Consider the following 57671-nt stretch of genomic DNA (forward strand, 5'->3'; position numbering starts at 1 on the left):
CTCTGCATCTTTGCGGTTGTATTTGTTATTCCCTTATTTCAAAATCAAGTATAATAAGCCATCGCACAAATAAATTAAGTTCCTATATTGTAACAATTCCGTTGGCCAGATCGCTTTATTGATAATGCCAATCATTTGAAGCAATAAGCTACCGATGGTTGAATTTTACAATAATGATCCATTAAGTTAATATTTATAATAGAAGGTATTGTTAATTTGTATTTTTACCAACTCAACAATTCCGTTTTCATTCTCCTGTTGCTATGGGGTAATAAACCTATTGAAGCATTGAAGTGAGCACGCAAAACAAGACAACGAAAAAAAATATGTCGCAAGCCCATCAACCCAACAAATCACCCAAAGCCTATATAGGGCTGCTACTGATGACCAGCATTGTGGGCTTTTCGTTTATTTTTTTAAAGATTGGATTAAGGCACACTGGCGCCATGCACCTTATGGCGTATCGTTTTACGGCAGCCACCATTTCGCTGTTTATTTTATGGGTTTTTGGCATTATCAAAATCCCTCCCTTAAGTTCTAAGAAGGCCAAACCCTTGTTGATCCTTTCCTTGTTCTATCCTTTGTTGTTTTTTACCCTCCAGACTTTTGGCATGGAACACAGTACAGCTTCCGAAGCAGGGATAATTTTTGCCACCGTGCCGGTTCTCACCCTACTTGCCGCCCGTATTTTTTTGAAAGAGAAAACCACCATTCTGCAAAAAACCGGAATCACATTATCCATAGCAGGTATTCTATTTATCATTTACCATACCGGAAACTTATCCGGTGATACTACGCTAACAGGTATTTTGTTGTTATTGATGTCGGTATTAACTGTGATTACCTACTACATACTGGGAAAAAAAATCAGCGTTAATTTTTCGGCCATTGAAATCACAGTCTGGATGACTATTTTGGCATTTCTGGTATTTAACGGTTGGAGTATGGCAAGTCATATACAAAACCATACATTACAGCAGTACTATACTCCTTTGCTTGAAAATGAATTTCTTTGGGCTGTACTATATTTGGGGGTATTATCCTCGATGCTCACCTCTTTTCTCACTAATTACGCACTAAGGCATATTCCGGCTTCACAAATTGCTGTATTCAATAATCTTAGCCCGGTTATTGCCATCGTGGGCGGAGTTTTACTTCTTAACGAAAACCTTTTTACCTATCATATCATTGGAGGATTATTGGTTTTGACAGGTGTGGCCATGACCGTATTTTTCAAAAATAAAGACAAATAGCCGGACATACCGGCCATGGTGGGTTGCTGACCGATATATGCCTTTACTCACACTCCACTACCAAACCATCGTAGGCCAATTGAATGTTGGGTGGCAGAAGAGGATTTTCAATGGCATACCGGCCCAACTGATGCGAAATATGCGTAATATATCCCCTGGGTGGATTTACCTTTTGAAGCACCTCCACCGCTTCGCTTAAAGAAAAATGAGATACGTGAGGCTCTTTTCGCACGCCATTTATTACCATCACCTGCGACCCACGAACCTTATTAAGGGATGCATTGGGTATATAGTTAAAATCAGTGAGGTAACTGAAGCTGCCTATCCTAAATCCCAACACAGGAAGCTTCATGTGCATTCCTCTAATCGGAATTATCTCGATACCGTTTATTTTAAAAGCTTGCTCATCAATAAGCTTTAGATTTATTTTGGGGACACCGGGATAGGGTCGTTCAACAAAAGCATAGGCGAACTCATTTTTTACCGCCTGCAACACACGTTGTTCGGCAAACACATCAACCGGTTTTTTGGTCATCCAATTAAACGCTCTCACATCATCAAGCCCCGCAATATGATCTTTATGCTCGTGGGTGAGGAGTATGGCATCGAGGCTGCGTACATCATGAAGGAGCATCTGCTGTCTGAAATCCGGCCCCGGATCTATAACAATCTTCAGTCCTCCCACCTCTATTAATACAGAAGAACGAAGCCTTCTATCGTGCGAATCGGTAGATTTACAAACATCACATTGACAAGCTATAACGGGCACTCCTTGCGAAGTCCCGGTGCCTAAAAAGGTTACTTTCAAGGTTCACTTATTTTTATGTACTTCCTTAAATAATCGATCATTTGCTGGGCACTGTGTACCATTTTAACATCATTACCCCCCTCAGCTGGTTCCCCAAAGCCCCAACTCACCCCCAGCGGTATCATTCCTGCGGATTTTGCTGTTTGCACATCTACCAAAGAGTCGCCTACGAACAAAATATTATGAGGAGGGCAAGCTACTTGCTGTGCCAAATATAAGGCGCCTGAAGGGTCAGGCTTGCGCGGGAAACGATCGCTCTGCCCCAATACCTCTTTAAAACTCCATTTGCTTAAATAGTGTTCTACTATAATGTGCGTTAGATGCTGTGGTTTGTTCGTATGAATGGCCAATGGGATACGATTTTCATCCAGCATATCCAGTACCACACTCATATCAGGATAAAGTGTGCTTTTTACATTTATATTCTTACTATAATAATACTCAAACTGAGTTATATAATGCGATGTGTCGCCCTCACGTTTTTCCAATGGCAGGGAGGCCTCAACCAAAGTACGCGCTCCGTTTCCTATCCAACCCACATATTTATTCAACGGATGAATAGGGTAGCCAAATTGTTGCAACATCTTATTATTGGCATCGGCAATATCCTCGATAGAATTTAACAAGGTACCGTCCAAATCAAATATTACCGCTTTTATTTCCATTTGTTAAATATATTAATCACAGTTTTAGTATCGAGCATTTAGTAGCAAGTTACGTTATTACTATTTAAAAAAGGACGTACCATAATAACCTGGAACGCCCTTTAATTATACAATTTACGGCTAAAATAGTTGTGTACTAAATATAGTGTTTATAATTGACCTAAGTAATTGTTTACATTTTTCCGGATGCGTGCCGCTACGTCAGTACCTTCTGCCCTCTTAAAAGTATCGCCCGTAATCTGCTCGTACAATTCTATATAGCGCTCCGACACACTATTTACATACTCGGGGCTCATTTCCGGTATTTGCTGTCCTTCTTTTCCCTGAAAACCATTTTCGATGAGCCACTGACGCACAAATTCTTTGGAGAGTTGCTTTTGCTGTTCTCCTTTTTCCAGACGCTCCTGATACCCTTTGCTATAAAAGTAGCGCGATGAGTCGGGCGTATGTATTTCATCAATAAGATAAATTTTGCCATCTTTTTTACCGAACTCATATTTGGTATCCACTAATATCAGCCCTTTTTCGGCAGCTATTTCCGTTCCTCGTTGAAATAGTTCCCTGGTGTATTTTTCGAGCATCACATAATCGGCTTCTGAAACAAGCCCTTGCGCCAGTATCTCTTCGCGCGAAATATCCTCGTCGTGTCCTACATCGGCTTTGGTGGTAGGTGTAAGGAGGGGCTCATCAAACTTTTGGTTTTCTACCATTCCTTCGGGTAAAGCCACACCACACAAGCTTCTTTTACCTGCTTTGTACTCTCGCCAGGCATGTCCCGTTAGGTAGCCACGAATAACCATCTCCACTTTAAAGGGCTCGCACAAATGCCCTACGGTTACCATAGGATCGGGAGTGGCAATTTTCCAGTTGGGAACAATATCAGCCGTAGCATCCAAAAATTTTTCGGCTATCTGATTTAAAACCTGCCCTTTAAAAGGGATGCCTTTAGGTAGCACCACATCAAAGGCCGAAATTCGATCCGACACTACCATCACCAAATATTGATCGTCAATATTGTACACGTCGCGCACTTTACCAACATAATGCCCCTTTTGCTTTGGGAAATTGAATTCGTTTTGTACAATTGCTTCGCTCATATATTATTTATTTTTTAGTTGTTTAACTTACTCGTGCAGCCCTCCCACCTAATCAGGTTGCATACGGCCGGATATTGCTTTGTTCCATTTGGGTACAGGTTGACTGCTTACTGAAGCAAGGCATCCATCGCTTGGGCTTCGGCTTTCATTTCCAGACGCAAATAAATATTTTTTAAGTACTTGATGTATTTTTCTTCTTTCTTATTGGTTTTTCTTAAATCCTCAAAAAGCATTCTGGCTTGCCTGAAGTCATTTGTCACTTTTTTCAAATCGCGTTTCAAGTAAACATAGGCCGTATAATTTTTATCTTTATTGTACTCGGCCATCAGGCTTTGGTATTGATCTTCGGCCTTATTGTAATAGTACATTGCTTTCCACTCTTTTGCTTTAAGGTAGGAAGGGTTTTCATTTAATAAATTATTTACAAACAATACTGCGTCCTTACTTTTACCGGTTTTTTCCAACGCGTCTATGTAAGCCATACTTTGCTCCTCGTTTGTCGATTTTAACTGCGGATACAATTCAACAACAGATTTATCATCAGCCGTGTTCAACGCAAGAGCAAACTTTTCGTTTACCACAAAATCACTTTGACCATTGTCACTTAAATAATCGCTGTACTTACTTAAAACAGCATTGGCCTGTTTGGTATTTCCTATCTGCTTAATACTCTGCAAATAACCCTTAATACCTTCCACCGAAACGGAATCGTTTAAAGCCTGCGCGTAATAATCGGCAGCTGCATTGGCATTGTCAATCTGTAAAGCAGAATGAGCCGCTGCAAATACAAGGGAGTAAGGTACTTTTAAATCATTATTTTTGTAGTTGCTTATCACCGCGGACAGCTGGGTGAATGCCTGTGCATAGTTTTTATTGGCATAGCTGTTCATAGCCGCTGTACCAGAACTTTCTATCTTTTTTAAAGGGCTACAGCTAAACATGGCCCCTAACAATATGCTTGATAATATTAATATCCCATTTGCTCTCATGTGATTTTTTTTAGTGCTGCACAAAGATAAAAAAATGCCTATTGGATACCAGCGCATTCGGCAGATTCCACTAATTTTTTTCATCTGTCAGGATGGAAATGTAAAATTAAATTCTATTTTTGTGGGCGCAATTGAAAAAGGTTCTATTTGCCTGTAGGTTCTAACGAGCCAAAAACACGGAGAGGTGACAGAGTGGCCGATTGTGCACGCCTGGAAAGCGTGTGTACCCGTGAGGGTACCGGGGGTTCGAATCCCCCTCTCTCCGCAAAAGAAAATGCCCGACAGTGTCGGGCATTTTTTGTATCCCCACGTGCCGGCAGCTTGCTGGCGTAAACGGAAGGATACAAAAAATGCCACAAACTTTGTTTGTTTCATTTTCATGCTTGTACAGGAATCCCACTTAGGGATCATGAAATAATCCCCCTCTCTCCGCTGAATAAAATGTCAATAAAAGACAGAAAAGAGACAAGTCCTACACTTTCAATAAGTTGTAGGACTTTTTTTATGTCTTTATGTTTTGTCTGACTTACTTAATATGCCTGAAAATGACACGAAATCGTGACTAAATTGTGACCAATAATTTTCAGGTAAAAAAAGGTCACGATTTGTCCAAAATTGACAGTACTTTGTCCGAGCTTGGCAGTCCTATAATTATTTCATTTTGAGATTGATAATGTAATTTTACAAATTAAAAAATGATGATTATGAGAAGTACATTTAATGTTCTTTTTTTCCTAAAAAAGAATGCAAAAAAGAAGGATGGAACAGCACCTATCGTGGCCAGAATTACCATTAATGGAAAAAACAGTCAATTCAACACCAAACAATTTATCACAAAAGATATCTGGAATGTTGAATTAAACAGAGTTAAAGGGTGGAATGCCGAAGCAAAAAAAATTAATGGTGTTTTGGATGAAATTAAATCTTCCCTCCGCAACCACTACAATGATTAAAAACGTAAAGAAACGATTATTACAGCCGAAAAAGTAAAATAAACATCGGACAGAGTTCAGTTTACACTCCCACATATTACCAGGGCAGGGTGCCATTTCCATTCATAAGCCTTCCTTTTACAATGGTTTGTTGGGAGCATTTAGTTTCACAAACTTTATTTCGGGCAGCACAATTTTTATTTCTTTTTCCGAATCTTCTTTTTGCCAATAAACGATATAGTTCACATTTCCCTGGGCAAGCTGATAGCTTTTTTGTTGGTAGCGCTTTATCTCCTCTTTAAAACAAGCCGCGTATTTAAGCACACAATTACCCGAAGCATCATAACAGCCTTCCTCATCCACGGTAAGCGCATCGCCGCTTTTAAGGGTATGTACAAATTTTTGGCGGTAGATAAAATAATCGAGCCAGATGTGTTTATGTGTAAGCTGCACCACGAGTACGCTTGTTGCAGGATAAGCTACCTCATCGTTTATCCGGTTTATTCCGGAACAGGAAATATCGTCGAGGTAGTTACCGTTTAAATGTATTATCAGGTTTTCTTTGGCTCTGGTCATACCCACATAGAGCTCCCGCTTTTTGGCATCGGTATCGGGATGGATGCCGTTGAGCATCATAAACACATTATCGAACTCTTTACCCTTAGCCTTATGAATAGTGGAAACAAAAATGGTTTCACCGCGGGCACTCATAAAATCCTCGAGCTTCGATTCCCGGACAAAAACCTCAAAGTCGGATTGGTATTTCTTCTTCGGATTACTTAATTCAAAATCCTTAATCAGATTTATGCAGATATCTATTTTCGTACTTCCTTTGTACATGTTCCAGAGCTTACGTTTGGCGGCCTTCCAGTTTTCTTCGGAAATGGTGTACTTGTCGGCCGTAAAATCCAGCGCCCGGATAAAACAACGTACTTCGAGCAGGTTATACAAGCTAAAACCCTCATTGCTTTGTATGAGCCTGGCAGGCGTACCATAATGCAGCAGGAGCCCTGTTATTTGTTCGGCTTCGGCATTGGTATGCGTCAGCACGCAACTTGTTCCGCTAAGGGTGGCCGATAAAACACTTTGCACCACAGGTTCAATCAGGTTAGCCCCGGCATGTTTAACTATACTGAGCAAGCCAGTGTCCCGCGTTTGGGGTACGATGGGTATTGCTTTGAGGCGATGGGTAATTTTTTGAACAAACTGGTTTGTAAACTCAATCAAATTAGCCTTGCTGCGGTAATTTTCAACCAATTCCACTTTTTTCGCTTTCTGATGGGCGATAAACTGTTCGAGGTACCGGGCACTTGCCCCCCTGAACTCGTATATGTTCTGGTCGTCGTCGCCAACAGCTATCACCCGCATTTCTTCGTTGTGCTCCATCAGGGCTTTTATCAACTCAAACTCGTGCATGTCCATATCCTGCGCCTCATCAACCACAAGCACTGCTTTGCTTATCCGGTTTGGCTCTATATCCTTATTGCGGATTTTTTCTACTGTGTTGCGGATGATGGTTGACGACTTTTCGATGGAACCCACCTTGCCCAGCACATCGAAACAGTAGGCATGAAAAGTTTTAATTTCGATATAAGCGGCGGCATTGCCGATTAATTGAAACAAGCGTTTTTTGAATTCGGTGGCTGCCGCCCTGGAAAAAGTGACCATCAGCAATTGTTCGTGCTTTACATCTTCCATCAGCAATAAGGAGGCAAGCTTATGCACCAGCACCCTTGTTTTGCCACTTCCGGGTCCCGCGGCCACAGCCATATAAGGCGAGCTTTTATCTTTAATAATGCCCAACTGGGCAGGCGACAGCTCGCCGAATAGTTGCCTGAATTTGGACGGTGTGATGTTTCTTTTTATCTCGTCCTGCCTGCTCCCTTTAAAATACTTGTTCAGGAAAGATGCATAATTAAGCTGAAAATAATCCTCAACAAATTGCAAAGCCTCCCTGTAATCGCTAATCATCTTTTTAGCGTATTCGCCTACGATATGAATCTGCTGTACCTTATTTTCGTAATAATGATTTAACTTTCTGTAATCATCTACTTTATACCTTATTTTATTGTCCGCTTCGAGTCGCTCAATGGTTAAGGAATTGTACACCACCAAAAAACCGCCCTCAATTTTCAGGGCATCAATGCGCGAAAGATAAAACAGGGCATCTTCCACCTCGTCCAGGGAAATCCGGAGCTTAAATAAAGCATGCTGATTTTCATATTCCTTTTTCAGCTCATGAACCGAAAAGGCCACCAAGACCTGTTGCGGGCTCGTGGTGGTATCGGAAGGACTCTCATTGCTTTTAGCGTAAAGGTAATCGACGATAAATCGGGCCAGTGCATGCCTTTTTTCCAGTTTCTGTTGTAATTCGGATTTTGAAAAGTTCGATAAAAGGGTCAGGTGGTTCCTTGAAAAATTGTGCTGTATACGCTTCAGCCAGTTTTTAATCGACCAAAAATTGATAATCGTTTTTATTTTATTGAGCGATACATCGGTACAGCCGTTTTCCACGGCCTTCTCGTTCAGTTGCTTAAGGTTAAAAGCTTTTTCTTTCTGATCCAGTTGCATTACCAGGAACTGTTCTATTTTACCCATGGTAGTAACGATATGCAAGGAGCGGTTTCTGTTGTCGCTTCGATGAATAAAGGCGGTTAAATCTTTGGTATCGGCCAGTATATTTTCGGCACGCAACAAATTAATCACATTAATCACTTCCTCTTTCACGATGCCTAAGTGGTCGGATATGTAATCCACCCTCGATTCGGCCACCTCCCCATCGGCGGCTTGCTTTCCGCTTTTGCTCGAAAACAGTTTTTTAATAATCCGGACAGCCTGTTCCCTCTGCCTTCCGGTAAACATTTCGGACCGGTTAATTTTCTGAATAGCCTCACTGGCACTTTTCGACAGGATGCTGTTAGCAAAAATTCTGGGCATATTCTGTCCCCGCTTCAGGTAGCCCGCCTCTTCGAGTGCGGAGATCGCTGTTGTTACCCTTGTTTCCATCTCCAGCACATTGTCATCCCATCCGGCTTTGCGCGCAATCTCCAATGCCGAATTAGATACCCACTGCCTAAAACGGGTAAGGTCTTTAATTGCTTTCCAAATCTGCTGTATCTCTTTGATATTTAATTTGGTTTGATTCAGCAAAATAAAATGCTTGCTCAAATCCTCCTCGTTAAAAAGCACATAGCAATCGGCGGTGATGTGCTCATCGCGGCCTGCCCGGCCCGCTTCCTGCACATAATTTTCGAGCGAGTCCGACAGTTCGAAATAAATCACCATGCCCACATCCTTTTTGTCCACGCCCATCCCAAAAGCCGATGTGGCCACCATCACGTCCACATTGCCACGAATAAAAGCATCCTGATTGTCCGATTTTTCCTGCTTATTCATTTTGCCATGGTAGGGCCGCGCCAAGTACCCATCGTTAGTCAGCCTTTCGGCTATTTGATAAGCTCTTCGGGTACGTGAAACATAGATAATGGTGGGGCATCTTTTGCCGTCGAGTAACAGGCGTAAGGTATCGTACTTTTCTTCGTCGCTTTCCTTCGGAATCACCTGAAAACTCAGGTTGGGACGCGATACCTTTGCACTAAAGGTTTCAAACCTCAGGTTTAGTTTGTTGTAAAAATAATCCTTGATGTCCTGAATAACATTTTGCTTGGCAGTGGCCGTAAAGCAGGAAACAGGGATGCCGCTCTCCAGGTTTTTCTTCTCCTGCAACATCCCAATAAAGTCGCCGATATACAGGTAATCCACTCTAAAATCCTGCCCCCAGGCCGAAAAGCAATGTGCCTCGTCAATGACAAAGCGCACGATATTTCTACCGAGCAACAGGTGCTCGATCGACCGCGACCGGAGCGATTCGGGCGAAATATACAGGATGGAGGCAGCGCCGTTTTGGACCCGCTCGAAAGATTTAGCCCTTTCAATGGGATCCAGCAAGCCATTGATGGTAACCGCATCGGTAATATTTGCATTTTCCAGGTTATCTACCTGGTCTTTCATCAACGACTGCAGCGGTGATATCACCACGGTGAGGCCTTTAACGCTCTCGCCGCTCATTAGTGCCGGCACCTGAAAGGTAACGGACTTACCCCCTCCGGTAGGAAAAACCGCCAACACCGACTTATTGGCAATGGCCGCCTTTACTGCCTGCTCCTGCAAGGCCACGCCATTATATCTTCTGTAAGCATCGAACCCGAAATACTTTTTTAAAGCCAGGTTGGCATCGAGCTTTTGCTTGCAATAGGCACAACCTTGCAGGCAAGGGTTGTTGCGCAGCAAAAACATGACCCTTTCCACTTCAGGATAATTTTTAACAACCCACGGAGGTGTTAGCGAATACCTGCTGTTGGTATTGATTAAAGCCAGGCAATACGCCAGTGCAACGGGGGCATCCCGAACTATTTTTTTCAAATCCACATGCCGGCAAATACGCTGGTCAAAGTATTTGTGCGTCAGGCGGTATAAATCAGTGTTGAAAAGGGAATAACCCACGAAAGCAAAAAAGGCCGAAAACTCCTTTTTGTCTGCCAGCAGCGCATAATACACTTGCTTTAGGTCTTCATCCGTAGTCCGGAATGCCTCCACCTCATCCATAAACAGCTCCCGGGCTTTTATAGCATCGTTCAGCGGGTTGTTCAACTCCTCTGTTTGTAGTTTATCGTCCTTTAACAAGGCATGGTATGGTTGGGCGGGAAATAAAAGCGGCGATAAAAACAAGGTGTCGATGGCCCGGAATGGCGGTAGTGGCCCACGAACAGCCTGCCGGATAAATGGCAGGTCGTGCTTAATAATATTATGGCCGCACACATACTCCTTATCCTGAATAAACTGCATCAGCCCGGACACAGCGCCCGTGTGTAATGTTAATCCGTTTCCGCTTATACCACCGATATCACGAATCAGTTTTCGCTCTGCATCTACTTCAGTATCTATGAAAACAATATGGTCCATTGCGTTCGCCTTAGGTTTAGCCACTGTTTTGTTGCATGTGAATATACCAAAAAACAGCTAATAAAACACACGTTGCCTTTCCTGAATCTTTTCCCGACAAGTGGGATATGCTCCTACATTACAATTCGCTATGATATTTATTTACAATGGTAGTCATGATTTTTTGCTTCGCTTAAATTCTTCTATCGGGAAGTAATATGGGTAGAAGTAATATGCCGGCAGGGGTTTCCTGCCGCACGGGGCGGGATATCGCTCCGGGCTACCCGCTACCTATATCCCGTACCCAAGACCACTAACAAATGCCGGCTGCGCAACTCTTTACCCTATCCCCCGCTCGCCCTGAACCTGTTGGATGATGCGGAAAATGGTAACGATAGCAACTTGGTCAAGAGTTAAATTAATGAAAGCATTGATGGGATTATAACTGCGAAGTTTAACAACGAAATATTAACTATTTCCGTATTGCCAAACGATTAAAGTTTATTAATTTGGGCTTTAGAAAAAAAGCAGTAAGTTTGTGCCTTCTTTATGAGTAAGTTAAGACAAAAATCTGATTTTAATATAAGTGCAGCTGATGCACTATTGCAGAAAAACCTATATGCACCAAGTGTACACTGCTCATATTACAGTTGTTTCCAGTTATTGAAATATACGATAAAGGAATTTTTTGGTGAAGATTATGAAGCCCAAGCTGTAAATATTGCTGCCTCTCAACAAAAAACTCATCAACATGTTGTAAATTATGTATCTAATGAGTTAAAAGGACTTGCAGGAATAGAAGAAAGTCGTAAGTTTAAAAGAACAATAAAAGACCTAAAGCAGTTCAGAACTGAGTCTGACTATGAAAATGTGGAAGTAAATTCAGATAAAGGGAATAATGCTTACACAAAAGCTAATGAGATTAGGTCTTACATCATTAAAAATTTTAAAGTATGAATTCAAGACAGTTTTTAGAAACTAAATTAAATGAATTACATTCCAGATTTAATGAGGTTCAGATAAGGTATGAGTATAGAGCTAATACTAATAGTCATATAATAGAAGTAATTCCATTGAGTTTCTTCGAAGATAACGAAGAATATATGAATGTTGAAGCAGGAATTGAAGAAGAATTTGAATCTTCATTTCCTAATGAAAACATCTTATTTGTATCAGAAGATTCATTAACTGAGATAAAAAGCCCAATATTAGAGTGGGGGTATGAATTGATTAAATTTGATAATGAAGTATTTAATTTAGAGTTCGTTGTTGAAGGCTTTAGTGAATGTGTGGAATTTCAGGACTCGAATAATTATGCATTAGCAGCTTAAAATAAATGGAAGATTATTCAAAATTTCAATTTAAAGGCTTTAAAATTGCTCGTTCTGTAATTGAAAGAAACGACAAAGAAGCTTCAAAAAAAATATCATTGGGGTTTGCCCCAAAAGGATTTATTCATAAAAATGACCAAAAATTTCAGTTGCAACTTGGCGTAAAAATAGAGGATGAAAACAAATCATTCCATATCGAAATTAATGCTGTTGCAAACTACCATTTCGAAAATAAAGAAGGTCTTGATAATTTGGGGAATTTCTTTTATGTAAATGCCCCTGCTTTATTGTTCCCTTATATTAGAGCATATATTTCAACTCTTACAAATCTTTCAGGTTTTGAACCTATTAATTTACCAACCCTTAATATGACAGGATTGGGTGAAGATTTAAAAAATAACACAGTAGAAGTGGAATAATAATTTAAGAAAGACTAAAACAAATAAGCCTCGAAAATCGAGGCTTATTTGTTTTAGTCCACATCCTTCAAATGTGTAACCTCAAGTGTCTTGCACATTCTTTCTTCCTGAATGGTATTGGCAAGGTTGCATAAAACGGCGCTTACCCACCCCCCAAAGCGGTTCGTCGGAGATACTATATACTTAAATTGTATTAATTAACTTGCTTCATTGGGTGGCTCAAAACCTACTCATCTTTATATTCTGTTTTTTGCTCAATATTTGAATGACAAACCTTTAATTTTACCTATTCGATAACACATTTGGCCTGTCCACCATGCGTTTCATCGTATCGAAAAAGGCCTGATAAAAGGATTCATCCTTAGCGTATAGTTTGTAAAGCTCCAGCTCTTTCTTACGCTGCTGGCTCATCACTTCATCCAGTATCTTCTTAAAGGCCAAATCCCGGTTTTGAGCATCTGTATTGTCTTCCACCTTTGCTTTGTAGTCGGGATGGGCCTGGATATTCTGGCTTACAGTGATGAATTTAACACGTTGGTCTTCCGGTGTAGCTTCCCAACCATGAAACCACCGCTCGTTAAAAGCTTTAACGATATCATCCAATGGGTCTTTTTCTTCATCACCGCCATGTGCTCCACGAGGATTTGGGTTTTGAGGGTCTAACTCTGTTTCCGAATCATCCAGACCAATAGCGTAATTGAGCTTTGTACGCTCTAAACCATAAGTGGATAAATCAACCGATTCCAAAAGCGCATCGATCAATTCGTCTTCTTTGGTTTTAACAATCAGTTTAGGAATCAGAAACTTAAGAAACCAATACAATTGTTCCCACGCCACTATTTCGTAGGGCATTATACTCGCCATCTGACCGTAGATTTTAACAAATTGCTTGGTTTTTATTTTAAAGTCGGCTTTTTCCTCATCCTCAAGCTCCAGCACGCTATTAAAGCGGTCGGCTGCTATATCAATAATCGGGCTGAGTTGCTGTGCATCTTCATTATTAAAGTATTTCCCGATAAATAATTCAACTTCTGATTTCTCGTACACGCCCACATCATCCAGCGCTCCTTTTAAGTCGTGTAGCACATTAATATCAGTGGCCCTGCTCAATGAAGTAGCAGTATAAAACGGGTCGAAAGCGCTTTTTATCTCATCTACCTGGTTAAAGAAGTCCAGAATAAACAGATCTTCGGTTTTCTTCCCATACTTATCTGCTGCGCGGTTTAAGCGGGATAGAGCCTGCACGGCCAATACACCTTGCAGCTTTTTATCCACATACATGGTGCAAAGCTTGGGTTGGTCAAAGCCTGTCAGGTATTTATTAGCCACCACCAATATGCGGTAGGCATCTTCGTCAAATTTATCTTTCGTATCTTTTTCGGGGAAACCATTCAATTCCGCCTCGGTATATTCATTGCCATCCACGGCTTTTTTGCCCGAAAAGGCAACAGCAATCTTAAATGGATTACCCTTATCGTCTAATACTTTATTTATGGCTTTATAATAACGGATGGCCGATTCAATGTTTTGTGTTATCACCATAGCTTTGGCTTTACCCTTCAGCTTTTTGGTATTATACACTTTTGTTATAAAGTGCTCCATCATTATTTCAGCCTTGGTAGCTATGGTGCGCTTGTCTCTTTCTACATAAGCACGCAGTTTCTTTTGTGCTTTTTTAGTGTCAAACAGAGGGTTATCTTCTATTGATTTCTCAATTTCGTAGTAGCTCTTGTAAGTAGTGTAATTAGCCAGCACATCTAAGATAAAGCCCTCTTCAATGGCTTGTTTCATGGAGTAGAGATGGAACGGTTCAAAAGAACCATCCTCCTGCTTTACGCCAAACTTTTCAAGCGTCGCGTTTTTAGGGGTAGCCGTAAAGGCAAAGTAGGAGGCGTTGCCCTTCATTTTTCGGGCTTGCATGGCGGCCAGAATTTTATCCTGGCTATCTTCTTCCTCTTCACCTCCATTGTTTTCGGACCTTGCCATGCCCATGGCCTGATTCATGGTTCCGGCAGCTGTGCCACTTTGCGAACTGTGGGCTTCGTCAATGATCACGGCAAACCGCTTATCGCTTAAATCGGCAATACCATCAATAATAAATGGGAATTTCTGAATAGTGGTAATAATGATTTTCTTACCCTGTTCCAATCCGGTTTTTAAATCGCGCGATGAATAAGCCGGCGCTACAATGTTTTTAACCTCCGAAAACTCCTTGATGTTATCACGCAACTGCTTGTCTAACAATCTGCGGTCGGTAACCACAATGACCGAATCGAACAGTGGCGTATCCATCCCTTTGGCGCCGGGTAGTGTATCGGCTTGCGGATAGACCTCGATTAATTGATAGGCGGCCCAGGTAATGGAGTTGGACTTGCCCGATCCGGCTGAGTGCTGAATGAGGTAAGTATGACCCACCCCTTTCGTTTCAACATGACCCAGTATTTTCCGAACCACGTCCATTTGATGATAGCGGGGGAAAAACAAAGTCCTTTTTGCCAGCGCATCATTCGGTTTGCCATCAAAACGCACAAAGTGCTGAATTAAATTAGTAAGACTTTCTTTGGTAAATACTTCTTCCCAAAGGTATGCTGATTTATGACCAAAAGCATTGGGTGGATTGCCCTTACCCTCATTATTTCCTTTATTGAAGGGAAGGAAAAATGTTTTACCACCATTTAGTTTTGTGGTCATATACACTTCATCGGTATCTACAGCAAAATGTACCAGGCAACGACCAAAGTTGAGTAAAGGCTGACGGATATCGCGGTCGTTTTTGTATTGCTTAATACCATGCACTTTGGCCGTTTGACCGGTCCAGGTATTTTTAAGCTCCAGGGTTGCGATGGCCATACCATTAATGAATACCACCATATCTATTTCTTCCCTCAGATTCTCTTGGTTGTATTGCACCTGCCGCGTTACACTGAATATGTTTTTTTCAAAGTTTTCTTTTACGGCATTACTGCTACTGGCCAACGGCAACTGATAAAGCAAAGTGAAGTGGGCATCTTCTACTTCCAATCCTTTTCGGAGCAAACGCAACAAGCCATATTTCTTCACCATACGGTCGTAGCGCTCCAAAACCTTCAGCTTCCAGTCCGATGAGCGCTTTACTTTATTCAGCTCTTCTTCCTGAGTAAGTTTCAGGAAACTCCAGAAAAAGGTTTCATCAATGGCGTATTTGGCATTGAAATCGCCTGTAACACCAATCTTGAAACCCTTACCCGCCTTGTAAAGCGACAAGGGTTCTTGTGCCTTATTACCAAAAGTCTCCCCTTCGACTTCGCTCAGGGCAAGTAATTCCTCTTTGCAAGTTCCGGTTAAGGCCTTTTCTATGGCTGCTTCTAAAGCTTGTTCGTTAGTTTGGCTTACTCTCATGTGCTTTTGTTTAAAAAATAGGATGTTAGATAATAGATGGCAAACACATTGTGGTTCAGACACAAAGATTTTACTTGCTCATCAGACTACAAATGCCCAATTTATATAATGCAACTTTAGATGCTCAAATTTTACTTATTACTTCGATGGCTGCTATATAATAGATATCAAGCTCATTTACAAACAGTAATTGCTTTTTTTAGTGTTTTGTTGCATTGGATTAACCTGTACTTATAAGCATTTATTATTTCTGCTTTCATATTCTTTGTTTAATAGCCAGTTGCTCTTGTGCATTGTAAGTCATTCTTCGTTTAGCTCCTTCAACTCCTTTTGTTGCGCTAATTTTGCTTTTAATAAAGTAATTAACTGTTTTTTTCTGGCATTACGGGCTTGTATTTCCAGGGCTTTTTTTGATGGGTGCTTAGGGATAAAAAGAGATTCAATCTTATCAGCTACTTTAATAATCATCTCATAGTTTACTTCCTGCAAAAGTGAATCACTCTTAATATAGCCAGCTATGTATTCGGCACTTTTTGATGTTAGCCCAAGTCGTTTGAGGATTAGATAACTTACCGTTTCGGCCTCTAATTCTTCAGCATTTTGGTTTAAACGGCGTGGCTCAATTCTTAGTTTTTTAGTTTTTTCAATATGAATAAGCTCTTTATGCCCGGTATGCCCTAAAAATAAATGTGCCAGTTCGTGTATCAATACACTAAATTGTTCAGCTGCACCTAATTCTTCCTTTAAATTAATTTCAAGCTTACCTGTAACTATCGTCGTTACAAATCCACCATTGAAATAGGATAAGGGACGTTTTTTTACCACTATACCCCATTGTTGAGCTAAATCTATAGCATCTATAAGGCGGGATTCGTTTAATTCACCATTTACTTTATGTGGATTAGAACCTAAGCCTTCTTCTAATAATTCTTGCGGAGTTAATTCTCCTTCGGTATCAAATATGTCATAAACCAGCATAACCGGACCACCGGGAGCTAAAATGATATATGGTCGTGCATCTTCTTTTATAGTGCGTCTGAATTTTTTCTTCCAATAGCTTTCTCCACCAAAAAAAGTTACAGCCCTGTTTTGCGTATATACTAACATGGTATTGTAGCGGGAGTAATGATTAAAACGTTCTATAAATTGAATGAAGTTAATATACTCTGCACTTGAACGGTACTCTTTCGCCCTTTTAAAAAGAGCACTAATGGTATATCTATCTTCTTGATTAAGCTTTTCCTCCATACCTAACAAACTTTTATCTTCCCCGTTACCGCAATAGTCCGGAACTATGATTGTTTTTGATTGGGTGATGAACCCTGATTTTTTGGCCGGGGTTTCATCACTCGCTTAAACTGCAGCGAAGTACTGCCAAAGTTTATTAGCAGTCCGATTTGCATGCCATAAGCTTCCAGGTAATTAATAGCTTGTGCCAGGTGAACGACTTCCAATTCCTTTACGGCCTTTATTTCGAGCATTATTTTCTCCTCCACAAAAAAATCAACCCGGCGTTTCCCAATGGGAAATCCTTTATAGCTTAAATCCATCTCTTTTTCCCGCTCGTGCGCTAAGCCCTGCATGTTTAACTCAATAGATAAGGCCCGTTGGTATATGACCTCCTGAAAACCATTGCCCAAATGATTATGCACTTCCATGGCAGCCTTGATAATTTTGCCGGTAAGTGCTGAATGTTCATACTTATCATTAATCATCGTTTTCATTGGCTTTATTTTAAATCATAGTTCAAGACACTTTTATTTTGCCTGTAACCGCACTATCTATCAATACCGATTTATACTCCTTTAATTTTTCAATCTGTTTCTCTTGTAAGGATATTGCATTGTCTATCTTAGTAGATTGAGTTTCAATAAAACTTATGATTTGCTCTTGTTCCAAATTTGGAGGAATTGTCACAATGAAGTTTTGAATTAAAGGAAGTCTTAAACTGTCAACAGTTGATTTTGCCTCACCAGTTAAAGCGACATTATGAAAAGTATTTCTTAAATAATAAAAGAGAAACTTTCCTTTTATATTTTTAAAATTACTAAACTTATAAACTCTTTGATGAAAATCAAATTTTCCATTTATATAATGGAAAACTTTTCCAACCCCTGCACCATCGCCAGCTGTTAATATTGCTTCTCCATCAAAAGAAAAGGAGTTAATCCTTTCTGCTATTTGCGACCTCACAAAAAAAGGATACATTCCATTTTCAATTTTGTCCTCAGTGTTTTTTGCGCCAGTGGTGATGTGACAAAGAAACTTAAACTTTCTCACCTCCCAATTCTCCGGAATCTCTCCAATCCATTCCACACCGCTGTCTTTCATAGGACGGGAACTATGATTTTTTTGATTACCTGATGGACTATGATTTTTTTCTTTTACATCATAGTTTTCATGGTCATCATTCGCATCATAGTTCAAGACTTTGCCCGTTACGGCATTTTGAATGAGAATTTGCTTACGCTCTTTAAGCAGGGCAATGAGCTTTTCTTTTTGGGCTATGGCTTTGTCGATAAGGGCAGTTTTATCGTCCAAAAAGTTGGCAATGGCGGTTTGTTCTGCAAGTGGGGGAAGAATAGACCAGATGTTAAAGAAATCATCCGTATAAAGCCTTAATCGACTCTCAATTACTCCTGATGAATTTCGTTTAAATTCAGCTTTGTATAATTCAGTCCTAAGTAAATAATGAAAATAACGTTTTTCAAACCCAGTATTTAATCTATAAATTGAATAAGCAGGACTTGTTATTCCATTAAAAGGTGAAAAACCAAGGCTACCGTTCCATGCAAGCATAATATTGCTAACTAAATCGCCTGCTTCTACTTTTTTATAACCTTCAAGTGTTGCTGCATTAGTTAATAATTCGCCAGCATCAACTTTGTCTGATTTTTTTGTAACACCAGTATATTGTGAAACGGATAGTAAATCCCCTGAACCATTTTCACTTCTAATATTAATTTCTTTAAATAAATATTTAATTTTACGAATTTCCCATCTTTCAGGTATCTCACCCAACCACTCTACACCTGAATCTTGATAAGCCGAATACTTTTTAAACTCCGTATTAATCTCTGTAATCGTCATTAGCCCAAGTTTAAGATGTTCCTGATTAAACCTTCGTTTTCGTTTTCCAGGTCTATTATTTCCCGGCTTACCTCGGTTATGTCGCGCAAGGGCTTATGCTGATAGAAGTACTTGTTAAAAGAGATTTCGTAACCTATTTTGGTTTTATCCATATCAATCCATGCTTCGGGTACATGGGGTAATACCTCTAGTAAAAAATACCCATAGATGTTATCTTTCAATGGAATATTCTCGCTGTCGCGCAGGTCGCTTTCGGTTTCGTAAATAATAAACTCGTTGGCTTTACCGCTTGTATAGTAACCATAATGCGGCAGTTGTTCCTCGGTGCAATCTAAATGCGCCAACAAGGCTTCCAGCTTATCCTCTTTCAGCTTTTGAACTTTCTTAATCACCTTGTCGGCCGTTTCGTCGTACCAACTTACCGCGGCATATATCTGGTTTTTATCCGAGGCGGAGAGTTTTGATTTCTGAACTTTCCCTTCTCCTTTGCTCAGGGCAAGTAGTTCAGCTTCCACTTTGCTTTGGAAGGTGTTGAAGTTGCTGTATTCGTCCGTTCCAATGGTGTTTAACAAATGGGTAGCCGTATCCAGGATTTCTTTTTGCTTTTCCCAGGTTTTTGCAGAAACCAAAGCTTTCCGCTTTTTGGCATTCAGGTCCAGGTCGTTCTTTTCGCACCAGTCCAGTATTTCTTTTTCCAAGGTGCTCAGCTCTGTATAAACCTTGTCGCCATAGGTTGCAAAGGCCCACTGCATGGGTTCTTTCAGGGTTTTGTCAAATCGCAAATCGGCAATGCGTTCGTGGGTAAACTGGGCTTTCAAACGTTTGGGGCGTTCGATGCTTACTTTGTAGTAGCCAAAATCGGCATTGTCAAATACTTTAGCGGCAAGGCCCTCTTCACCTTCACGCGCAATGGTTTTAAAGTCTATGTAGGCATCTTGAATCTCCTTAATGTGCACGGGGGTTAACTCGCAGTTTTTGGCACCCAGGTTTTTACGCAGCTTGGCAAAACGCATAGAGGCATCAATCAGGATGGCTTTTCCTTGGCGGTGCTCCGGTTTATTATTGCTTAACAACCAAATGTAGGTGGTAATGCCCGTGTTGTAAAATAAGTTATTGGGCAACTGAATAATACAGTCTAACAAATCGTTTTCGATAATGTACCTACGGATGTTGCTTTCGCCACCTCCGGCATCACCGGTAAACAAGCTGGAGCCATTGTGCACCGAGGCAATACGCGAGCCATTGGAGCGGCCGTCGTTGGCCTTCATCTTGCTCACCATCTCCATCAGGAACAGCAACTGCCCATCGGAAGAACGCGGTATGGCATCTACTTCCTCTTCTTTTCCCCAGTAGTCGTTTAATAATACGGTAAAGCGCGGGTCAATCACCTCTTTGCCATCCTTAATGTATTTCTGCTCCGTAGCCCACGACTTTCCGTACGGCGGGTTAGAAAGCATAAAGTCGAATTGGGTGCCGGCAAACTCATCGGTAGAAAGGGTAGAACCCACACGGATATTTTCCGGGTTATTACCCTTAATCATCATGTCGGACTTGCAGATGGCGTAGGTTTCGTCATTGATTTCTTTACCGTACAAATACACATCGCCCATGGCTCGTATGACCCCCTCTTCGTCCTTGATAAAATTCTGCGCCTCGGTTAACATACCGCCCGAACCACAGGCCGGGTCGTAAATGGTCATTACCGGTGGCAGCTGCTGTTTGATGGGTTTAAACACTATATGCGTCATTAGGTCTATAACCTCGCGCGGGGTAAAGTGCTCCCCGGCTTCCTCGTTGTTTTCCTCGTTAAACTTACGAATCAGCTCTTCAAACACATAGCCCATGCCCAGGTTCGACAGCGGGGGCAGCTTGCGTCCCTCGGGGTCTTCCTTGTCAAAGGGCGTGAGGTTAATATAGGGCGAGGTAAACTTCTCTAATACGTCGAGCAATACATCTTTCGAAGCCATGTGCCTAATCTGGCTTTTCAGCTTGAACTTATCGATGATTTCCTTCACATTAGCGCTGTACCCGTTCAGGTATTCCTCAAAGTTGGCCTGTAGTATTTGTTGACTGTTTGTTGCTGTATCGTGCAGGCGTTGCAGCGTCCAATCGCTGGTATTGTAAAAAACATAGCCACTGGCTTCTTCCATGCCTTTGTCGTCCCAATCGCCCTCTACCACGCCTAAATCGTTTTTCTGAAAAGCCACCTCCTCGAGCACGGCCTCTTTGCTTGGCTCTAAAAGCGCATCCAAACGCCTTAAAACCACCATGGGCAAAATTACATCGCGATATTTACCCCTCACGTAAACATCTCTCAAACAATCATCGGCAATGCTCCAGATAAAGGAGATTAATCGATTGTGTACTGCTGTGTTCATTTATTTAGTTTATTTATTTTGATTATTAACTGTTATTTCTGATTTAAAACGATTGACTAATGTTTCCTGTTAGCCATTAGTTCTGCTTTTGTTTATTAATGGTTTGTTCAGCTATTTTTAAGGCACTTATGGCATTCTTTTCTTCTTTTATTAGGTCATATACTTTATCGGCTAACCAGAGAGTCGCCAAATCATCTTCCGGATAATCATATATTGAAGCAAGTTTGAGAATATACTCTCGTTTAATATTTTTCTCGCCCCGCTCCATTTTGCTGATATAAGCCGTATCCACCTCCAGTTCGGCAGCTACTTGTCGCAGCAACAAACCTTTTTCCTCTCTTAACGATCTGAGCTTTTGTCCTATTATCATCTTTCTGTATATTGACTTGTCCGGTGCAGTCAAATGTAGTAAAGATGGATATATTTAAAGAAGTAAAAGCATACTATTTATTCACCGCACTCATTCTGTACAAAAACAAACCGCCTGTCTCTGTTGAAACAAGCGATTGGTATTTGGTTGGTTGCTGGTAGTATAAGTGCCTCTACATATAAAGTGAACACAACTTAGCCATAAAGCTTTACTTAATAAACTTCTCCCGTCGTTGCAGGTTTATCAAGCCCCACAATATGGCCACAACGGATACGGTTATTACGATCAGCCGGTTTTGGAACAGCATGGTTTGGTAGAGTGTTTCGCTGATGTTTTGGGGCGGAGCAAAAGGGTTTAAAAATACGTTCCATTTGGATTGCCCCATAGTACCGTGAAAAAACCAAAGCACCAGTCCCACGATGACCATCACCACGGCCGTTCCGTTGCCGTTTTTTACCATGGTACTGAACAAAAATCCCAAAGAACCAAAAAGCAACAATACCACCATCAGTTGTGCCCCCATTTCGAAAATGGGCAGGGCCACCAATAAAAAGTTGTTGAACAGGGCCAGTATGCTTACAATTACAAACACCATCACAAATATAATGGCCAACCGCACCAGCCACACCTTGTAGCGGTAATTGGGGATGCCGAAAAGGATCTCGAGTATGCGGGCGTCCTCGTCGTTTTGGATGCCGAAGACGGTGGGGAAAAACATGAGCAGTATGCCAGGGAAAATCAACTGGTAATAAATATCCTCCACCCCTATCTCATTGTCCGAAAACAGGGCGATACCCGTAATCAACAGATAAAAGATAAAGGATGCCCCGAGGAAATAGACAAAGCGGTTGCCGAAGATGATTTTCAGGTTGTATTTGATAATGTGTAGGAGGTTGTTCATCGAAAACGTTTAAAATATACAATTGTCGCAATTATGGTTTTTCATTTCATTTTTTAGCCTTATCGGGGTTTGCCTCTCGCCAATCTTTTGCAGTACATTTAAACAATGCAACATTCAACAAATCAGCTTCTTCCGCATATACCAACCACTCTTTGTTTTTATCGTAGTTCTTCTTTGGTAAGATACAATCCTGAACGGCATCTGTATGTATCTGATAGTTGGTTTTCGTCAAAATGCGCTTGACATTCCATTCAAGATTATATTGATTGCTCTCAATTTCTTTTAATCGTTGATATTCTTTTATCAGCAATAGCTTAAACATCGGGCTAATCCAGGAGCCAAACTCAAACGCCAAATCCTTGTGAGCATAAGTCCCGCCATATCTACCAGATTTTGCAATAATTCCAATTGCGTTCGTTGCCTCTATCCATTTTTTTGGAGTCAAATTAAAGCTATTCAATCCTGATTGCTTTCTAAAGGTGTCGAATTCGACATGTTTAAAATTTGGATTATTCAAGGTTTCCCATAACCCAATGAACTCTACCGTGTTACGGTTTCGCATCCAATTTCGGATATGGTCTGATCCTTCTTCGTCTCTAACCATATCAGTCAAGCTAATATAGTCTTGATCATCTTGCTGCACAATCGAAATAAGTTTGTTTTCAACTTCTATCTGAGATTTACTGGTCATATAATCAAATCCTATTACTTATTTACAAATATACTTTTCTAATCCCATGTAACTTATCCTTACTACCGAATATATGCGAATTATTTCTGGGTCAGGCCTTCCGCCCCTACGGTGCGTGATTTCCACATTGCAAATATTTACCCGTATATTCCGACTAACGGAACAGGTAAGGTTATATCCTATATCATCACCCATTGCGCAACAGCCAAAGGTACGAATCTTCGAGGCTCGAATGGGCGGGCTGCGCATCTTCTACCGGTTTTTCGTTGGACAGCACCCGTACTTTTACCATAGCGCCCGTTCCGATATGATGCACCACCCGGTATTGTTTGTTTACCTGTTCGAACTCCGTGGCAGGCACCTCAAAGGTCCACACTTTGCCTTGGGTTATCTTCGACAGCTCCGCTGGCTGCCCCCAGTATTTCAGCTCTCCTTGTTTCATCACGGCCACCTGGTTGCACGAGCTGGATATGTCCTCGATAATGTGGGTGGAGAAGATAACGATCCTGTCGCGGCTGAGCTCCACCAGCAGGTTACGGAAACGGATACGTTCCCGTGGGTCGAGCCCTGCGGTCGGTTCATCGACAACCAGTATGCGGGGCAGGTGAAGCATTATCTGGGCTATCCCGATGCGCTGTTTCATACCGCCCGAAAAGGAGCCGATGAGATTATCTTTCCTGTCCCATAGATGAACCGCGTTCAGCACATACTCCACCCTTTGCTGCCGTAGCTCCTTATTTTTCAACCCTTTAAGGATGGCCATGTAATCCAGAAATTCATACGAAGTCATGTTTTCGTAGGAGCCGAATTCCTGCGGAAGATAACCTATCAGGCCTTGCAGCTCTTCGCGGTATTTCAACGAATCCAATCCATTGACCCATATCTTGCCATAGCTTTGGTCCAGTATGCCGCAGATGATGCGCATAAGGGTGGTCTTGCCCGCCCCATTGGGCCCCAGTAATCCCACCATGCCGGTTTGCATGGTCAACGACACACTCTTGACCGCTTTAAACGGTTGCTTTTGTTTGCCGATAAGAGGTATGGATCGCACCAAAAGGTACCATGTACGGCGTATGCCCGAAAAACGCCCTTTAAGCCTTTCCACGTTTATATTCTCCGTCATCAGTTTTTTGCCCGTCCTATAAATATAGATGCCGAGATACCACAAAGCGGCGAACACCATGGCCGATGCCCTTGCATCGAATCGGATGGTGTACAGTACCAGTACAATGGCCGGATAGGCCCAAAGCATTATGCGATAAATGATGCTTTGCGCAGATAACAAACGCCTGGCCCTCCCCTTTTTATCGGGCCACTGGGCCAGATAGCGGATATACGACAGAAAAATAAAATAGCTGATAAACAAGAAGATAAAATTCCAGAGCGAAGATTCGAGATAAAACCAGGTCATCCACACCAAAAAGCCCAGCAGGGGAACTTGCCATACGATGCCTTCGCGATAATTCTTCACCCCTTTTTCGGCTTGCGCCAACAGCCCGTAGCGCTTGGCCGTTTTCCACTCGCGCATAAAGCGGTTGTCGCGGTCATATACCTTTACCAGATTTTGCAGCCGGATGGTGATGGGCTCGCCCGGTTTTATCAGCTCGGCCTTGGCCTGACGCAGACTAATGAGCACAAAATACAAGATTGCCGGAACGCCTACGATACAAGCAAAATACTCTACGAGCATCCAAACAAACGAATGGTCGAACACGTAATGTATCCCCACAATGCCCAGGGCCCACGAAGCAAAAACCATAGTTTTATACCTGATATTGAGCGAACGGATCCAGTGCAAAGCGGTTTCCAGCCCAAAGCTAAAGGTGGGGATAAACACCAGGGTGAGCAGGGTGCTTACCAGCAGGCCGCCCACCACGGTAATGGCGAAAGGGGCACCCAGACTGCCCACATATTCCGATTTGCCCATGGCCAGCGGCAGCATGGCAATAATGGTGGTGGCCGCCGTTATCAATATGGGCCGAACGCGTGAGATACCCGCCTGCATCAAAGCCCGCGAATGTCGCATACCCTGTTTGCGCAGGATATTGGCATAGTCGATAAGGATGATGCCGTTGTTGACCACGATGCCCAGCAATATCAAAAAGCCGATGAGCGTATTGAGGTTGAGCCACGAGTTACCGGTAAATATCAAGCCCAAAAAGGAACCTATGGCCGCCAGGGGGATGGAAAACAGCATGACAAAGGGCGTAACAAACGACTCGAACACCGAGGCCAATATCATCAGGATGAGCAAAAAGGCCATCCCAATCAAAAAGTAAAACTCACTGAACTGGTCTTCTTCGTGTATCACTTCCACCGCGGTCCCCGACGGGAGGTTAACCTGCGCCACCAGCTCGTCCACATCGCGACGGGCTTGCTCCAGCAGCGATTTAGAATCGTTTATCTCACTACTGAAAGCGTATCTTATGGTTATCTCCTTATGCTGGTTTACACGGAGTATCTCGTTGCGCCCGCTGGTTAAAATAATATTGGAGAAATCGCTCAGTGCCACCAGCGAACCGGAGTTGGAGATAATATTTAGTTTTTGTAAATCACTGTAGGTCTTTGCCGGCACATCTTCTTCCTGGTGCATGCGTTCGCCTTTCATCACGATATCGTATTCCTCGTTATCCACCCGCAACACGCCGCCGGAGCTTATTTCATTTCTAAAGGTAAACAGTTCGGACGCCACATTTTGTGGGGCCACGCCGTACATGCTCATCAATCCGGGGTCGAATTCCAGGTGCACCTCGGGGCGCGGAAAGCCGGCGCTGATGCCCACATAAGTCATCCCCTCCATATTGTCCTCCAAAATATATTTTATATCCTCGGCCAGCAGCAACATCTTATCAAAATCCTCCCCTTTTATCACTACGCTCTCCTGCTGTTGTCCAATACCAAACATGGCCATCATGTTCATGCCGGGGTTGTCGCCAAAGCCCGAGCCGCCGCCTGTGGTAGTGCCCCCTTGCTCCAAACTAATCTCGGAGTCGGTAAACCCTTGCAACCTCGATTGTATATCGGCCTTTATTTCGCCCAGACTGCGCTTCGATTCTTTTTTGTATTCTTCTTTCAACTGCACCCTCAGGCTGGCCCTCTCCTCATATACCTGACTGATAATCTTATCGTGCTCGCTAATATCGCCAAAGCGCTTTTCCAACTCCCGAACCACTATATCGGTGGCTTCCAGGGTAGAGCCCGATGAGCGCTCGATATTAATCACAAACTCCGGGGTCTCCACCTCCTTGTTCACCTGAAAACTGACCAGCAGACTGATGAACACCGTTAAAAAGAATGCCAGCACGGCCATGTTGATGGTGCGGGCGGGCAACCGGAGGGCATTTTTCAGGAGCACCAGGTACGATTGTATCATACGGCTGTGCAGGGGCAATCGCCTTAAACGTTTCTGCACCTTCGATTTGCCGTACCACAGCACGCTGTGCGTCATCATGGGGATAAGCAGCAAGGCCACGGCCAGGGATATCAGGAGCGTGCCCACGATGGAAACGGCGATATTTTCGGCCACCAGCTTAAAACCCATGTTGGATGAAAAAACGAAGGGCAAAAATACGGTGACCGTGGTAAGGGTGGCTGCCAATATAGCCCGCCATACCTGCCGCGTACCCTGGGTAACCGCCTTGTCCCTGTCGGGTTCGGTGGCCGCCACCCGATAAATATTTTCCATCACCACAATACTGTTGTCGATGAGCATGCCCACGGCCAGGGCTATCCCTATCAGCGTTAAGGTGTTGATACTGATATCGAAGGCATAAAAGATATTGAAAGCCGAAAATACCGAGATGGGAATGGACAGCATCACCAGCGAAACCAGGGGGATATTTTTCAGAAATATCCATAGGATAAACACGGCCAGGATGCTGCCTATCAATGCCAAATCGATTATTTTGGAGATGTTCTGCTCCATGGTTTCGGCGGTATTGGCGGTGATGGCAATCTCCACGCCTTCCGTTGCCAGCTCTTCGTTCAGGCTGGCCACCTGCTCTTTAACGCGGGCGGCAAGCTCTATCTGGTTCACGGTTGACTCGCGTGCCATACTGATGGTCACCGCTTCTTTGGCATTGACCCGGCTATAGGAGGTTTGTTCTTTAACGCCAAAAACTATCTGTGCGATGTCCTTTAACAAAACAGGCCCATTGGCGGAGATGACCACATTCTCCAGGTCGCGTATATGGTTGTATTCGCCCTGTACATTCACAAACAAGTACTGTCCCCTATCGACCACCCGGCCCGCAAATGTTTTTTTGCCCTCGCTGTTCTGTATCTTGCGGCGCACCTCGGCGGTGGTTATGTTCAATGCCTCCAGCACATCTTCGTTAAGTGTTATCTCCACGGTTTTTTCCCGGCCACCATATATCTGTATGCCGGCTATGCCGTCCACACTTTCCAGCTTGCCCGCGATGCGCTCGTCGGTAAGGGCACGCACCCTGTCCACATCGCCCTCGCCCAGCACTTGCAACTGCATAAACTGGCTGTTCATCTGCTGCATGTCCATCTTTGCCACAGTGGCCCTGTACCCTTCAGGAATCAGGTTTTGCGAAGCATTTATCTTTTCGGCCAACTTGAGGTAGGCATATTTAAAATCGACCTCTTTGCTCAGATAAACGATGATTAAAGCCCGCCCCGGATTTATCCGCGACTCCATTTTTTCGATACCCTCCAAGGTACCTACCACCCCTTCTAAAGGGATAACGGCTTGCTGCTCCACGTAGCGCGGGTCGGACTGGGTATCCCCGGCCACCTGTACAAACAACACGGGCAATTCGGCATCAGGATAAAGCTCTACCGACAAATGCTTGTACGATACCACGCCCAACATGGTGAGCGCCACGAACAACATGCTTATCAGTACCTTTCGATGTATTATAAAGTTCATTTTATGCGTATCAAGATTTAAGTATCAAGTATCAAGACAATAATAGTTCAATGTTTCATTTCCCGTCTGCCACAACTTGTCCCAAACTCGTTTCGGGAGGCAGGCGTCGTAAAGTTCGGATATTCATTTTATCAACCGCATCGTGCAACGATTTTGTTATTCTTATAATCTTAGGGCATTGCCCTATGCCATTACATTGCATCCTGAAGCTTGCCCGGCTTTCGACGGGGGCTTGACTTAAAACTTACCAACAACCGCAGAGCGGTTGAATATCAATAGCCCCGGGTTTTGCTCCTCCGCTAAGTCCTTCGCCAAAGGCTATCGCCGTCGGAGAAAGCTTCGGCGACACGCGGAAAGAGACTTGGGTTTATAGCTTGTTTTACCCCAAACCCCTAAAGGGGCTTCGATTTGCAGCTTGGAATTTAGTTACTGTCTGGGTCACATTGCACCAATTACTACAAACCACTAACCTTTAATCCATATCCCTCCTATTTAGTTGTCTTTTCATTTTTTGTCTATTATCTAACATCTAATTAGATTCTGCTGAAAAACTCCAGAGGAGTTTGCTGTTCATAACCCCCAGATTTATCTGGGGGTTATAGTGTCGTAATGAATGAACTCCAACGGAGTTTCCCATATAAAACGCCCCATCACAATAGCTTTCGGGCTACTCCTACGGAGTAAAATCTCAAGTGCATATTTCATCCCCCAGATACCCGTCTGCCGACGGGCAGGAATCTGGGGGTTATGTATAGGTAATCCCTACGGGATAAATATTTTTACTCTGCATGGAAAATCTCATTTCATAAGCTAAATCCTTGCACTTTGGATTCTTTTTAGATTCACAATCTACTTATTATCTGATATATAGCTGTTTTTAGCAAGCCCTAATTATCTCTAATCTATTTGTCTATTATCTCTTGTCTATTATCTATTTTTTCTCACAATTCCGTCAAATACATAATACACACAAGGGATAACCACCAGGGTCAATAAGGTGGATGTTAATAATCCGCCAATTACCGCAATGGCCATGGACGAGCGCAGGGCGGCACTTTCGCCAAAGCCTATGGTGAGCGGCAGCAGACCTAAAATGGTGGTGAGGCTGGTCATGAATATGGGCCTCAGGCGATTGTTGGCCGCAGCCATCACCGCTTCTTTGAGCATCATGCCCTCTTTTTTAAACTGATTGATGGCATCCACCAAAATAATGGAGTCGTTAACCGCTATACCCGCCAGCATCACCAGGCCGATATAGGCCATGATGTTCAGCGACATGCCCAACAGCAGAAAAGCTGCAAGAGCACCTACCCCGGCCAGGGGGATGGTGAGCAGGATGGTAAAGGGATGAATAAGCGATTCGAACTGCGAGGCCATCACCATGTACACCAAAATAACCGACAGTAACAAAGCAAACGAAAGGCTGCCGAAGGATTCCTTACGCAGCATCTCCTCCCCTTTCAGCTGGTATCTGTATCCCGGTGGAAATTCTATCCCCGCCAGCGCACCCTCTATCTGTATGGCCAGTTGATCCACCGGAACGTCGCCCTTAATGTGCGCCGTTATCCTGCCCACCCGGTTTTGGTTGTCGCGTATGACTTCCTTGGGGGCAGAGCCGATGCTTATGTCGGCCAGTTCGTTCAAACGGTATTTCTCCTGCCCGTTTTCTATGATAAAGTTATCCAGCTCCCCGAGTGGGTAGTCGGGCATTTTAAGGGTGATGTCGGTCAGTTCGCCCCCACTCTCGATACTGCCGGCGTCCTTACCCATCAAAAACTCCTGTAATTGCGTGATGATAGAAGAGGCATTGATATTGAATATACCAGCCCGATAGCGGTCGATATGTACATTTACCTCCGGCACGCCATCCTGGAACGAGCTTTTTAAATTGTACAGCGCTTCGTTGCTTTGCAGGGCGGCATATACTTTGTCCGTGAGCCCGTCCAGCACGGTCAGGTCTTCACCCAATACCTCAATCATTACCGGGGCCGCATCGCTGCCCAAAATCTCTCCCAGCGCCGTTTCGTCCTGGATATATTCCAGCTCCATATCGGGGATGCCCGTAAAAAGGGTGCTCAGCACCGGGATAAAATCATCGCTCGAATAGGGCGAATCCTCCCGTATAATAACCTTTATAAACCCGGTGTTCTCGCCCTCGAACACGCTCTTGCCCGAACCCGACAAATCGGTTTGCGGACCCGAATGGGTATAAACATGGGCCACATGCTCCGCCAGACCCTCGCTTATCATCTCCTCCATGGCTTGCATGGTGCTTGCGGTACGTTGCAGACCTGTGCCCGCAGGCAGGGTGACTTCTACCGAAAACTCCCTGGTTTTGGCCTTGGGCATAAACTCGCTGCCGATAAACGAGATGGACAGATAACTGCAAGCCACCAACACAATCGCTGCGAGTATAACCCAATATCGTTTATCAATAGCAGCGCTCAAAAAGCGCGAATAAACGGGGTAGCTCTTTTGTTTTACCTTCAACTTATCGGGGCGCTTGCCCAAGAGCAGCACACTTAAAATGGGAATAATCAGAATGGCGACAAACAAGGACGACAGCAGCGAGAAAGCCACCGTCCAGGCCTGGTCCTTGAACAATTCGCCCGATGCCCCGTGCAAATAAACGATGGGTAAAAAAACCACGATGGTGGTGAGGGTACTGGCCACCAGTGCGCCACCCACCTGGGCAGTCCCCTCCACGGCCGCCTGTCGCAGGGGCTTACCGCGCTCCAGCAGGCTAAAAATATTTTCGACCACGATAATGGCATTGTCCACCAACATACCGGCTCCCAGGGCCAGGCCACCCAAGGTCATTATATTGAGGGTAAGGCCGTTAAAATACATCAGGTTGAAGGTGGCGATGATAGAGATGGGGATGGCCGCGCTCACCACTAAAGTGGTGCCTATGCGCCGCAGGAACAGGAACAGCACCAGCACGGCAAACACGATACCTATCAGGGCACTGTCCTTTACCTCGCCAATAGCATCGCCTATAAACTTGCCCTGGTTTTTGATGATGGTAATCTCGTATCCGGGCAAAGCCTTTTTCACCTTGTCGAAGCCCTCGTTCAAGGCTTCCACCGCCGCCACCGTATTATATTTCGTTTCTTTATAAATAGAAAGCCCGATGCACCTTTGTCCGTTGAGGCGCACAATATTCAGTGGCTCCTGATTTTTATACGCCACCCGGGCCACATCGCGCAATAGCAAGGGCACTTCTTTCTGTTGTCCGTTTTCGTCCTCTTGCAAGGTGCGTCCTATCACCAGCTTACCCAAATCCTGCGGTGATTGATAAATGCTTACCCCTTTGATGATATATCTTTGCCCCAGCTCCTCGATAGAACCACCGGAAACATTGCGGTTAAAACTCTGTATTTTGGATACGATGGAGGAAGAGGTGATGCCGTGCGATTCCAACATATACGGATCGGTCTCTATCCATATCTCTTTGGTCTGTTCGCCCGAGAGGCGTACATCGGCAATACCGTCCACCCTGATCAGTTGATTGCGGATATAGTTTTGTGCCACCTTGCGCAGCTCGTCCATATCGCTTATTCCCGGGTTCGAGATGGCCGCCAGCATCACGGGCGATGCGTTGGGATCGTTGCGGTATATGTTCAGTTCCTCCACCTCTTCGTTCTGGCTGTACGCGGTCAGTGCTTTCTGCAAATCCAGGAATGCCTCGTCCATGTCCTGGTCCCAGTTGTATTCCACAATGATTTGCGCCGAGCCCACCTTGCTCAGCGAACCTACGTTCACGACTCCCCTCTGGCGGATGATGGCCCCTTCCATGGGTTCTACCAATTGCTTTTCTATCTCCTCTGGCGGACGCTCTCCCGAACGTACCTCTACGACGATGCGGGGATTGTTAAGGTTGGGGAACAGATCGGTGCCCAAACGCGAAAAGGATATAAAACCCAGCAATACGATGCCCAGGATAATCATGGCCACCGTTACGGGATAATCAACAGAAAACTGTGCAAGTTTTTTCATCTAATTAAATGTTAGATAGTTAGATAATAGACCATGAGATAATAGATTATTTTGTATTGTCGTTAAGCCTATTCATTGCTAACCTTATTTATTCATCACCTTTATTTTGGAGCGGTCCTTCAGGGTTTCGAAGCCTTTGATGATCAGGCGCTCTTCGGGCTGTAGGCCTTTGGTTACTTCTATCATCCCGTTGTTCTCCATGCCGGTTGTTATCTTGCGCTCCCGGGCTGTCTCATCACGGGCCACAAAAACTGCCTTGCCATCGGCGCGCACCAATATGGCATCCTTGGGGATAACCACCACACTGTCCTTTTTATCCACGATGATATCGGCCTTGACAAACATCCCGGGACGTAGTTTGGCCTCTTGGTTGTCGATGGCCAAACGTCCTTTAAAGGTTCTGGATTCTATGTCGATGGCGGGCGATATTTGATTTAATTTACCGGAAAGGGTGTCGTCGGGTATGGAATAATTGGTAATCCAGGCCTTTTGGTTCAGCGACACCTTTGTGATCTGGCTCTCGGGCAACATCAGGTCCATCACCATTTCCTTGTAGCTCATTATCTGCAACACTTCCTTGTTTTGCTCTATCCTTACCCCTTGCGAAAAATAGGGCAAATTGGTAATCACACCGTCAAAGGGGGCAACCACCTTCATCTTGGCCAATTGGAGCAGCGCATTTTCGTAGTTTTTTTGGGCGCTCACCCATTGCTTTTCGCCGTTCACTTTCTCGCGCAAGGTAACGCCTCCTTTTTCGTACAGGGCGGTCTGTTTTTCAAATTCCATCTTGGAGATGTCCAGGTCTATTTTGGCACCGTTAATGTTCACGTTGTTCTCGTATTCGCGGTCTTCAATTTTAATAACGACGTCACCTTGCTTTACGGCGTCGCCCATCTTGTATTTTTTGCCGGTGCGCGGATTGGTCTGTAAGTAATATTCGCCCGACGATTGTGTGTTCAGCTTGCTTTCGTATTCCGAAACAATGGTACCGGTTGCGGTAAACACTTCCTGGATACTACTGAGCTTGACCTCCTGTATGGTGACAGGGATAGCGATGTCGGTAGAGAATCTGTTTTGCTGGTTGTTGCAGGCAGCCAGCAACAGTGCTAAAAATGCGATGGGGATATATTTTTTAAACATAGTGTTGGGATTATTTAATTTTAAACTGTGGGGTTACGGATTCTTTGTTTTCAAAGTCGTACATGCTTTGAATTTTCATGTTCAACAGCTCCAGCTTATAGCTGATGATGGAGTTGGTGAGACTATTTTTTTTAGATGTCAACTGGTTTTGCACCAGATTAAGATCCATACTGGTGAGGTCGCCGTTCTTGTATTTCTCCAGGTTTATCTCGTAGGTCAGCTCCGCGTTCTCCAGATTTTTGCGCGCTATCTCTATTTGGCGTAAAAGGTTGGCCAGGCTGCGGAATACCTGGCGTATGGTGAGCTTGATGCTTACCTCCTCATCCCTGAGGTCGTTCATCGACATCTCCAGGGATGCCTGTGCCGCTTTGAGGCGGGCCTTCTTTTCGCCCCAGTCCCATAGCGGAATGGTAAAGCCGATGGATACATTTTGGCTGTTGGTAGCATCCTGGAACACGTTCTGCAGCTCTTCGCTTTCGCCAAACAGGCCAAACTTCAGGGTCAGGTCGCCTTTGAACTCGTTTTGGGCGTTGGTACGTATCAAATCAAACTGTCCGTTCTCGATGGCTATCTCGCGCTGCCTTAGCTCCATCCTGTTGGCGAGCCCTTGGTCAATGGCCGTGTTCAGGTCCACATCCACCGGCAACACCGATATGTCGGCCAGCACCATAATCTCCTCTTCCAGGGCTATACCCAGCATCTGTTTAAAATTGTCCTTGTCGTTCTCAAAGGTCACCTCCCGGTCTTTCATGGCCGATTCGCTGCTCATCAAGTCCAGCTCGGCCTGGTAGAGTTCTTCCTTGGCCGTTAAACCGCCTTCCACTTTATTCTTGATAATCTCGTAACTTTGCTTGCGGTTTTCGTACTCCTCGCGCGAGGTGTTCAAGGACATCTGTGACTGGTAAACCCGGTAAAACGCCTGTGTAACCTGGTTCTCCACGCTTAGCTCTTGCAGGGCATAACTCATGGCCGTGTTTTCGTAGGCCAGCTCCAGCTCCTTCAGCTCCAATTTGGTTCTGTTGTAGGTAAACAAGGGCTGCTGAAGGGTCAGGTCCAGGCTATTGCTGAATCCTTTTAATCCGCCACCCATTGCCGCACCGCTGGTACTTGTATTGTCGCGGTAGTTGAGCGTGTTGTTGAGCGACAGTACCCCGTCGGTCCATAATATGGGTTGCGAGACCCTGAAATTGGCCAGGCTACTATAACTTTCGATGGTGTACCATTCCGACAGTTGGTTGCTGAACCGCCGCTCGTTGGAATAATCCAAGGGGTTGACGTTAAGGCTAAAATTGGATTTGAGGGTGGCCCGTTGCGCTTTCAGGTTTTCTTCGCTGCGTATTAGGGAAAGGCGCGAGTTTTGTATGCGCGGGCTCGTTTTCATGGCCTGCTCAATAGCCTGCTGCAAGGATAGAATCCGTTGCGCATAAGCATCCGAAACGGCAAGCACGACGCAGATGAGCAAGGTTATCTTAATTTTGTTGCTATGCATAAGTTTTTGATGTTTATTTATTGTTTCCTCAGTTCTTAGTCAATTTATTGAACCCCTTCAGGGTTCTTCTTCCATAATGACCCGTTCCACGGGTTTGCTCCTCCGCTAAAGCTTCGGCGGCACGCGGACACCCGTGGTTATTCATATTCAACCACTTTGTGGTTCATCACAACTTCACCCATTTAACGGCATCGGCTATGACAAACCTTTTGGCTGTTTTGTCCGATATCTCCACCACGGCCTCACCGTCGGAGAAATAAAACTCGCCCAGTGATGCCCATCTCCAACCCTCGTCGGTTAAGGGTACTTCCATCTCTTCCTCGCCGTCGTCGTGATAAACGGTAAAGCTAAACGTTGCTTCCTTTAGTCTATTATTATTTCTTCGAAACTCTCCAAAATTTAAGGGGGGTATCATAGCATACACCTTATACCTGCCGGTTTGGGTGAGTTGGGCAGCAAACCTTGCCCTGGCACCCCCTTCGCCCGATTTTTTATAATGCAGTGATTTGGTGTATTTGCCAAAAGCCATCGCCTCCAGCACCGGGGTCCATCGTGGTGCTGGTCGCCAAAACGACAGGGATTTATACTCGGAGCCATCCATTTCGTCCTCCTGGTCGCGGCTGGTGAGGATTATTTCTTTTAAGGTTTTTTTTCCCGAGGTGTTAACCACAGAAAAGCCGCTGTCCTCGTTGTCTACCACAAGTTCGTTGTCAGCTACCAGGGTTATTTCCCTGTCCAGTGCCATAACCCCTTCATTAACCACGAAACCTGCCGGGGCTTCTTCAAAATCGGCCAGGGGAAAACGCGTGTACGAGGGTACGTTCTTAGAAAGGTAGGTGTGTACCTGCATCATTCGGGGGGCATTGTCCACTACAATACCCACTTGTACATTCTCCCCTTTGGGGATATGGTATATTTCTTCAAATCCGGCGCTCATACCACCCCTGCGACCACCACCGGGGCCACGACCACCGCCGCGCCCTCCCCGGCCTCTGCCACCTCCGCCGCCAAGCAACGATACTTTCACTATTCCATCAGTATCGCCCCGGTTGGCCACCTCCACACTCACAAAGTATTTCTTACTTTTTTCGTCGGTAAACTCATAAATATTACTTTGTCCGAACAAAAAAGAAGGTAATCGCAAGTTACTGTCGCTGTCGACAATGCTTTTCTCCTCCTTGCTTCCGGTCATGATCTGGTTTAGCTGGCCATGTTCTATGCTGCTCATTTTATTGGCTTTGAGCAGGCTATCGATAAAAACACTAAACCTATCCGCCCCTAATCTGGACTGCGCCATCGCAAATTGGTTGTTGCCCACGGTTACAATGATATCGGCAATGCTAATTTCCAAATCATCTTTGTCCACCATATCGTTTAGGCTACCCGTGTTTTTACTCAGAAACAAAATAGACTTGTCGGTTGAGCTCATCCTGCCAAAGCGACCGCCACTTTCGGAATTGACCCTGTTGAGCATATACGATTCGAGGCACATGTTCATAAAAGGCAGACCATCGTCGCGGATGGAGTACACATAGTTATAAAAAAGCGGAAATACGGAATAAGCACTTTGCTGGCTCATGGTGCGCCCCACGTTGTCGTTTCGCATAAAAAAATGTTGGCTCTGCAAAGGTTTAGAAAAAGTATTGCCTATCACGTTCATAAAAACACTGGCTTCGGTTTCTTTGGGCAAACGTTCCAGGTTGTCTCTTTCTTCCCGCCGTTTTTCGTTGTCAAAACTATTGACCCAATTAAAAATCCATAAGCCTATACCCGACTCGGGTACCCATACCATTTCGGGGTGGGTATTGTTGTTGCTGATAGCCCAAGGCCTGAAATGCGCATAATAATGCACGGGTACTTCAACAAAGGTGAGCCTTTTATAGGGATATTTAAGGCCCAATTGGCGCTCGTAGTCTTGTTTCATATCCCGGACCAGCGCGGGCAGGGTGTCGCTTAGGTTCTGGAAATATTTCTCGAAAAAGAACCCCTCTTCCCTGGCAGTAACGGCATACTGCACGCTATCCACATCAATTGACTTACTTTTATATTTTCCGGCAATCAGGCTTAATTTGGGATAAGGCACATCGCCTTTAAAGGTAGTCCACCCGCCCTCTTCGCCCTTACTTCCCTGCGCTATAAATTCCAAACCGTCAGCGGATTTCACCTTCATATCATAATTAAAAAATTGCTTTACCCGAAAAGTATTTCGTTCCGCTACGGCGGGATACCAAAAGCTTTCTTTGGTCAGCAATAAATAATCGGGAGATATAAAACAACTTTTTTTACCCGCCATCAGAGGGTCGAACCTGCGCGGTGCATGTCGTTCGTCGGCACTAATATCAAAATAGGCGAGCCTGTCGTTGGGTGTACCCTCAAAGTTAAATACCACCACAAGCGAATCAGACATTTCCAACGGATTTTCGCAAGTCAGTATATTGAGGTACTGCTTGAACGCAACATTTTTATCATTGATACTTAGCTGCCCTACCTTTAAACCATTGTTATAAAAAAACTTTAGTTGTGGCGGCAGTCCCCCACCGGTATTTTTAACAATAAATTCTATGCTACCGCTCAACTCCCTACCGCTATGTTCTAATTGGATATGGTAATCGGATATTTGGTAACCTGCATCAATAGGTAAGTTCTTTTCAATTTGTGCCTGTTGCCCAATAATTTTCTCGGTATGATGTTTTTGAAGAAGATAATAACCCATTCCGCTAAATGCCAACAAAAGGGTAACGGTGGCCGGAAGCAGGATGAGCTTTTGGCCATGTTTGGTTTGCGGCAATCGGGGTAGCTTATAAATGGTAAAAAAAATAAAAGCAAGCCCCAACAATAAGTATCCCCCCCTGATACTGATCAGTTGCAGCGGATTGCCGAAACCAACGTAGGATGAATAGGCCAGGGGTGTGTTAAAGGTGATAAAATCCCAGACGCCAAAATGCAGTCCTTTTAAATAAAAAACGGTGGTGGCAATATAACCCAGCACCAAAATAAAAGTAACGGCTTGATTGCGAACCAGCTGCATCACAAAAAACGACAAGCCTAAAATAAATACCAGGGTAGGCACAGAAATAAGCAAGGGGTACAAAAAATAGGTGAGTACGCTGAAACCGGCATCGGGACTGATGAGGTTGATGATAAAAGTAAATGCGAGCACCAGCAGGTTCAAGCCACCAAATACGGTTAATATGCCCGCTGTTTTGCCCATCACATACTGAAAGTTGCTCATATTGCGAACATAAACCACTTCGGTGGTGTCGAGCTTTTTGTCGCGGCTTAAAAAATCGGCCGAAAGAAAAACGGCAATAATGGCTTGTACAATATTTAATATCCAAAGGTTCATATAGGGCAAGCCGCCGATGAGCATACGATCAGGCCAGTTTGCCTGGCCTACTTCTGTGCTGGCCATCAGGTTAAAGAACACGATAAAAATGAGCACCACCAAGGCAAATATCCTGAAAAACCAACTGCGCAACAGGGTTTTTATCTCGAACCGCGCTACGGTAAACAAGGGGCTATTCATGAGAAGTGATTAATTTTTTTGTTTCGTACTCAATAAAATAAACATAGGCATGTTCCAGGTTAGGTGCTATGGCTTCGCCGTTAAAATCATTGGCATGGGGTGCTATAAGCTCTATCTCGTAGCCCGTGGCATCGGGTATGGTTGTTATTACCGGATACTTTTGATTAAACTCCTCCATCTGATCGTAAAGAATGTGCGTACGCCATACTTTACCTTTGGCCAGTTCCAGAAAATCGCCGGGGCTGCCGGTGAAACCCACCCGACCCTCGTTGAGCAATGCCATTTGGTTACATGTGCTGGAAATATCGCCCACGATATGGGTGGATAAGATGATGGTGACGTCGCGTTGACTCAAATCGGCCAGTATATTTCGGAAACGAATACGCTCTTCGGGATCGAGCCCGGTGGTGGGTTCGTCCACGATAACAATTTTTGGATCGCCCACTATGGCCTGCGCTATTCCCAGGCGCCGCTTCATTCCGCCCGATAGCTTGTTGGCAAAGCGGTTACGTACCTCAAAAAGGCCTACCTGTTCCAACAGGCGCTCTACCTCCTTCTTGCGTTGCTTCCGCTTACCAATGCCGGCCAAAGAAGCAGCATAATCAAGGAACTCATAAGTTTTTAACTTGGCAAAAAAACGAAAATCCTGTGGCAGGTAGCCAATCATGGCCCTCACCTCCTTTCGGTGCTTGCTCAGGGGCATGCCGTCAACCATTATTTCACCAGCCGAAGGTTCGAGCAGGGTAACCAGTATTTTCATCAATGTTGACTTGCCCGCCCCGTTAGGACCCAGTAAACCGAACATGCCGGAACCAATATTCAAATTGACATCGGTAAGTGCACGATGATTATTCTTATATATTTTGTTGAGATTGTGAATGGAAATATCCAATGAAGTAGGATTAAGAGGTTAGCGTTAAAAGCTTAAAAATTTTAGTACTTAGCGGTTGAACGGTATCAAATATATAAAAAATCATTATTGTACGGTATAATTTAGATTAACATCAATAAGAAAATGAGTTGCTTTGGCACCCTACCCTACTTTTAATCTTATCACCCCACCTTAATTAAAAGATGGGGTTTTAATAACACCAGGATTACACATAGGACTACAATGCGGGCTTACCCATACCTCGGCCAGTGCTTCTTTGTCCTTGTTTATCGAAGCCCCGGCCTTGGCCTTGACCTCTGTAGCCCTGACTAAAATTACCTTTATTTCCCCGGCGTCCCTGCCCCAGGGCTTTGCCCTTAATACCGCCCCGCATACCTTGATTACAAAGGGCATCAAACATCACTCTTTGTTCATCCGATAGCACGGAACGTACTTTTTGTTTATTGGCAAATTGCTTTTTGGCCATGTCGGTTTTTATCGCACCAATCTCATCCAATAATTTGTTTACGGCTTGGGTGTCGACATTGTCGCCTACGGAAGCCGCATTAAGCTCTGCCATTTTTATCCGCATATTATTTCTTTGGGGTGTCATCTCTTTCATAAAATCCACCCGCAAGGCTTTTATTTGTTCCTGCTGGGCATCGGTCAAATCTAAACCTCTCATGGCCCTGAAATCGCCGTTCCCGGCATTGGCCCTACGGCCTTGTCCATCGCCATATCCCCAGGCACTACCGATAATCAATACGCCAAATAAGGCGAATAAAGTTATTATTTTATGCAAACTATTCTTTTTCATCTCAGTAAAATTTTAAAATTAGTATTCTGTTTTACAATGTCGTTGCGTCTATTTTTCCCGGGTTAATATGAAGCAACTATATAGATTAATCGGATATACATGCAGGTTTTACCTGCCTCTCCTCCTACCCTCATCCCGTCTATGCCTTCCCTTCCGTCCGCTGTCCTTAAACATGGAGCTGCGTTCCATCATCCGCACCATAATGGTATCGAATACCGGCTTTTGTTCCTCGCTGCACAAGCGCCGCATATCGTTAAAGTGCTCAATGGTCATCCGCTCCATTTTTAGCTTGTGTTTTGCCATTTTGTCAAACAGGATCTCCCTTGTTTCTTCGTCCATTTCGCTGCCTATGCTGCTTATCAATTTTTTCCGCACCACACTCATACTGTCTTTTACTTGTTCAAGCTGCGAGAAATAAGACTGTTTTAAATTTCCGAAGGCTTGTTTTTGCTCTTGGCTAAGATTAAGCCTTTGCTCAAAAAAGCCTATCCCGCTTCTATCGCTTTTTGAACGTCTTTCATTTTTTACCCGCTCCAGGGGTGTGGATTCCGGGCGGCTTGGCGATTCCCACCAAATGCGCCACGAGAATACATTCAGCACTACCAGTGCGACAATGATTATGATATAGTGTTTCTTCTTCATCTGTTTAAAATTAGACAAGCTGACTGCCGGACGGGCCGGTAAATTGATAGATAAGAGATAGGAGACAACGAACACTGCCTGTTTTGCCCAAGAGGAAGAGACAATGCGTCGTATAATTTTTATTTTTAATCATCCTCATGTGCGTTTATTACTCATTAACATGTTGTTTTACCTTATTATTTTTTTTATCCTTAACAAGGTCTTCGGAAAAAATAAAATCGTTGTCCCAGGCGGCATAATCGTTTACTGCCAGTTCAATTGGATCGTAGCTATCCTCTATTGAATCGGGAGCACTACTATAAATATAAAAATTGACAATATTTACAATGAGCAATAAAACTAAAACGGGTCGCAACAGCATTTGTAGCTGAGGAAGCCACGCCGGAATGTCTTCTAACTGCTCCACCTTGCCCATTACCCTTGTAGTAAAAAATGGCGATGTGTTAACTCTTTGAGCGCTTGAAGCACTTTGCAATATGCGTTCAATTTCTTGTTCAATATTTTTACCCGGCTTTTTCATTGTCTCCTCGTTTAGTTTATTAGACGACATTGTAAATATTAACCCTCAATTTATTTTATAAATATTCCTTTATCTGCTTAGCCAAAACGGATTTCAGCTTTTTACGACCCCGGGCTACCAAGGCTTCTATACTTTTAACCGAGGTTCCCATAATCTGACTTACCGCCTGCTGATCCATACCTTCAATCTGTGTTAGCACAAAGGCTTCGTTTTGCCGTTTGGGCAGCTTCGATAATCCATAATACAACCATTCTTTTCGTTGCTTATCAATAAGCTTACTATCGGCTACAGCTTTATTCCCGTCCGCCCAATCGTTGTTTTTTAAATCCTCCATATAGGTTGTTAAGCCGGCACCCCGCTTAATTCTGTTTTGTTTGCGGATGTGATCCAGAGATTTGTTAGATGCAATTTTAAAAATCCAGGTAGAAAGGGCAGCATCACCTTTAAACTTTTTCAGGGATTTAAACAGTTCAATAAAAACTTCTTGCGAAATATCTTCTGCATCCGTTAGGTTATTGGTATAAGAAAAGCAGATATTAATTACGCGTTCTTTAAAATTGTTCACCAACAATTCAAAAGCCCGCATATCGCCCGCTATAATCCTATCTACAATATCTTGCTCATGTTGCTGCACCATATGGCTTTTAATGCTGTTTTGAAGTTTAGACGACAGCTTTTGGGAAATCCCTCGCTGAAATTAAAAAACTATTTTAAAACAAGCCTCCTTTATTTTAGGTATCTATAAGGATTATTCCAAACGTATTGCCTTAATCTAATTTCGCCTGCCAAAAAAACATCATAAAGAAGCATCAAGGCTTTACTTTTTTAGATATATTTCTAAAAAAATTAAAAGTGCAAGTCATTATATTGTAATATAATTGAATTTCATACTAATTTTATGAGTTCCAATGAGCTTTTAACAACAGCAGTTGTATTTATCCTACTTAAATTAGCCATGCAGGAATTTAACAATACTTATTTCGCCTGTTACTAATTCATAACCGTGGTTATGCTATCAATTTTGAGAGGAGGTATTTTTATTTTAATAACGCACACCTTAAATGAACTTTAAAAAATAAACATCATGACTTACATTGCATCAGAATCACGTTATCAGGATATGTCCTATCGCAGATGTGGCAACAGCGGATTAAAGCTGTCTGCACTTTCTCTGGGTTTATGGCATAATTTCGGCGATGTGGATATCCGCGCTAATTATGAACAACTGCTATTCACAGCTTTCGATTTGGGGATTACCCATTTTGATTTAGCCAATAATTACGGACCACCCGAAGGCAGCGCTGAAAAAAACTTTGGCGATATTTTGCATAAGCATCTGCGTAAATACCGCGACGAATTGATTATCTCATCGAAGGCAGGATACTACATGTGGCCAGGGCCTTATGGCGAATGGGGAAGTAAAAAAAACCTGATGGCCAGCCTCCATCAAAGCTTAAAAAGAATGAGGTTGGATTATGTAGACATCTTTTACCATCACCGCCCCGACCCCGATACCCCTTTGTACGAAACCATGAGCACACTCGATTTGATGGTGAGGCAAGGTAAAGCATTGTATGTGGGCTTATCTAATTATCCTGCCCAAAGAGCCAGGGAGGCTTTCGATATCTTACGACAACTCGGAACGCCTTGTTTAATTCATCAACCTAAATATTCCATGTTTGAGCGTACACCTGAAGAAGGATTACTTGACACCTTGATGGATAACGGTGTAGGTTGCATTCCTTTTTCACCTTTGGCACAGGGCATGCTCACCGACAAGTATATAAAAGGAATACCCGAAGATTCCAGGGCTGCACGAGCGCATTTCCTAAAGCCTGAGCATCTGACCGACGAAAGACTGGCCACCATCAAAGCCTTAAACAGTATGGCCATGGAGCGAGGTGATACCCTGGCACAAATGGCTATCAATTGGCTGCTAAAGGATAAACGGGTGACCTCGGTACTAATTGGAGCAAGCAAGACAGCCCAAATAAAAGATGCGGTTCATGGATTAAAAAGCAATCCTTTTACCCAAGGAGAGCTTGATAGAATAGAGACTATCCTATCCAAATTTGCGTAACTAAAATATACTTGGCATTGCCCACTTACAATTGGAAAAGAAAAACAACGGCTAAAACAACTAAAGAAAGGTGCGGCTATAAGAGGGCACAAAAGGCGAAGTAGAACAGCATAGCGCGAAACAAAAAAAAATGAAACAAGTAAGGCTCAACCGCCTTGCTTGCTTTCGTTTTAATGACTATCCGGAGCAGGCCGATGGATAAACACTTATCGTAGTTTACGATTGACTTACCGCTAATATCCAATGCTGATTGACTAGGGACGTGCCACAAAAAAAATCGCACTTACAAATAACCCACGTAATGCACTAAACCCACCGGGCAAATCTAAGATCCTTACATTATTCCATTTTTTAATGGTGATGGTTGTATCGGTGTTTTTACTACGCAATAAGACAAGCATTTTTCCGCAGACCCAAATATTGCGCATGATTCCTTGATCCCATTTTTGCGCACCTCGGTCTTAGCCCCTAAAATCATGAAAGCCACCATCAAACAATGCTGACAGTGGCTTTCAATCTTTAACCAAACCTAACCCTAAACTATGAGAAAATTTAAGACTTTAAATATTTTGAGCAACCTCGATGGTTACCTACTTTATAGGCCTAACTCGAATGCAAATATATAATCCATTTTTAAAAGCACAAAAATAATCACAAAAAAAAGTGTTAAAAAAATATAATTGCAATATTTTATGACCAATGCACAAATATACTTTACCAAACTTAAAACTTGTAGCTAAAGTTGATGGCGAAATGTTCTCTGAACTGAACTTTTAGCGACTCATTTTTAAAATATCTCAATTGGGGGGATATTCGAGTGGATAGATGCTGATTGATCCGCATGTCGAATATCACCTCCCAGTCAACCTGGGTAACAGGGTCTTTATCGAAATACCCCACAAACACATCCAACTTATACTTTAGATTAAGTTCTGTTGAAATTTGCCAGTTAAAATGATTATTTAAGGACGCCCCTGTGTCATAAGCAACTTTTTTACCCTTGTCAATCTTATATCTGCCAGGATCTACTTTGGCCGTATCTTTAACGTAGGTTATTTTTGAGGTTAAGGGCGACAGAAGCAACGTAAAATTCTTGCTTTGTTTATAGTCCATACCTACAGCAAAGGTAAAATAGGCTGGCGACATAAAACCAGAGATGATGCTTTCGCGTTTTTTATTGTTGTAACCATTAAAAAGTTGGGAAGTAAAATCGAAAACAAAACTATAGTACCATTTCTTCGACGCTTTTAATCCGTACTTACTGTTGGCCACAATTTGATCCGTGTTTACCTGCACCGGGTAACTCTCAGAGTTTAAAATACCCACCTTATGGCGTGCATAGTTTTCCCATTCCACCTTCTCTTTTTTATAGTTGGCTCTAAGCAACAAATCGCTCTGTAAGGCAATGGAGTTTTCTCCACCTTTTGTCCAGTTTGAGAGGTAAGCTTGCGATAGTTGAATGTTTTCAACACCACTGAAAGTCCACGGTCCCTTTTCTTTAATTGTTTTGTTTAATTTGGTAGGTGAATCTACTTTTCCGAACAGCAAACCCGAGATACCCTCCTCTGCCGATCGCATATCTAAATGCTTTCTATCCGTAATTAAACGGTGTGGCTCCGGTATAGTTTTCCAAACATGCCTTACTAAATTGGGACTTTTAATGAAAAACATCTCGTTACGTTTGACCATACTATATACTTCCCCAACAGCCTCATTAAAGTCACTCCCCTCTGCCATAACATCAAGATACCCCCTATCATCGTGCAGTAGTTTTGAGCGCACAAGGGTAGGCTCATATTTTATATTTAAATCTTTATACGGGTAGAATTTTAAGCTCATTACGTGCTCTTTATAATTCCAATAGTTCGTATTTAAGGTCATCACCTGGTTTCTGCGAAATTCGTTTTCGTCAAGTATAAAAGCCTTGTGATCCAAATCAAAAGAACTCCAATAGTTAACCCGCTCAATGATACTATCATTTAAGGTAACGCTATACGTTTTGTCTTGCTGATTAAATCTATCTATAAACGTATCTGTTGTTTTTGTCCAGGATTGGGCCTCAGCCCTTAGGCCAAAAAAAACGATAAATATAAACAGGGCTATTTTTAAAAGGAGATGGTGCTTGATGCTCATTGTAAAAGAAACAACTTTAAAATATTTAAGAAACTACAAATATACAAAAGCTTATTGAGGAAAAACCGTGCCACGAATGGCAAATTAAAGCACTTTCTGTATTTCTTATTAATAATTTTCATCGGCTATAAAAAAAGCCTCATTGTATCCGGCTGCAGATACCATGAGGCCAAGGCCTGGTGAATTTATCCTAATTTTTAATTTTACTTCTTACCCTTCTTATCTTTTTCTTTTTCATCGGGCACAAAAATCATTGATATTGAATTAACGCAGTGACGGGTGTTTTTAGACGTAAAGCCCTCACCCAAAAACACGTGTCCCAGGTGCCCTTTGCAATGCTTACATATAATCTCGGTTCTGCGCCCGTCGGCATCCGGCACGCGTTGCACGGCACCCTTAATCTCATCGTCAAAGCTGGGCCATCCACAATTCGATTCAAACTTACTACTCGATTTATACAAAGGAGCCTCACATTGTTTACATAGGTAGGTACCTTTTTCCTTATGATTGGTATATTCTCCCACAAAAGGTCTTTCGGTACCTTTGTTCAGGATTACTCTTTTTTCATCGGGCGACAGCTCGTTAAAATTCTTTTTTTGTGCTTCCATATTCATCCATACTGTGCTTATTACAGCCATTAATAATAATATCTTCATAACGATGCAAAAAGTGGTTTGTCTTTTCATAAAACGGAAGTTCATGTCTTTTTGTTTTGTCTGTTTTTAATTAGTTTAGAATTTCTCTAAATAAAGCACAATAAGGTAGGCGTACGTGCGCATGTTTTCATTAGTAAAAGCACTGTATATGCAATAATCAACCGCTACATGGACATTACGAACCGCCTTAGCCACAACAAATCCATAACTTCACTACATTATAAGCGCTTTAATTTAATCCTCAAGGGGTTGCTAATACCATTGGTTTTTTTAAATTTGCTGACCATTCAAAATAAATTTTAATAATGCATAAAATAAGTTTAAAGATGGGATTAAAAATTATTGTCCTCGCCAAGCAGGTCCCCGACACCCGAAATGTGGGGAAAGACGCAATGAAGGCAGATGGAACGGTAAACCGGGCAGCATTGGCAGCTATTTTCAACCCCGAAGACCTTAACGCCCTGGAGCAGGCATTGCGCTTAAAAGACCGATATCCGGGATCGGAAATAACTATTTTAACCATGGGACCGGGTCGGGCAGCCGATATTATTCGCGAAGGTTTATACCGCGGTGCAGATAAAGGCTACCTACTAACAGACAGAGCTTTTGCCGGATCAGACACCCTGGCCACTTCCTACGCACTTGCCTGTGCCATACGTAAAATTAAGGATTTCGACCTCATTGTGGCCGGACGGCAAGCCATTGACGGTGATACCGCTCAAGTAGGGCCTCAGGTGGCCGAAAAACTCAACCTACCTCAGATCACCTACGCGCAGGAGGTCAAATCGGCCGAAAAAGGCAAGATAACTGTTGTAAGAAGGTTAGAAAGGGGAGTTGAAACGGTTGAAGGCCCACTACCTTGTGTAATTACCGTTAATGCTTCGGCACCCGATTGCCGGCCACGCAACGCAAAGAAAGTGATGAAATATAAACATGCCAAAACGGTTACCGAATCGCAAGCACAAAGCGAAGATTACATTGACCTGTCAACCGACAGACCCTATCTTAACATTGAAGAATGGAGTGTAAACGATATCGAAACCGATACCAAATGGTTAGGACTGGGAGGATCACCTACAAAAGTTAAAAAAATTGAGAACGTGGTTTTCCAAGCAAAAGAATCCAAACGCATCTCAAATAATGAGGAGGAACTGGAAGCCATGATTGTGGAACTTATCGAAAACCACACTATCGGATAATTAAAACTTTTTGATCAATAAAAAAATGGGTAACGTATTTGTAATTTGCGAAATAGAAGAAGGCCAGATAGCCGATGTAAGCCTTGAATTGCTTACCAAAGGACGCTCGCTAGCCAAGGACCTAAACTGCAAGCTGGAGGCAGTAGTGTTAGGCCATCAATTAAAAGGAATAGAGAAACAAGTTTTCCCTTATGGAGTGGATGTACTTCACTTGGGCGATAACAAGAACCTGGATATATACACCACTCTGCCGTTTACTTCGATTATGGTGGATCTTTTTAAACAAGAAAAACCGGAGATTTGCCTACTTGGAGCTACAACACTTGGACGCGACTTAGGGCCTCGTATTTCATCGGCATTACAGAGTGGACTGACCGCAGACTGTACCGCCTTGGAAATTGGCGATCATACCGACAGAAAAGCCGGAAAGGAATATAAGAATTTGCTGTATCAGATTCGGCCTGCCTTTGGAGGCAACATTGTGGCCACCATCATTAATCCCGACTGCCGTCCTCAAATGGCTACCGTGCGTGAGGGAGTAATGAAAATGGAAGTTTATAACCACAACCACAAGGGAAAGGTAAAAACCATTGATGTGGATAAAATTCTGAAACCCGAGGATATGGTGGTGAAGGTGATAGAGCGTCACATGGAAAAATCAAAAGTCAATATTAAAAACTCATCAATCATTGTGGCCGGAGGTTACGGCATGGGCTCTAAAGAGGGCTTTGATCAATTGTTTCAGTTGGCCGAGGTTCTTAATGCCGAAGTAGGGGCATCACGTGCTGCCGTTGATGCCGGCTATGCCGATCACGAGCGTCAGATAGGTCAGACCGGTGTAACGGTGCGCCCAAAACTATACATCGCCTGCGGCATATCGGGTCAGATACAGCATACCGCCGGCATGGAAGAATCGGCCATGGTTATTGCTATAAATAACGATTCCAACGCACCAATCAATAAAATTGCCGACTATGTAATCAACGGTGAGGTGAACGATATAGTGGCAAAGCTCATCAAATTATACAAGAAAAATTCAAAATAATGGCTAATTTTTTTACAGATAACCCCGATTTAAAATTCCACCTTACCCATCCCCTGATGGAAAAGATTGTGGCATTAAAGGAACGTAACTACGCCGACAAGGACAGCTTTGATTATGCACCCATGGATTTTGAAGATGCCATGGACAGTTACGACAAGGTGTTGGAAATTGTTGGCGAAATTTGTGGCGACATTGTAGCGCCGAACGCCGAAAGCGTTGATCAGGAAGGTCCTAAGATTGTAAATAATGAAGTGATATACGCCAAGGGAACCCAGAAGAACTTAGATGCTCTGGTAGAAGCCGGATTGATGGGCATTACCCTCCCGCGCAAGTACGAAGGACTTAACTTTCCGATAGTACCCTACATCATGGCAGCCGATATTGTTTCGCGTGCCGATGCTGGTTTTGTGAATATATGGGGGTTACAAGATTGTGCCGAAACTATCAACGAGTTTGGCGACGAAGATCAGAAAGCCCGTTTTTTACCCCGTATCTCAAACGGCGAAACGGCGGCCATGGATTTAACCGAACCGGATGCAGGTTCCGATTTGCAAGCCGTTCAGTTAAAAGCTTCATACAATGAAGAGGAGGGCAAATGGTACCTCAATGGAGTAAAACGCTTTATCACCAATGGCGACGGCCATGTATCACTGGTACTGGCACGTTCGGAGGAAGCTACGCAAGATGGTCGCGGTTTGTCTATGTTTATTTACGACAGAAACAGCAAAGCCGTCATTGTTAGGCGTATCGAAAACAAAATGGGAATCAAAGGTTCGCCCACATGCGAGCTGGTATTTCAAAATGCACCGGCCGAACTGGTAGGCGCTCGCAAGTTAGGACTCATCAAATACGTAATGGCTCTTATGAACGGCGCCCGATTGGGTATCGGTGCGCAGTCGGTGGGAATTTCGGAGGCGGCTTATCGCGAGGGATTGGCCTATGCCAAGGAACGCGAACAGTTTGGAAAACCAATCATCCAATTCCCTGCTGTTTACGAAATGCTTTCCACCATGAAAGCCAAGCTCGATGCCTCACGCACACTGCTGTACGAAACATCGCGCATGGTAGACGTGTACAAAACTTACATGCACATTAGCGAGGAACGTAAGCTGGAAGCTGAGGAAAGGAAAGAAATGAAACGCTATCAAAAAATGGCCGATTTCTTTACACCCCTGCTGAAAGGCATGACCAGTGAATATTGTAACCAACTGGCCTACGACTCGTTGCAAATACATGGCGGTTCTGGTTTTATGAAAGATTATCCCATTGAGCGCATCTACCGCGATGCCCGTATCACAACTATTTACGAGGGCACTACCCAATTGCAAGTGGTAGCTGCCATCCGTGGTGTAACCACAGGTGGTTATCTGGACAGGATACGTGAATACGAAGCCATGGAACTGCACCCCGAGTTACACGGTTTCCGCCGCACGCTAATCGGTATGACAGAAGAATACGTACACACCGTTAAATCGGTATTGGATGTAAAAGATAACGAGTACGTAGATTTTCATGCGCGCCGTTTGGTTGAAATGGCCGGACATATCGTAATGGGGTACTTGTTACTGTTAGATACCCAGCGCGATGAAACATTTAAAAGCTCAACGGAAATTTATATTAACATGGGCAAAGCCGAAAATGCAGCCCGGGCCGAGTTTATCCATAACTTCACTCTCGACCATTTAGGCGTTTACAAGCATGTTTAATAAGTAAATACTCCCTTTTCTTAATGGCCAAATCGATTGATTTGGCCATTTTTATATAATACCTCTTGCAATCAGGCATTACATTTTGCCGCTTTTCATCTCAACAACAATGTGTTACACATTTCACTCAAGTATCTTATCTCTAATATTTTGCCATTTTTTGACAAAATATTAGAGATAAGATACTAAAAGCTTTACTTTTGCAGCTCAAATAAAATTACCCATATGACAAAATCTATTGAGCCCACACCGTACGTATTAGAATGCGTCAACAGTGGCATGCAATTCAACGATAAAGGTTGGTCTTTAGATTCGGAGTTTGAAAAAGAGCCATCCTTAATAAGAGCCATCTATGCGAAAAAACAAATTGAGATAAAAGATGCTTCCTACGGTGTTTTTCGATTTGCCGATTGGTTGCCCGTGCATAAAATGTTGCAAGGCTCCTCGGCTCCGGTAACTTATAAAAGCGAAGGCCTGGCCAAACATCTTGGACTAAACAACTTATACATTACTTTTAGCGGTTACTGGCCCGAAAAAGGAGCTAATTTCCGAACCTGTTCGTTTAAAGAAACCGAAGCCTACGCAGTGGGTGGGCGTTTAAAATCAGACAACAAATCGATATTGGTTGTAGCTTCTGCCGGCAATACGGCACGGGCGTTTGCCCGGGTTTGTTCCGACAACAATATACCCTTATTACTCTGTGTTCCGGAAGACAACATCGGTGCCTTATGGTTCGACGCTCCCATCAAGGATAATGTAAAACTGGTGGTAACCAAATCAGGCAGCGACTATTTTGATGCCATCCACCTTTCGAATTTAGCATGCCAAATAAATGGCTTTATTGCCGAAGGAGGCGCTAAAAATGTGGCACGTCGGGATGGGATGGGAACTACCACCTTATCGGCTGTTACTGAAATTGGTCGTATACCCGATTATTATTTTCAGGCTATAGGCAGCGGTACAGGCGCTATTGCGGCATGGGAGGCCAACTTACGCTTGATACAAGATGGACGATTCGGAAATAATTTGATGAAGCTGATGGTTTCTCAAAATGCACCTTTCCTGCCTATCCACGATGCATGGAAAGCCAATTCGCGCCCTATGTTACCCTTGGATGACGATGTGGCACGGAAACAGGTAGAAGAGATTGATGCCAAAGTATTGTCGAACCGCAAGCCTCCTTATTCGGTTTATGGTGGCTTATACGATGCCATGAAACATGCCGGAGGTGATGTACTCTCTGCCACTAATGAAGAATCGATCGAGGCAGGCAATATTTTTAAAGAAACGGAAGGCAATGATATTCATCCGGCAGCAGCCGTGGCAACAGCCACTTTAATTCAAGCAGTAAAACAAGGTACGGTTAAAAAGGACGATTGCATCATGCTCAATATAACCGGAGGTGGTGAAAAACGTTTTAAAAGTGAAAAAGAAATAGTATACCTTCAGCCTCATCACGTTTTTAACATTGATCCTCCCATGCACGTGGTTCAAAATGTGCTAACGGAGCTTTTTAAATAATACTGAAGTATAGAACATGGAAACGCGGAAAGACGATGGGTGGAAATTTATAACTCCAGCCAAAACAACATCAATTTTGGCTCTCCTGGTCGCAACGTAGTGTAGCACGAAAGCTATTCTAAATTTATAAACTATGGATTTTTAACAATAGAAATAATCGTGCTATACGCAAAACCGAACGATGGATGAACTTTAAAAATCTTAGGTAGCCTATATCAAAAATATCCACCTCCTTGTAATAACTAAGAAACACAAAAAAACCCGACTATATGCCGGGTTTTTTTGTGTTTAGTTGACTGAATTTTTCTTATAAAACAAGGCCATTAAATATCTGCTACCTTGGGCTTAAAAACAAATCTCCATGTCATATTAACAGTATCGTCATCCATAAGCAAAATCAACTCATCTTTAGTTAAACTAACAACTCTATATGTGGGGTTTAAAAGCACCCAATTGGATGGAATATAGGAAACAACCGTCATTTCCGGGAATACAATATGCACACCGTTAAAACTATAATCGGAAATAAGAACATCACCCACAGACACCCCACGGAGGCCACCCCCATAAGAAATACCATTAGCATATGGCACTATAGTTACACTATTTTCTACAAGCACCGTTCCACCCACACCAGGGTCATACGCATAGGTTCCATCCGTGTGGAAGGTGATCACATCGTCGTATAAACCTTTGCCGACATAGAAATCGGGCTCTGCTGCAAACCACTCGGTTCCTTCACCGCCAAATGGCCCTACGCCAATATGCCCTGGAACAGCCTTGTTGATAACCCAACTTTTTGAGCTTGTACCGCTTGAGGTATTTAATAAATCAAGTTGCTCTTTGTCCTGCGTTTTTATCGATATAGTGTTACCATAATCTACAACTCCATTTTCCGTGACTCCATAAGCTCTAATCTGATAGCTTGTATTAGAGGCAAGTCCGGTCAATTCACATTCAAAATCTCCATTGCCCGGACCTATATCTGACACAATCACTTCCTGGTCAGGGTTATTTAATTCCGGGGGACTGTAGGCTGTTGTCGCAACCAAACCTCTGGAAACATACTCTGTTAATCCATCATCTTCTATAATACCTCCGGAAGTAAGGGAGGAATGAGATAGTATAGTAACCTCCCGCGTTGAAATCCTGGAGTGGGTAGTAATTTGAATGTACGCACCATAATCGATACCACCACCCTCATGTATTACATAGGCTCTCAGGTAATAATTAGTATTTGACGCAAGACCAGACAATTCACACTCAAAATTACCGCTTCCCGGACCTATGTCGTTTGAAATAACAGTTGCGCCTTCTTCATGTAGTAAACTGTAAGCATTGCGCGAAGCAAGCAATCCTCTCGAAACATATTCAGTATGGTCTCCTGCCGCCGCTATCCCTCCTGCAGTAAGCGAATTATAGGATGTTGAGCTAATTCCCTGTGTCGAAATATTTGTGGGTGTTTGTAAAAAAGCGGAATTACTACAACTTGTTCCAAAAGAGTTGGTGGCATAAAACTGAACAAGATATCCTATGCCTCCCGCCAATTCGCCTAGTTCAATCTTATAGATATCACTCGTGTTTTCATTAAGGGAAATGGTTATTTTTTTTGGCGTAGAGTTATTGTCAGCATACTTGGAATAAGTAAACCAACATTCTGTCAATGGGGCTTTTCCCCTAGATTCGATTTGATAATAAGCCACTGCTGAGTGATTCGTAACATTGGTTGTCTTTAGGTGTTTTATCTTAGATACACGATACGGATCATCAGGATGTTTGAGATATTTCTTTGACTCATTCCATGTACGTGTTGAACTCCATTCGGGAAGATCTTCTGTAAGTATGTCGGCGTCACCCCAGCGTACCAGATCCCAAAAGCGCATACCTTCCCCCACGAACTCACGACGACGCTCCAGTTTTATATTTTCCGCAGTGGCAGGAATAGACGCAATTCCTGCTCGTTCGCGCACTAAATCCAAACACTCCTGAGGTGTCAAACTTCCGGTTGGAGCTACACCCTGCACTACCATTAACTCAGCAGCGTTTAGTAAAACTTCGGCGTAACGGAAGATCCTCAAATTGTTTTCGAAGTTCAAATCTTGTCCGAAAGGCGCATCGTTATAATTTTCGCGTGCAGCATATTTGGCCAGAAAATAACCTGTATTTTGAAAACGAGGCGTATATGTACCGTTGCTAAAGTAGTTGACAGAGGCAGCCAATCGCCCATCCCCATTTTCAAAAATATCAACCAACTCAGGGCGAACCGGACCAAAACCCCAACCTCCCTTATAGTTGTTTATACCACTCAACTGATCGCTACCCGTTAAATTGGAGGGAGAACAAAAAGCTGGTAAGTTGGTACCATATCCTACCCAACTATCGCCCCAATCTTTACCGGGATCACTGCGATGATTTACTTCAAATATTGATTCAACGCAAAACTCACCTTCACGTGGCCATATGTCGGCAAATTTGGGCAGCAATCCGAACTGTTTGCTGTCGATGATGGTATTCATATCTCCAAGAACCTCGGCATAGCGACTTTCGTCCCGTTGGTACATTACCACTCTGGCTTTAAGCATCAGGGTTGCTGCCCTACTCGCCCTTGTATCATTTTGTTCAAGTTTCATTGGCAGATTTCCGGCATCTATAATTGCATCTATATCCTGCATGATAATAGTATAGATCTCATTGGCTTCGTATAAGTTCTGGCTGTATGGATCCTTAAAGGGGTTTTCCGTGTAAAAAACATCGCCCCAAAATTTCCATAACCAATGAAGATAATAGGCTCTTAAAAATAGAGTTTCAGACCGGACTGATTCAAGTACAACAGGTTCGCCATCGACAACTTCATCGAGTGATGACAAAATATAGTTACACCTGTTTATCCCTTCGTAATATATTCTCCACAGTCCCCCTAAAGCTCCCTCCGAAGTATCGAATTGTGATAATTTATAAAGTTGTCGTTGGTCACCTGCGTCTCCACCACCCTTAAAAATATCGTCGGATCGCACATCAGACATTAATACGATACTATTATAGTGATAGTCTGCATAACTGTCAAAATACAGAATATGGTAGGCATCGTCTAATCTTTTAAGTATCGAATCCTGTGTTAAAGCTGGCTTTTGCCAATTGAAAACAATACTGTCCGTTACGGGAGTATAATAATGATTAAACAATCCATTATTATGATATATGATAAAACGGTCAGGTGTGGTATTTGAATTATTTAGCTTCATACTATCCACTTCTGCCTCTGCATATTTATCCAGCGTGTTTCCATCCATAAAAATAAATAGAGAGTCTTGGGCTGACAAATGCGAAAGGCTGAATATAAAGATGATGAAAAAAATATATTTTGTTGGCTTCATAGTTGTCGGGTTATTTTATTAAGATTTTACGGGATTCAGATTGCTGAGAGCTTTGCAAATGCAAGATGTAAACCCCTGCACTGAGATGTTTAATATTAATTTGTTTCGTATTGACGTTTATATTATCGCTATAAGCATCCTCATGAACAACTCGCCCGTGAAGGTCAACGATTTTAATAACAACATTCTCATTGTTTTTTGTTTTGTATGTTATATTTATATACTCGGAGGCAGGGGTAGGGAACACTTCTAACTGTTCAAACAATGTGGTGGTAGGCCGTACAGCTGTTGGGTTGTTACTAAAAAACAGTTTAGACAAATCGTTTAATCCATAATTTTGAACAACACCGGTCTTTGGATGCAACAAAAGCGCTTGCTCTGTAAATGTTAGCTTTCGGATTTTAGCAATTTCCAAGGAGAATTTCTGATTGTCTTTTTGCTTGACCACCAATTCTACCTGCGCATTTAGGGTAAAAGATCCAAATGTGAGGATTAGAAAGATGAATGTTTTAAGTAAAGATTTTAGATTCATAGTTGGTGTTTATTAATATAATTTATTGCGGAATTACATTTTCTACGATAAAAATAATAAAAATATTATCTATTCACTTTACTTTTGTGTTTTTTATCGGAACACCCGGAACACCCTATTAATTTGTCTACTATCTTATTAGTCAAAGAAAAAAACAATAAAAACGGAGGGTACAATAAACACCCTTCCACGTTGGATAAACGTAGTAATAAAAAAAATTATAAAACCCTACTTCAACAGGAATAGGTGTAGGTAAGGCTCTTTAATCGATAGAAGAAAAATGCCTCATTGATGTAATAACCTTAGCTTGTTTTACTGCATAATAGGCCGCATATTGCGCTATGCTTGCTTCAATCGGTGACATTCCAACCGGAACAAAAGGATTTCCTATTACATGCCTTCCCAGAAATTTTTCGTACCAGGCACAGGCCGCAGTATATCGTCCAATTTGTGCATTCAGGTGATAACCGTCACTACAAAAGTTATCTCCTACAAAACTTGTCCTGCCATTTTGTATCGCAGTACCTGCAGGTATAATAATGTCTATTTGCGTTTGCTCAGCCACCTTGCTTACCGTTTCGACGATAGCACTGTACATGCGCTCTTGACTATTATCGTAATTTATAAATCCCGGATGCGTTGAATTGGATGCATAAGCCCAAGTTTGATGTAGCGCATATTTTACTTCAGGGTTGGTAGCTTCAGCTTGTACATATCGAAGCAAATTAGTGATATATGGAAAAAAAGAATTTACCAGACCTGATTTAGAGCTCACTTGTTGAAAGGTAATAATATCCCAGTTTTCATCTTTAATAGCTGCTACAAGCGCTTGATTTTCTGTTTTGATTAATTTGCCATCCACAATTTTCCGGTACGAATAGGCCGGAAGACTATGCTGCGCATTATTCCAGTGGGTTTCGAGTGAACATCCCGGAATAAACATGTTCCCAATAATCAGTTCCACCCCATCAGCCTGAGCCAAAGGACTCAAGTACGACTCCACCGCGTCCTCTGAGAAACTGTTACCAATAGCCAATACACGCATAACATGCTGTGCACTAAGGCCGGCTGGCAGCATTAAAAAAACAAAAACAAGTTTAGCTGCGACTAACAGCACTGTATTTCTTTTCATTCTTATAGTAAAATAAGTTAGTATTACTGATGCACATTTTTTTAAACAAATCTGGTTTGAGGTTGAATGGATAAAGGTAAAAAACACCCTGTTATTTACCGAAAAAACACTACCTTTTATGAGTGTAGCCCGGTGTATAAAGAAAACATAAACCTACAAAATAAAAAAAGCCCGGCCAACAAGATTGCTGACCGGGCTATTTGATAATTTTAATCGCCTATATTTATTTTGTTTCTCGCACAATGGTCTGTTCTCTGTCCGGACCTACTGAAACAATGGTAATAGGCACCTCCAGTTCGGCTTCGAGAAATTTGATGTAACTGTTGAGCTCTTCGGGGAACTCATTTTCTGATCTCATGCCTGTTAAATCATCATTCCATCCCGGTAATTCAGTATACACCGGCTCCATGTTCCCGGGTAGCTCAAAAGGAAATTCCCGGGTTTCCACACCATCAATTTTATAAGCCGTAGCTACCTTAATGGTTTTGAACTTACTTAACACATCGCCTTTGGTCATAATCAATTGCGTTACACCGTTGATCATCACGGCGTATTTAAGTGCAACCAAATCTAACCAACCACATCTGCGCGGACGACCGGTAGTGGCTCCAAACTCATGCCCTGCTTTGCGCAATGTCTCTCCTGTTTCATCTTCAAGCTCCGTGGGGAAAGGGCCACTACCCACCCGTGTGCAGTAGGCTTTAAAAATACCATAAACCTCGCCTATTTTATTGGGGGCAATACCCATACCTGTACAGGCACCGGCACAAATAGTATTGGAAGAAGTAACAAAAGGATAGGAGCCAAAGTCAATATCCAACAGGGTTCCCTGGGCACCTTCGGCCAAAACGCTTTTCTCCTGTCTCTGGTATTCGTTAATGCGGTGTTCACTGTCTATGATAGTGAATTTTTTTAAGCACGCTATGCCCTCGGCCAAGCCTTTTTCAAATTCAGCGATATTGTACTCATAATCGTATATGGTGAGCAGCTGCTGGTGTTTCTTTTTTAAGTCGTTGTATTTTCTATCAAAATCGCTCAATATGTCACCAACGCGTAATCCATTCCTACCGGTCTTGTCCATGTAGGTTGGCCCTATACCTTTTAGTGTGGAGCCAATTTTGGTTTTCCCTTTGGATGCTTCGGAGGCAGCAT

General features: G+C 43.1%; 39 protein-coding genes and 1 tRNA gene (1 of these 40 cut by a window edge). 11 read left to right on the plus strand and 29 right to left on the minus strand.

The genetic code is table 11. The features are described 5' to 3' along the window. The first annotated feature begins 326 nt into the window (after window positions 1-326). A complete protein-coding gene (locus FN809_RS13120) occupies window positions 327-1253 on the plus strand; it encodes a DMT family transporter (RefSeq protein WP_142533982.1) in 927 nt (308 codons plus the stop codon). A 43-nt stretch (window positions 1254-1296) separates the two neighbouring features. Here the strand turns inward: FN809_RS13120 and FN809_RS13125 are convergent, their stop codons facing one another. From FN809_RS13125 to FN809_RS13140, 4 genes are all read right to left on the minus strand, one after another. Beyond that, window positions 1297-2061 carry an MBL fold metallo-hydrolase gene (locus FN809_RS13125; RefSeq protein WP_142533983.1) on the minus strand — a complete coding sequence of 255 codons (765 nt, stop codon included), beginning with the start codon at window positions 2059-2061 and terminating at the stop codon, window positions 1297-1299. Continuing rightward, entirely contained in the window at window positions 2058-2726 is a 669-nt protein-coding gene (locus tag FN809_RS13130) for an HAD family hydrolase (RefSeq protein WP_142533984.1), read from the minus strand. The genes FN809_RS13125 and FN809_RS13130 overlap by 4 nt, the downstream gene beginning before the upstream one ends. Before the next feature lie 149 nt (window positions 2727-2875). Next, the gene (locus tag FN809_RS13135; RefSeq protein WP_142533985.1) at window positions 2876-3823 is read right to left on the minus strand and encodes a phosphoribosylaminoimidazolesuccinocarboxamide synthase; all 948 of its coding nucleotides are present in this window, start codon (window positions 3821-3823) and stop codon (window positions 2876-2878) included. Between the two features lie 107 nt (window positions 3824-3930). Beyond that, on the minus strand, window positions 3931-4812 hold the full coding sequence (locus FN809_RS13140) for an outer membrane protein assembly factor BamD (protein WP_142533986.1): 882 nt from the start codon (window positions 4810-4812) through the stop codon (window positions 3931-3933). Window positions 4813-4990: 178 nt separating this feature from the next. On the opposite strand from FN809_RS13140, the gene FN809_RS13145 reads away from it, so the two are divergent. Together FN809_RS13145 and FN809_RS13150 are read left to right on the plus strand one after the other, a co-directional pair. Next, window positions 4991-5077, plus strand: a tRNA-Ser gene (locus tag FN809_RS13145). A 439-nt stretch (window positions 5078-5516) separates the two neighbouring features. Further along, window positions 5517-5765: an Arm DNA-binding domain-containing protein gene (locus FN809_RS13150; RefSeq protein WP_185957552.1), complete on the plus strand. Its 249-nt coding sequence runs from the start codon at window positions 5517-5519 to the stop codon at window positions 5763-5765. Window positions 5766-5882: 117 nt separating this feature from the next. On the opposite strand, the gene FN809_RS13155 is transcribed toward FN809_RS13150, so the two are convergent. Next, window positions 5883-10706, minus strand: a complete 4824-nt coding sequence (locus FN809_RS13155; protein ID WP_142533988.1) for a RecQ family ATP-dependent DNA helicase — start codon at window positions 10704-10706, stop codon at window positions 5883-5885. Between the two features lie 528 nt (window positions 10707-11234). On the opposite strand from FN809_RS13155, the gene FN809_RS13160 reads away from it, so the two are divergent. From FN809_RS13160 to FN809_RS13170, 3 genes are read left to right on the plus strand one after another with little or no spacing between them, the layout of a single operon-like run. Next, window positions 11235-11642 carry a HEPN domain-containing protein gene (locus FN809_RS13160; RefSeq protein ID WP_142533989.1) on the plus strand — a complete coding sequence of 136 codons (408 nt, stop codon included), beginning with the start codon at window positions 11235-11237 and terminating at the stop codon, window positions 11640-11642. Beyond that, the gene (locus FN809_RS13165) at window positions 11639-12016 is read left to right on the plus strand and encodes a hypothetical protein (protein WP_142533990.1); all 378 of its coding nucleotides are present in this window, start codon (window positions 11639-11641) and stop codon (window positions 12014-12016) included. The genes FN809_RS13160 and FN809_RS13165 overlap by 4 nt, the downstream gene beginning before the upstream one ends. Before the next feature lie 5 nt (window positions 12017-12021). After that, on the plus strand, window positions 12022-12435 hold the full coding sequence (locus FN809_RS13170) for a protein-export chaperone SecB (protein ID WP_142533991.1): 414 nt from the start codon (window positions 12022-12024) through the stop codon (window positions 12433-12435). A 282-nt stretch (window positions 12436-12717) separates the two neighbouring features. On the opposite strand, the gene FN809_RS13175 is transcribed toward FN809_RS13170, so the two are convergent. The 18 genes from FN809_RS13175 to FN809_RS13260 form a co-directional block, all read right to left on the minus strand. Further along, window positions 12718-15813 carry a type I restriction endonuclease subunit R gene (locus tag FN809_RS13175; protein WP_142533992.1) on the minus strand — a complete coding sequence of 1032 codons (3096 nt, stop codon included), beginning with the start codon at window positions 15811-15813 and terminating at the stop codon, window positions 12718-12720. 300 nt (window positions 15814-16113) lie between these two features. Then, window positions 16114-17061 carry an ImmA/IrrE family metallo-endopeptidase gene (locus FN809_RS13180; RefSeq protein ID WP_142533993.1) on the minus strand — a complete coding sequence of 316 codons (948 nt, stop codon included), beginning with the start codon at window positions 17059-17061 and terminating at the stop codon, window positions 16114-16116. A gap of 44 nt (window positions 17062-17105) precedes the next feature. After that, window positions 17106-17537 carry a GxxExxY protein gene (locus tag FN809_RS13185; protein WP_142533994.1) on the minus strand — a complete coding sequence of 144 codons (432 nt, stop codon included), beginning with the start codon at window positions 17535-17537 and terminating at the stop codon, window positions 17106-17108. A gap of 22 nt (window positions 17538-17559) precedes the next feature. Next, window positions 17560-18903: a restriction endonuclease subunit S gene (locus FN809_RS13190; protein WP_142533995.1), complete on the minus strand. Its 1344-nt coding sequence runs from the start codon at window positions 18901-18903 to the stop codon at window positions 17560-17562. Next, entirely contained in the window at window positions 18903-21281 is a 2379-nt protein-coding gene (locus FN809_RS13195; protein ID WP_142533996.1) for a type I restriction-modification system subunit M, read from the minus strand. Before FN809_RS13195 ends, FN809_RS13190 begins: the two co-directional genes overlap by 1 nt. A gap of 76 nt (window positions 21282-21357) precedes the next feature. Beyond that, the gene (locus tag FN809_RS13200) at window positions 21358-21651 is read right to left on the minus strand and encodes a helix-turn-helix domain-containing protein (protein ID WP_142533997.1); all 294 of its coding nucleotides are present in this window, start codon (window positions 21649-21651) and stop codon (window positions 21358-21360) included. A 208-nt stretch (window positions 21652-21859) separates the two neighbouring features. Further along, window positions 21860-22552, minus strand: a complete 693-nt coding sequence (locus tag FN809_RS13205; protein ID WP_142533998.1) for a hypothetical protein — start codon at window positions 22550-22552, stop codon at window positions 21860-21862. A 46-nt stretch (window positions 22553-22598) separates the two neighbouring features. Then, window positions 22599-23243, minus strand: coding sequence for a KilA-N domain-containing protein (locus FN809_RS13210; RefSeq protein ID WP_246095602.1), 645 nt, complete (start codon window positions 23241-23243; stop codon window positions 22599-22601). Between the two features lie 187 nt (window positions 23244-23430). Further along, window positions 23431-28137, minus strand: a complete 4707-nt coding sequence (locus FN809_RS13215) for an efflux RND transporter permease subunit (RefSeq protein WP_142533999.1) — start codon at window positions 28135-28137, stop codon at window positions 23431-23433. A gap of 927 nt (window positions 28138-29064) precedes the next feature. Next, complete coding sequence (locus FN809_RS13220) at window positions 29065-32136, minus strand: efflux RND transporter permease subunit (RefSeq protein ID WP_142534000.1); 3072 nt, start codon at window positions 32134-32136, stop codon at window positions 29065-29067. A gap of 84 nt (window positions 32137-32220) precedes the next feature. Beyond that, window positions 32221-33276 carry an efflux RND transporter periplasmic adaptor subunit gene (locus FN809_RS13225; RefSeq protein ID WP_142534001.1) on the minus strand — a complete coding sequence of 352 codons (1056 nt, stop codon included), beginning with the start codon at window positions 33274-33276 and terminating at the stop codon, window positions 32221-32223. 10 nt (window positions 33277-33286) lie between these two features. After that, window positions 33287-34765 carry a TolC family protein gene (locus tag FN809_RS13230; RefSeq protein ID WP_142534002.1) on the minus strand — a complete coding sequence of 493 codons (1479 nt, stop codon included), beginning with the start codon at window positions 34763-34765 and terminating at the stop codon, window positions 33287-33289. A gap of 166 nt (window positions 34766-34931) precedes the next feature. Further along, window positions 34932-38291 (minus strand): golvesin C-terminal-like domain-containing protein, encoded by a 3360-nt coding sequence (locus tag FN809_RS17770; RefSeq protein ID WP_185957553.1) that lies wholly within the window; start codon window positions 38289-38291, stop codon window positions 34932-34934. Further along, a complete protein-coding gene (locus FN809_RS13240) occupies window positions 38284-39183 on the minus strand; it encodes an ABC transporter ATP-binding protein (protein ID WP_142534003.1) in 900 nt (299 codons plus the stop codon). The genes FN809_RS17770 and FN809_RS13240 overlap by 8 nt, the downstream gene beginning before the upstream one ends. A gap of 217 nt (window positions 39184-39400) precedes the next feature. Beyond that, window positions 39401-39979, minus strand: a complete 579-nt coding sequence (locus FN809_RS13245) for a Spy/CpxP family protein refolding chaperone (protein ID WP_142534004.1) — start codon at window positions 39977-39979, stop codon at window positions 39401-39403. 108 nt (window positions 39980-40087) lie between these two features. Continuing rightward, window positions 40088-40621: a Spy/CpxP family protein refolding chaperone gene (locus tag FN809_RS13250; protein WP_142534005.1), complete on the minus strand. Its 534-nt coding sequence runs from the start codon at window positions 40619-40621 to the stop codon at window positions 40088-40090. 148 nt (window positions 40622-40769) lie between these two features. After that, window positions 40770-41171 carry a hypothetical protein gene (locus FN809_RS13255; RefSeq protein ID WP_185957554.1) on the minus strand — a complete coding sequence of 134 codons (402 nt, stop codon included), beginning with the start codon at window positions 41169-41171 and terminating at the stop codon, window positions 40770-40772. Between the two features lie 25 nt (window positions 41172-41196). Beyond that, on the minus strand, window positions 41197-41778 hold the full coding sequence (locus FN809_RS13260; RefSeq protein ID WP_142534007.1) for an RNA polymerase sigma factor: 582 nt from the start codon (window positions 41776-41778) through the stop codon (window positions 41197-41199). A 447-nt stretch (window positions 41779-42225) separates the two neighbouring features. Here FN809_RS13260 and FN809_RS13265 point away from each other — a divergent pair, with 447 nt between their 5' ends. Beyond that, a complete protein-coding gene (locus FN809_RS13265; protein WP_142534008.1) occupies window positions 42226-43221 on the plus strand; it encodes an aldo/keto reductase in 996 nt (331 codons plus the stop codon). Between the two features lie 723 nt (window positions 43222-43944). Here FN809_RS13265 and FN809_RS13270 read toward each other — a convergent pair. Next, window positions 43945-45354, minus strand: coding sequence for a DUF3078 domain-containing protein (locus FN809_RS13270; RefSeq protein ID WP_142534009.1), 1410 nt, complete (start codon window positions 45352-45354; stop codon window positions 43945-43947). A 203-nt stretch (window positions 45355-45557) separates the two neighbouring features. Further along, window positions 45558-46010, minus strand: a complete 453-nt coding sequence (locus FN809_RS13275) for a methionine-R-sulfoxide reductase (RefSeq protein ID WP_142534010.1) — start codon at window positions 46008-46010, stop codon at window positions 45558-45560. 326 nt (window positions 46011-46336) lie between these two features. On the opposite strand from FN809_RS13275, the gene FN809_RS13280 reads away from it, so the two are divergent. The 4 genes from FN809_RS13280 (at window position 46337) to FN809_RS13295 (ending at window position 51481) form a co-directional block, all read left to right on the plus strand. Continuing rightward, on the plus strand, window positions 46337-47209 hold the full coding sequence (locus tag FN809_RS13280) for an electron transfer flavoprotein subunit beta/FixA family protein (protein ID WP_142534011.1): 873 nt from the start codon (window positions 46337-46339) through the stop codon (window positions 47207-47209). A 25-nt stretch (window positions 47210-47234) separates the two neighbouring features. Continuing rightward, window positions 47235-48254, plus strand: coding sequence for an electron transfer flavoprotein subunit alpha/FixB family protein (locus FN809_RS13285; protein ID WP_142534012.1), 1020 nt, complete (start codon window positions 47235-47237; stop codon window positions 48252-48254). Further along, on the plus strand, window positions 48254-49960 hold the full coding sequence (locus FN809_RS13290) for an acyl-CoA dehydrogenase family protein (RefSeq protein ID WP_142534013.1): 1707 nt from the start codon (window positions 48254-48256) through the stop codon (window positions 49958-49960). Before FN809_RS13285 ends, FN809_RS13290 begins: the two co-directional genes overlap by 1 nt. A 225-nt stretch (window positions 49961-50185) precedes the next feature. After that, window positions 50186-51481 carry a cysteate synthase gene (locus FN809_RS13295; RefSeq protein WP_142534014.1) on the plus strand — a complete coding sequence of 432 codons (1296 nt, stop codon included), beginning with the start codon at window positions 50186-50188 and terminating at the stop codon, window positions 51479-51481. A gap of 323 nt (window positions 51482-51804) precedes the next feature. Here FN809_RS13295 and FN809_RS13300 read toward each other — a convergent pair whose 3' ends face one another. From FN809_RS13300 to FN809_RS13315, 4 genes are all read right to left on the minus strand, one after another. Beyond that, window positions 51805-54855, minus strand: a complete 3051-nt coding sequence (locus FN809_RS13300) for a RagB/SusD family nutrient uptake outer membrane protein (RefSeq protein ID WP_246095603.1) — start codon at window positions 54853-54855, stop codon at window positions 51805-51807. A 10-nt stretch (window positions 54856-54865) separates the two neighbouring features. Next, window positions 54866-55387 carry a T9SS type A sorting domain-containing protein gene (locus FN809_RS13305; protein ID WP_142534015.1) on the minus strand — a complete coding sequence of 174 codons (522 nt, stop codon included), beginning with the start codon at window positions 55385-55387 and terminating at the stop codon, window positions 54866-54868. A 262-nt stretch (window positions 55388-55649) separates the two neighbouring features. Next, window positions 55650-56519, minus strand: coding sequence for a DUF4886 domain-containing protein (locus FN809_RS13310; RefSeq protein WP_221929424.1), 870 nt, complete (start codon window positions 56517-56519; stop codon window positions 55650-55652). A gap of 223 nt (window positions 56520-56742) precedes the next feature. Further along, on the minus strand, window positions 56743-57671 hold the 3' portion of the coding sequence (locus FN809_RS13315; protein ID WP_142534016.1) for an adenylosuccinate synthase. It continues 340 nt past the right edge of the window; only the last 929 of its 1269 coding nucleotides appear in the window; its start codon lies off the right edge, out of view; it ends in the stop codon at window positions 56743-56745.

It is taken from the genome of Saccharicrinis carchari (assembly GCF_900182605.1).
GTDB lineage: Bacteria > Bacteroidota > Bacteroidia > Bacteroidales > Marinilabiliaceae > Saccharicrinis > Saccharicrinis carchari.

Coding starts and splice junctions, on each gene's coding strand:
- FN809_RS13120 (WP_142533982.1), top strand. CDS start 327: ATGTCGCAAGCCCATCAACCCAACAAATCACCCAAAGCCTATATAGGG.
- FN809_RS13130 (WP_142533984.1), bottom strand. CDS start 2,726: ATGGAAATAAAAGCGGTAATATTTGATTTGGACGGTACCTTGTTAAAT.
- FN809_RS13135 (WP_142533985.1), bottom strand. CDS start 3,823: ATGAGCGAAGCAATTGTACAAAACGAATTCAATTTCCCAAAGCAAAAG.
- FN809_RS13140 (WP_142533986.1), bottom strand. CDS start 4,812: ATGAGAGCAAATGGGATATTAATATTATCAAGCATATTGTTAGGGGCC.
- FN809_RS13150 (WP_185957552.1), top strand. CDS start 5,517: ATGAGAAGTACATTTAATGTTCTTTTTTTCCTAAAAAAGAATGCAAAA.
- FN809_RS13155 (WP_142533988.1), bottom strand. CDS start 10,706: ATGGACCATATTGTTTTCATAGATACTGAAGTAGATGCAGAGCGAAAA.
- FN809_RS13160 (WP_142533989.1), top strand. CDS start 11,235: ATGAGTAAGTTAAGACAAAAATCTGATTTTAATATAAGTGCAGCTGAT.
- FN809_RS13165 (WP_142533990.1), top strand. CDS start 11,639: ATGAATTCAAGACAGTTTTTAGAAACTAAATTAAATGAATTACATTCC.
- FN809_RS13170 (WP_142533991.1), top strand. CDS start 12,022: ATGGAAGATTATTCAAAATTTCAATTTAAAGGCTTTAAAATTGCTCGT.
- FN809_RS13175 (WP_142533992.1), bottom strand. CDS start 15,813: ATGAGAGTAAGCCAAACTAACGAACAAGCTTTAGAAGCAGCCATAGAA.
- FN809_RS13180 (WP_142533993.1), bottom strand. CDS start 17,061: ATGGAGGAAAAGCTTAATCAAGAAGATAGATATACCATTAGTGCTCTT.
- FN809_RS13185 (WP_142533994.1), bottom strand. CDS start 17,537: ATGAAAACGATGATTAATGATAAGTATGAACATTCAGCACTTACCGGC.
- FN809_RS13190 (WP_142533995.1), bottom strand. CDS start 18,903: ATGACGATTACAGAGATTAATACGGAGTTTAAAAAGTATTCGGCTTAT.
- FN809_RS13195 (WP_142533996.1), bottom strand. CDS start 21,281: ATGAACACAGCAGTACACAATCGATTAATCTCCTTTATCTGGAGCATT.
- FN809_RS13200 (WP_142533997.1), bottom strand. CDS start 21,651: ATGATAATAGGACAAAAGCTCAGATCGTTAAGAGAGGAAAAAGGTTTG.
- FN809_RS13205 (WP_142533998.1), bottom strand. CDS start 22,552: ATGAACAACCTCCTACACATTATCAAATACAACCTGAAAATCATCTTC.
- FN809_RS13210 (WP_246095602.1), bottom strand. CDS start 23,243: ATGACCAGTAAATCTCAGATAGAAGTTGAAAACAAACTTATTTCGATT.
- FN809_RS13215 (WP_142533999.1), bottom strand. CDS start 28,137: ATGAACTTTATAATACATCGAAAGGTACTGATAAGCATGTTGTTCGTG.
- FN809_RS13220 (WP_142534000.1), bottom strand. CDS start 32,136: ATGAAAAAACTTGCACAGTTTTCTGTTGATTATCCCGTAACGGTGGCC.
- FN809_RS13225 (WP_142534001.1), bottom strand. CDS start 33,276: ATGTTTAAAAAATATATCCCCATCGCATTTTTAGCACTGTTGCTGGCT.
- FN809_RS13230 (WP_142534002.1), bottom strand. CDS start 34,765: ATGCATAGCAACAAAATTAAGATAACCTTGCTCATCTGCGTCGTGCTT.
- FN809_RS17770 (WP_185957553.1), bottom strand. CDS start 38,291: ATGAATAGCCCCTTGTTTACCGTAGCGCGGTTCGAGATAAAAACCCTG.
- FN809_RS13245 (WP_142534004.1), bottom strand. CDS start 39,979: ATGAAAAAGAATAGTTTGCATAAAATAATAACTTTATTCGCCTTATTT.
- FN809_RS13250 (WP_142534005.1), bottom strand. CDS start 40,621: ATGAAGAAGAAACACTATATCATAATCATTGTCGCACTGGTAGTGCTG.
- FN809_RS13255 (WP_185957554.1), bottom strand. CDS start 41,171: ATGTCGTCTAATAAACTAAACGAGGAGACAATGAAAAAGCCGGGTAAA.
- FN809_RS13260 (WP_142534007.1), bottom strand. CDS start 41,778: ATGGTGCAGCAACATGAGCAAGATATTGTAGATAGGATTATAGCGGGC.
- FN809_RS13265 (WP_142534008.1), top strand. CDS start 42,226: ATGACTTACATTGCATCAGAATCACGTTATCAGGATATGTCCTATCGC.
- FN809_RS13270 (WP_142534009.1), bottom strand. CDS start 45,354: ATGAGCATCAAGCACCATCTCCTTTTAAAAATAGCCCTGTTTATATTT.
- FN809_RS13275 (WP_142534010.1), bottom strand. CDS start 46,010: ATGAAGATATTATTATTAATGGCTGTAATAAGCACAGTATGGATGAAT.
- FN809_RS13280 (WP_142534011.1), top strand. CDS start 46,337: ATGGGATTAAAAATTATTGTCCTCGCCAAGCAGGTCCCCGACACCCGA.
- FN809_RS13285 (WP_142534012.1), top strand. CDS start 47,235: ATGGGTAACGTATTTGTAATTTGCGAAATAGAAGAAGGCCAGATAGCC.
- FN809_RS13290 (WP_142534013.1), top strand. CDS start 48,254: ATGGCTAATTTTTTTACAGATAACCCCGATTTAAAATTCCACCTTACC.
- FN809_RS13295 (WP_142534014.1), top strand. CDS start 50,186: ATGACAAAATCTATTGAGCCCACACCGTACGTATTAGAATGCGTCAAC.
- FN809_RS13300 (WP_246095603.1), bottom strand. CDS start 54,855: ATGAAGCCAACAAAATATATTTTTTTCATCATCTTTATATTCAGCCTT.
- FN809_RS13305 (WP_142534015.1), bottom strand. CDS start 55,387: ATGAATCTAAAATCTTTACTTAAAACATTCATCTTTCTAATCCTCACA.
- FN809_RS13310 (WP_221929424.1), bottom strand. CDS start 56,519: ATGAAAAGAAATACAGTGCTGTTAGTCGCAGCTAAACTTGTTTTTGTT.